The sequence below is a fragment of the Streptomyces sp. NPDC088747 genome (assembly GCF_044751025.1).
Lineage (GTDB): Bacteria > Actinomycetota > Actinomycetes > Streptomycetales > Streptomycetaceae > Streptomyces.
This window is the reverse complement of sequence record NZ_JBIVKZ010000026.1, coordinates 112,096-152,687: the sequence shown is the minus strand read 5'-3', so window position 1 is coordinate 152,687 and position 40,592 is coordinate 112,096. Positions and strand designations below refer to the sequence as shown.

32 protein-coding genes, 2 pseudogenes and 1 riboswitch (1 of these 35 running past the window's edge) are annotated in these 40,592 nt (G+C 71.2%); of the genes and pseudogenes, 16 read left to right on the top strand and 18 right to left on the bottom strand.

Going from position 1 to position 40,592, the window contains the following annotated elements; all coding sequences use genetic code 11:
- Positions 1–243: 243 nt before the first annotated feature.
- Positions 244–1,569, bottom strand: a complete 1,326-nt coding sequence (fahA, locus tag ACIP79_RS40695; protein WP_401232543.1) for a fumarylacetoacetase — start codon at positions 1,567–1,569, stop codon at positions 244–246.
- 443 nt (positions 1,570–2,012) lie between these two features.
- Between fahA and ACIP79_RS40690 the strand changes: the two genes are divergently transcribed.
- Complete coding sequence (locus ACIP79_RS40690; protein WP_401232540.1) at positions 2,013–2,822, top strand: HAD family hydrolase; 810 nt, start codon at positions 2,013–2,015, stop codon at positions 2,820–2,822.
- Positions 2,823–2,990: 168 nt separating this feature from the next.
- Here ACIP79_RS40690 and ACIP79_RS40685 read toward each other — a convergent pair whose 3' ends face one another.
- The 6 genes from ACIP79_RS40685 to ACIP79_RS40660 all read right to left on the bottom strand — a co-directional run bounded on the left by ACIP79_RS40685 (position 2,991) and on the right by ACIP79_RS40660 (position 12,383).
- Positions 2,991–4,358, bottom strand: a complete 1,368-nt coding sequence (locus ACIP79_RS40685) for a VWA-like domain-containing protein (protein WP_401232538.1) — start codon at positions 4,356–4,358, stop codon at positions 2,991–2,993.
- Positions 4,355–5,626 carry an AAA family ATPase gene (locus ACIP79_RS40680; protein ID WP_401232535.1) on the bottom strand — a complete coding sequence of 424 codons (1,272 nt, stop codon included), beginning with the start codon at positions 5,624–5,626 and terminating at the stop codon, positions 4,355–4,357. The genes ACIP79_RS40685 and ACIP79_RS40680 overlap by 4 nt, the downstream gene beginning before the upstream one ends.
- 95 nt (positions 5,627–5,721) lie before the next feature.
- A complete protein-coding gene (locus tag ACIP79_RS40675) occupies positions 5,722–7,374 on the bottom strand; it encodes a hypothetical protein (RefSeq protein ID WP_401232532.1) in 1,653 nt (550 codons plus the stop codon).
- 174 nt (positions 7,375–7,548) lie between these two features.
- Entirely contained in the window at positions 7,549–8,289 is a 741-nt protein-coding gene (locus ACIP79_RS40670; RefSeq protein WP_383683771.1) for a LysM peptidoglycan-binding domain-containing protein, read from the bottom strand.
- A 4-nt stretch (positions 8,290–8,293) separates the two neighbouring features.
- A riboswitch (cyclic di-AMP (ydaO/yuaA leader) is annotated at positions 8,294–8,444 on the bottom strand.
- Positions 8,445–8,804: 360 nt separating this feature from the next.
- Positions 8,805–10,838 (bottom strand): CocE/NonD family hydrolase, encoded by a 2,034-nt coding sequence (locus ACIP79_RS40665; RefSeq protein ID WP_401232528.1) that lies wholly within the window; start codon positions 10,836–10,838, stop codon positions 8,805–8,807.
- 36 nt (positions 10,839–10,874) lie between these two features.
- Positions 10,875–12,383, bottom strand: a complete 1,509-nt coding sequence (locus tag ACIP79_RS40660; protein WP_401232525.1) for a peptide MFS transporter — start codon at positions 12,381–12,383, stop codon at positions 10,875–10,877.
- 533 nt (positions 12,384–12,916) lie between these two features.
- Between ACIP79_RS40660 and ACIP79_RS40655 the strand changes: the two genes are divergently transcribed.
- The 5 genes from ACIP79_RS40655 to ACIP79_RS40635 all read left to right on the top strand — a co-directional run bounded on the left by ACIP79_RS40655 (position 12,917) and on the right by ACIP79_RS40635 (position 18,651).
- Positions 12,917–13,927, top strand: a complete 1,011-nt coding sequence (locus ACIP79_RS40655) for a polyprenyl synthetase family protein (RefSeq protein ID WP_401232521.1) — start codon at positions 12,917–12,919, stop codon at positions 13,925–13,927.
- Between the two features lie 222 nt (positions 13,928–14,149).
- The gene (locus tag ACIP79_RS40650; RefSeq protein WP_401232519.1) at positions 14,150–15,091 is read left to right on the top strand and encodes a CHRD domain-containing protein; all 942 of its coding nucleotides are present in this window, start codon (positions 14,150–14,152) and stop codon (positions 15,089–15,091) included.
- A gap of 234 nt (positions 15,092–15,325) precedes the next feature.
- Positions 15,326–16,540 carry an outer membrane lipoprotein carrier protein LolA gene (locus ACIP79_RS40645; RefSeq protein ID WP_401232517.1) on the top strand — a complete coding sequence of 405 codons (1,215 nt, stop codon included), beginning with the start codon at positions 15,326–15,328 and terminating at the stop codon, positions 16,538–16,540.
- Between the two features lie 97 nt (positions 16,541–16,637).
- A complete protein-coding gene (locus ACIP79_RS40640) occupies positions 16,638–17,771 on the top strand; it encodes an ABC transporter ATP-binding protein (protein WP_401232514.1) in 1,134 nt (377 codons plus the stop codon).
- Positions 17,758–18,651 carry an ABC transporter permease gene (locus ACIP79_RS40635; RefSeq protein ID WP_401232511.1) on the top strand — a complete coding sequence of 298 codons (894 nt, stop codon included), beginning with the start codon at positions 17,758–17,760 and terminating at the stop codon, positions 18,649–18,651. The genes ACIP79_RS40640 and ACIP79_RS40635 overlap by 14 nt, the downstream gene beginning before the upstream one ends.
- Positions 18,652–18,684: 33 nt before the next feature.
- Here the strand turns inward: ACIP79_RS40635 and ACIP79_RS40630 are convergent, their stop codons facing one another.
- Complete coding sequence (locus ACIP79_RS40630; protein WP_401232509.1) at positions 18,685–19,266, bottom strand: flavodoxin family protein; 582 nt, start codon at positions 19,264–19,266, stop codon at positions 18,685–18,687.
- A gap of 330 nt (positions 19,267–19,596) precedes the next feature.
- Here ACIP79_RS40630 and ACIP79_RS40625 point away from each other — a divergent pair, with 330 nt between their 5' ends.
- Positions 19,597–21,006, top strand: coding sequence for a tetratricopeptide repeat protein (locus tag ACIP79_RS40625; RefSeq protein WP_401232506.1), 1,410 nt, complete (start codon positions 19,597–19,599; stop codon positions 21,004–21,006).
- Positions 21,007–21,274: 268 nt separating this feature from the next.
- On the opposite strand, the gene ACIP79_RS40620 is transcribed toward ACIP79_RS40625, so the two are convergent.
- Positions 21,275–22,216 (bottom strand): M28 family metallopeptidase, encoded by a 942-nt coding sequence (locus ACIP79_RS40620; RefSeq protein WP_401232503.1) that lies wholly within the window; start codon positions 22,214–22,216, stop codon positions 21,275–21,277.
- A gap of 188 nt (positions 22,217–22,404) precedes the next feature.
- The gene (locus ACIP79_RS40615; RefSeq protein ID WP_401232500.1) at positions 22,405–22,863 is read right to left on the bottom strand and encodes a VOC family protein; all 459 of its coding nucleotides are present in this window, start codon (positions 22,861–22,863) and stop codon (positions 22,405–22,407) included.
- Here ACIP79_RS40615 and ACIP79_RS40610 point away from each other — a divergent pair.
- Complete coding sequence (locus ACIP79_RS40610) at positions 22,862–23,521, top strand: CGNR zinc finger domain-containing protein (RefSeq protein ID WP_401232497.1); 660 nt, start codon at positions 22,862–22,864, stop codon at positions 23,519–23,521. The two genes, ACIP79_RS40615 and ACIP79_RS40610, sit on opposite strands and share 2 nt — an antisense overlap.
- Here ACIP79_RS40610 and ACIP79_RS40605 read toward each other — a convergent pair.
- Complete coding sequence (locus ACIP79_RS40605; RefSeq protein ID WP_401232494.1) at positions 23,518–23,964, bottom strand: winged helix-turn-helix transcriptional regulator; 447 nt, start codon at positions 23,962–23,964, stop codon at positions 23,518–23,520. The genes ACIP79_RS40610 and ACIP79_RS40605 overlap by 4 nt on opposite strands.
- Before the next feature lie 86 nt (positions 23,965–24,050).
- Between ACIP79_RS40605 and ACIP79_RS40600 the strand changes: the two genes are divergently transcribed.
- Positions 24,051–25,544, top strand: coding sequence for an MFS transporter (locus ACIP79_RS40600; protein ID WP_401232491.1), 1,494 nt, complete (start codon positions 24,051–24,053; stop codon positions 25,542–25,544).
- Here ACIP79_RS40600 and rarD read toward each other — a convergent pair.
- Both rarD and ACIP79_RS40590 read right to left on the bottom strand, forming a co-directional pair.
- A pseudogene (rarD, locus tag ACIP79_RS40595) lies at positions 25,529–26,248 on the bottom strand (EamA family transporter RarD); the annotation flags it as partial. The gene ACIP79_RS40600 and the pseudogene rarD overlap by 16 nt on opposite strands.
- Positions 26,249–26,460: 212 nt before the next feature.
- Positions 26,461–27,315: an NAD(P)H-binding protein gene (locus tag ACIP79_RS40590; protein WP_401232488.1), complete on the bottom strand. Its 855-nt coding sequence runs from the start codon at positions 27,313–27,315 to the stop codon at positions 26,461–26,463.
- 89 nt (positions 27,316–27,404) lie between these two features.
- On the opposite strand from ACIP79_RS40590, the pseudogene ACIP79_RS40585 reads away from it, so the two are divergent.
- Positions 27,405–27,782, top strand: a pseudogene (locus ACIP79_RS40585) (winged helix-turn-helix transcriptional regulator); the annotation flags it as partial.
- Positions 27,783–27,924: 142 nt separating this feature from the next.
- Here the strand turns inward: ACIP79_RS40585 and ACIP79_RS40580 are convergent.
- From ACIP79_RS40580 to ACIP79_RS40560, 5 genes are all read right to left on the bottom strand, one after another.
- Positions 27,925–28,926 carry a 2-oxoacid:ferredoxin oxidoreductase subunit beta gene (locus ACIP79_RS40580; protein WP_401232559.1) on the bottom strand — a complete coding sequence of 334 codons (1,002 nt, stop codon included), beginning with the start codon at positions 28,924–28,926 and terminating at the stop codon, positions 27,925–27,927.
- Positions 28,927–29,068: 142 nt separating this feature from the next.
- Positions 29,069–31,000, bottom strand: a complete 1,932-nt coding sequence (locus ACIP79_RS40575) for a 2-oxoacid:acceptor oxidoreductase subunit alpha (RefSeq protein ID WP_401232485.1) — start codon at positions 30,998–31,000, stop codon at positions 29,069–29,071.
- A gap of 309 nt (positions 31,001–31,309) precedes the next feature.
- Positions 31,310–31,969: a response regulator gene (locus ACIP79_RS40570; protein WP_401232556.1), complete on the bottom strand. Its 660-nt coding sequence runs from the start codon at positions 31,967–31,969 to the stop codon at positions 31,310–31,312.
- A gap of 300 nt (positions 31,970–32,269) precedes the next feature.
- Entirely contained in the window at positions 32,270–33,625 is a 1,356-nt protein-coding gene (locus ACIP79_RS40565) for a sensor histidine kinase (protein WP_383684514.1), read from the bottom strand.
- A gap of 843 nt (positions 33,626–34,468) precedes the next feature.
- Complete coding sequence (locus tag ACIP79_RS40560) at positions 34,469–35,707, bottom strand: sensor histidine kinase (RefSeq protein ID WP_401232482.1); 1,239 nt, start codon at positions 35,705–35,707, stop codon at positions 34,469–34,471.
- Positions 35,708–35,953: 246 nt separating this feature from the next.
- Here ACIP79_RS40560 and ACIP79_RS40555 point away from each other — a divergent pair, with 246 nt between their 5' ends.
- The 6 genes in view from ACIP79_RS40555 to ACIP79_RS40530 are tightly spaced (at most 35 nt apart) and all read left to right on the top strand, a layout consistent with a single transcriptional unit that may run on beyond the window.
- Positions 35,954–36,379, top strand: a complete 426-nt coding sequence (locus ACIP79_RS40555; protein WP_383684511.1) for an NADH-quinone oxidoreductase subunit A — start codon at positions 35,954–35,956, stop codon at positions 36,377–36,379.
- Positions 36,370–36,993, top strand: a complete 624-nt coding sequence (locus ACIP79_RS40550) for an NADH-quinone oxidoreductase subunit B (protein ID WP_401232480.1) — start codon at positions 36,370–36,372, stop codon at positions 36,991–36,993. Before ACIP79_RS40555 ends, ACIP79_RS40550 begins: the two co-directional genes overlap by 10 nt.
- A complete protein-coding gene (locus ACIP79_RS40545) occupies positions 36,990–38,231 on the top strand; it encodes an NADH-quinone oxidoreductase subunit C (protein WP_401232477.1) in 1,242 nt (413 codons plus the stop codon). The genes ACIP79_RS40550 and ACIP79_RS40545 overlap by 4 nt, the downstream gene beginning before the upstream one ends.
- A complete protein-coding gene (locus ACIP79_RS40540) occupies positions 38,228–39,196 on the top strand; it encodes an NADH-quinone oxidoreductase subunit H (RefSeq protein ID WP_401232475.1) in 969 nt (322 codons plus the stop codon). The genes ACIP79_RS40545 and ACIP79_RS40540 overlap by 4 nt, the downstream gene beginning before the upstream one ends.
- A gap of 2 nt (positions 39,197–39,198) precedes the next feature.
- The gene (locus ACIP79_RS40535; RefSeq protein ID WP_401232472.1) at positions 39,199–40,041 is read left to right on the top strand and encodes a 4Fe-4S binding protein; all 843 of its coding nucleotides are present in this window, start codon (positions 39,199–39,201) and stop codon (positions 40,039–40,041) included.
- A 35-nt stretch (positions 40,042–40,076) separates the two neighbouring features.
- Positions 40,077–40,592, top strand: partial view of an NADH-quinone oxidoreductase subunit J gene (locus tag ACIP79_RS40530; RefSeq protein ID WP_401232553.1) — the 5' portion only. 231 nt of this gene lie beyond the right edge of the window; 516 of the gene's 747 nt are visible here — the first part of the coding sequence; its start codon is at positions 40,077–40,079; its stop codon lies off the right edge, out of view.

The following is a 40,592-nucleotide window of genomic DNA, read 5'->3' as shown; positions in this document are numbered from 1 at the left end:
GCCGGGGGGGGGGGGGGGGGGGGGGGGGGCCCGGGGGGGGGGGGGGGCCCCCGGCGGGGGGGGGGGGGGGCGGGGGGCGTGCCGGTACGTCCCGCCCGTCGCCGCCGGATCAGACGTCGGGCAGGAACTGGGCGTCCGGTGACGCGGGCGTACGCGACGGGCATCTGGACGTACCGGCACGCCCCCTTGCGTGGTCTGTCGGGTGCCGACGCCGTTTCGCCTGGGGAGCGACGGGCCCGTGGTCTACGGGGCTGGGGTGATGCGGCCCGTTACCTCGCCCAGGCCTACGCGGGTGCCGTCGGGGCCTGGGGCCCAGGCGGTCATGGTGACCTCGTCGCCGTCCTCCAGGAAGGTGCGTTCGCCGTCGGGGAGGGTGAGGGTGTCGCGGCCGTTCCAGGTCAGTTCCAGGAGGGAGCCGCGCTCGGAATCGGGCTGGCCGCTCACCGTTCCGGAGCCGTAGAGGTCGCCGGTGCGCAGGGAGGCGCCGTTGACCGTCATCTGGGCCAGTTGCTGGGCAGCCGTCCAGTACATGGTGGAGAAGGGGGGCTCGGAGACGATGTGGCCGTTGATGGCCACGGAGATACGGAGGTCGTAGCCGCCGGGTTCGTCCTCGGAGTCGTCGAGGTAGGGGAGGAGGGGGTGCGTGCGGGACGGGGGTGCGACCTGGGCGTCGGTCAGGGCGTCGAGCGGGGTGATCCACGCGGACACCGACGTGGCGAAGGACTTGCCCAGGAAGGGGCCGAGGGGGACGTACTCCCAGGCCTGGATGTCGCGCGCCGACCAGTCGTTGAGGAGGCAGAGGCCGAAGACGTGGTCGCGGAAGGCGGAGAGGGGGACGGGAGTGCCCATGGGCGAGGGGGCGCCGACCACGAAGCCGACCTCCGCCTCGATGTCCAGCCGGACGGACGGTCCGAAGACGGGGACGGCGTCGGTGGGCGGCTTGCGCTGACCCGAAGGGCGGACCACCTCCGTTCCTGACACCACGACCGTGCCGGACCTGCCGTGATAGCCGATGGGGAGGTGCTTCCAGTTGGGGGTGAGGGAGTCGGCGGCGTCGGGGCGGAAGATCTGGCCGACGTTCCGGGCATGGTTCTCGGAGGCGTAGAAGTCGACGTAGTCCGCGACCTCGAAGGGGAGGTGCAGGGTCACCTCGGAGAGGGGGTGGAGGTGGGGCGCGAGCGTCTCGCGGTGGGCCGGGACCGTCACCCAGGCGGTGAGGGCTCGACGGACGTCGGACCAGGCGGTGCGGCCGGCGGCGAGGAGCGGGTTCAGGGTCGGCCGGGCGAGCAGTCCCGCGTAGGGGGAGCCGAGGGCCAGGGCCGCCGCGCCCGCGTCGAGCACGTGGTCACCGAGGCGGACACCGACGGTGCGTTCTGTGGCACGCTCCGTGGCACGTTCCGGGGTGCGGGAGTTGGCACGCTCCGACGTGCGCTCGGCGGCACGTTCCGTGGTGTGTTCCGGGTGGGTGCCTGGCGAGGGGGGACTGGGCGGATCGTTCAGGGAGAACACGCCGTACGGCAGGTTGTGCGGGCCGAAGGGATCGCCCTCGGGGACGTCGAAGGGGGGCATCGGGTGGTGCCTCGCTCTCGTGGCTTGCGGGTGCGTACTCGCCGTGCGGTGTGCGGATCGTGCGGCCTGCACGGTGGTTTCCGTCCGGTCCGCGCGATCCACGTGTTTCGCGTGGTCGCGGCACACGTTACGGGGGAGCACGCCTGCTGTGGCAGTGCCTGATGAGTTCGTAATGTCCCGACAAGTCGTGCCTGTGTGCGGCTATGCGGTGATTCAGGAGAGGGAGGGCTTGGTCACGCCCAAGGGCCGGTGGGGGACGGGCGCGGCGCCCGTTCGGCGGTGACGGACAACTGGCTTGCGGTCAGGGGGTGTTCGGGCCGGTGTCGCTTCTGTGCCTGGGGATCTGGCGCTTTCCGTGGGGTGAACGGCGTTGCTGACGAGATACCGGACGTCGTCCGGTTCACGCCGGGCCGTTGGGTCGTTCGGTCCGTATTCTTCGGATCATGGCCGCTCCGACTGCATATTCACTTATCGCCACTGACCTGGACGGAACGCTGCTGCGCGGCGACGACACCCTCTCCGACCGGTCGCGGGCCGCGTTGAGGACGGCTGCGGCCGAGGGCGCCCGGCATCTGGTGGTGACGGGCCGGCCGGCGCCCAGAGTGCGCCCGCTGCTCGATGAACTCGGTGGCCAGGGGCTGGCGGTGTGCGGACAGGGGGCGCAGTTGTACGACGCGGCGGCGGACCGTCTGTTGTGGTCGGTGACCCTGGACAGGGAGTTGGCCGAGACGGCGCTCGGCAAGATCGAGGCGGAGGTCGGGCAGGTCTACGCGGCCGTGGACCAGGACGGAGTGGACGGGCTCACGCTCATCGAGCCGGGGTATGTGATGCCGCATCCGACGCTCCCGGCCGTGCGGGTGCACCGGCGCGACGGGCTGTGGACACGGCCGATCAGCAAGGTGTTGCTCCGTCACCCCTACTTGTCCGACGACGAGTTGGCGACGACGGCCCGTGCGGTGGCCGGTTCGCTCGCGACCGTCACCATGTCGGGGCCGGGCACAGTCGAACTCCAGCCATGCGGCGTGACCAAGGCGACGGGGCTGGCACTCGCCGCCCGCCACCTCGGTCTCACCTCCTCCGCCACCATCGCTTTCGGCGACATGCCCAACGACATCCCGATGTTCGACTGGGCCGCACACGGCGTGGCGATGGCCAACGCCCATCCCGAGTTGAGGACGGTCGCCGACGAAGTGACCCTCTCCAACGAGGACGACGGCATCGCGGTGGTGCTGGAGCGACTCTTCGGCTCGTAGGGAGAGGGGAGGAAGAAGGGAGGGAGAGGGAGGGGGTGGGGGAGAGGGAGGGGAGGAAGAGGGGCAGGAGGCGGGCGGCTGCGGGTTGAGGTGTGGGGTTTGAGGTGTGAGGGCCGGGGGCTGGGGGCTGGGGGGCAGTGGGTCGTGATGGTCAGTGGGTCGTGGTGGTCAGCCGATGTTCACCACGCGGGCCCACGCGGGTGGGGAGTCCGGTACGTAGTCGGGGTCGTTCTCGTCGTACGACGAGGTTTCGTGCGGGCGGGCGAACAGGCCCACGACCGTCCGGCACGGGGGGCGTGTGCTGGGCCAGGGTGTCTGGCCGTCGGTCAGCGCGACGATGACGTCCGGCCCCGGCCCGGTCCGCAGGGCCTTGGCGAAGCCCGTGCGCAGATCCGTGCCCCCGCCGCCCACCAGCGGAATCCCCTCGGCACGGCACAGCGGGTGGGCGATCCGGGCCGACGCGTCGCACGGCACCACGGTGACCAGATCGCGGCGGCCGCCCACGGCACGCGCGATCGCGGCGACTTCGAGGAGGGCGCTGCCCAGTTCGGCGTCGCTGACCGATCCGGAGGTGTCGATGACCACGCAGACGCGGGGCGGCCTGCGTCGCAGGCTGGGCAGGACGATGTCCGGCATTCCGGCCGACCGCCGGGAGGGGCGGCCGTAGGTGTAGTCCTCGCCCGCGCCGGAGCCGGAGGCCGCTGAGCGGACGGCCGCGCCGAGCAACTCCCGCCAGGGCTGCGGCGGGTGGAAGGCCTCCTCCGCCCACCGTTTCCAACCCTGCGGGGTACTTCCCGGGCGGGCGCTGATGCCCTGCGCCACCCGGAACCGGACCAGGTCGCGTTCCTGCGCGCTCAGGCCGTACGCGCCGTCAGGACCCAGTTCCCACTCGCGGTCCAGTCCGTCGGCGCCGCTCCCGCAGTCCAGCCAGACGAGGTCCTGGGTGAGCGGTCCGAGACTGAACCGGCGCAGGTAGTCCTCCATGAGCTCACCCTCGGGCAGCCTCAAGGACCCTGGGTGGACAGCGCCTTCGGGCCGGACCAGCCCGTCGCCGAACACGTCGTCGTTGATCTCGCAGTCGGCGGCGATGTTCATCCGCAGCCGTTCCCCCGGGCCGGTCAGCCCGCGCTCCCTCGCGACCCGGTCACTGCGGCCGTGGTGGTCGCGCAGCAGGTGCGACACCTCGTGCACCCACACACCGGCGAGGTCCTCGACCGGCATCCGGTCCACGAACGCCGGCGAGACGTAACACCGCCAGTACCGGTCGACGGCCATCGTCGGCACCGTCCGCGACTCCACCGTGTGGAGGGCGAACAGGGCCGTCGCCAGGTAGGGCCGGACCCGGGCGGCGTGCAGCCGGGCGGCGAAGAGCTTGTCGAGGTCGAGGTCGAGGTCGAGGTCGAGCGCCCTCCCCGCCTCTGGTGTCTCCGGGTTCTCCCGGCTCCCCGGACTCCCCGGACTTCCCGGCGTCTCCGGAGTCCCCGGCGTCTTCGGACTCCCCGGCGTCCCCGGACGCCCCGGCCCGCCCGCGGTCACCGGCGGCCCGCCTTCGCGGTGAGCGCGGTGGCGCGGGACACCGACTGGTCCGCCCGCCTGGACAGGGACACCGCCCCGGCGAGCTTCTCGATCGACGCCGGGACGTCCCAGTCGTCCTGGCGGAGGGTGGCGAGTGTCGTCGCCGGTACGACCACCAGGTCGGGCGCCCCGGTCTCCAACGCCCGGACCAGGAGCGCCCACGCCGCGTCCCAGCGAGCCCTCTCCGGACGTTTGCGGACCGCCGCGACCACGCCGTCGAGTACCGCCTGGCGCAGATCTCCCCGCTCGGGCAGGACCGCGGCAGCCGGGTCGGCGAGCAGCGTCTCGGGGTCGGGGAGGTCCAACCGGTCCAGGCCGGCCAGCAGTTCGAGCCCCGGCCCGTCCCCGACGGTTCCTCTGACCAGCAGGGAGAGCACCTCCCGGGAGGAGCCCGCCGCGGTCGCGAAGGCGATCAGGAACAGGGTCATCTCCCAGCTTCGCGGGGAGGGCCAGGGGCCGCCCCGGCGGGTTTCGTTGCTGGGCAGCTGGTGTACGAGGGTGGGGCGGGCGGCGAGGAGTTCGCACACCGCCCGTCGGGCGAACCGCACGGCCTCCGGCAGCCTCTCCGCGTCGAGCCGTGGCAGCGTCGCCCGTGGCCAGGTCCCGCCGAGTCCACGTACGACGACGTCGTGGTCGTGGGTCCACTGGAGATGGACGAACCGGTTGGCCAGCGGCGGGCTCAGTTCCCAGCCGTCGGCCGCCGAGGAGCGCGGGTTGGCGGCGGCCACGATCCGTACCCCGGGCGGCAGTTGGAGCGAACCGATGCGCCGCTCCAGCACAAGGCGGAGCAGCGCGGCCTGCACGGCGGGCGGCGCGGTGGACAACTCGTCCAGGAACAGGAGCCCTCGCCCGGTCCGTACCAGGCGGACTGCCCAGTCCGGGGGAGCCATGGGAACTCCCTGCTCGGCGGGGTCGTCGCCGACGATGGGCAGCCCCGAGAAGTCGGACGGCTCGTGCACGCTCGCAATCACCGTGGTCAGCGGAAGGTCCAACGCCGCGGCCAACTGCGTCAGCGCCGCGGTCTTGCCGATCCCCGGCTCACCCCACAGGAGTACGGGCAGATCGGCGGCCACGGCCAGTGTCAGGGCCTCTAGTTGGATGTCGGGGCGTGGCTCGGTGCCGGCGTCGCGCAGCAGCGCCAGCAGCTCGCCGGCTACGTCGAGTTGGGAGACGGGCGGCGTTAGGTCGGAGGGGTTGTCGATGGCGGGGAACAGGGTGCGTGTGGGCATGTTTGATCACCTTTGGGTTCGTGGTGGGGAATGAGAATGAGAGGGGCGGCGGAGGTAGGGGGGAAGAAGGAGAGCGGTGCGGGCGAGAGCTGGGGTCAGCCCCAGATCGCGTGTCGCGAGCGGGTACGGCGTTCGCGTGGGCGCTGACAGTCCGGGTGGAAGTGGAGGCGGCCGGGACCGGGTTCGATCAGGCCCGCCCTGAACAGCCCGTATGTGATCCGCCGGGCTGCCGCCGCCTCCAACTCGTCCCGTAGGGCGCCGCCTCGCAGGACCGCGCCGGGGCCCAACAGCCCTTCGACGACGGCCAACGCGCCCTTGATGTCGCCATGGACCAGGCGTTCACGGACGCCGACCAGGCAGTCCGGACGGCGGTGCGCCTCGTCGATGGCCCGCAGACAGGGAAGCGGGGTGCCGGTGAGTTCGACCAGCAGTTCCTCGCGACGGATCTCGGCCGGATCGTGGTCCATCGCCGCCAGCACCCCGTTGACCAGCCCGATCCGGTGCTCGGCCCCTCGGCACTCCACCAGCCGCGGTTGCCCTGCGGCAGCGACGGCGACGGCGACCGGGGCAGCGACAGCGACAGCGGCAGGGGCCGCGGAAGAAGGGAGACCAGGCCCGGCCCCGGAGCCCGAGGCCGCGGCCGACACAGAGGCCGCCCCCGCCCGCAGGCCCCCGGCCGACAACGCCGACGCGACCAGCGGATGCAGCCGGTCCATCCCGACCGCACCGGCCCGGATCAGTTCGAGGTCGGGCAGCACCCAGGTCGCCGCGTCCGGCAGCACCGGCAGCGCGGAGTCGCTCCCGTCCGTCGGCGCCGCGGAGATCCGCATGACAGGCGACCCACGGTCACTGGTGCCCCCACCCCCACCCCTCTCAGCGTCCCCGTCCGCGACCAGCTCCAGGACCAGCCGACGCCGAGCCCCGAGCCGTACGGAGACCGCGCCGGTACCGCTGGCCCGCCCTTCGGCGCGAAGCAACATCCCGGCCTCGGCCGCCCACCGGTCCACGGCACACGGGCACCCGTGCCGTGGACCGGTGGGCGGCCCCAGCAGATCCGTATCCGAAGCCGAAGCCGCGTCGACCGGAGAGCCGAGAAGCCGATCCGCCCCGGACCGCATCAGCAGCTCATCGCTCCTGCGCGCATCCCACAGATGCCGGTGGAGGTCGAGGCGGAACCGTCGGCTGGGCCGGAGATGGGGATGCGGATGCCGCCCCGCGGCGGCCTCGAAGCGGGGCCCGCCCCACAGCGCGAGGCTGATCCGCTGCCCGGCGTCCGCCCAGGCAGGCGGAGTCCGCACGACGAGATACACGGGGTGTTCCCCACCGCGCTCACTACCGTCGGACCCGAACCCGAACCCGAACCCGAACCCGGACCCGAAATCAGCCCGAGCCCTGGACTCGTAAACAGCCCCAGCCCCGGCCTCCACCTCGTACCGAGCCAACGCGACAGTCACCCCCGGCCGCAACAGCCCGTCAGGAGCGATCCTCGGCAGATGCCAGCGCAGCAGGTCGGGAGCCAGATGGCGGAGGTCGGCCCGGATCCGGGCAGCGAGATCGCGGCCATGGCTGCGCGCCACGGAACGCGGACTGAGATCGACGTCGATGCCCGCGGCGGCACACGCCCCGGCCCAGTCCCCGGCAAGGCGGCGGGCGGTCGCGGTCTCGATCATGGAAGGCGGCACGGCGAACTCGCGCACGCGCGGCCAGAAGGAAAAGCGGGAGTCCCCATTCGCGTCCTGAGTGAGCATCAGCACTCACCTTGCGCGGATGGGACCCCCAATCTACGAACGGTTTGAGTCGTCATCGAGGGGAGCGTAACGCCCCCGACCGCGAACAGTCACCCGATATTCGGCGGCAGCCACGGCCGCACGGCCGCTCAGCGGCCCAGCCGAATCCCCCCGAAGACCGCCGAAACCGCCGACTCAGTAAGCCCCGTTGACGTTGTCGATCGAGCCGTACTTCGCCGCGGCGTAGTTGCAGGCGGCGGTGATGTTCGCGACCGGGTCGTAGGGGTCCGTCGAGGTGCCGGCCACGTGGTACGCGGTGAAGGTCGGGTCGATGACCTGGAGCAGGCCCTTGGAGGGGGTACCGGCGGCGGCGTTGGAGTCCCAGTTGTTGATGGCGACGGGGTTGCCCGCGGACTCGCGGATGATGTTGCGGTAGATGCCGTCGTAGCTGCCGGGAATCCCCTTCTCGGCCATGATGGCCAGGGATTCCTTGATCCAGCCGTCGAGGTCGTCGGTGTACGTCGCGGAGGTCGCCGCGGACTTCGTGGCGGTCTCGGCGGCGGCCTGGGTCGTCTTCGTCGCCTTCGTGCCCACGGTCAAGGTGGTGCCCGGCCGAAGCATCATCGGGTCGGAGCCGATGACCGCGGCGTTGGCCTTGTAGAGCGTCTGCCAGGTGCCGCCCGTGGTGCGCTCCCGCGCGATCTTGGACAGTGTGTCGCCCGAGACGACCTTGTACGTGACCAGCTTGACGTCGGGGACGGCGGCCGGAGCGGCCTTCGTCGCCGCGGTCGCCTGGGCCGGCACGGCGGTGGTGGCGGCGTGTGCGCCGGTCGCGGTCACCAGGGGGAGCACGAGCGCGGCTCCGCCCGTTCCGGCGGCGACGACGCCGCGGGTGAGGTGGCTGGTCCTGGGACGGCGGTGCTTGCCTGCGGGCATGACGAATTCCTCTCCGTCGCCTGCGAGGTGAGCTGTCGGGTTCGGGCGGGAGCTGCCCGGCCGCATGGGTGGGTGCGGCTTCACCCCGAGCCGATCCGTGTCCGAATCGGCGGCTTACCTGGGTCCCCCGCTCCTGCCGTGAGCGTGTGTGGATGGGTGGGGTCCGGGCGGCGGCAGGATTCGGCGTTCCGCCTGGATCGACGTGAACGTATGCGAGAGCACATGTCCGGAACAAGGCCAGATTTGCCGGTGTAGATCACTTTCGCCTCGGCATACGGCAGGGTTAATCGCCCGATTGTGCCGGAATGTGAAACTCAACTTGCCTTTAGCGAACGGCTAATTGTGCGACGGTCCGAGAGGGCGATCTTGTCCGGACGTGACCCATTTCACGCGACCAAGCAGGAACAAAGCGGCACTGCGTCCAATCTATTCACAATCCGGACACCGCTCTCGGAGCCCCGGGGGCAGGGAGCTGCCTACCTCTACCCCCACCTCTGCCCCCGGCCTCTGCCGCCCTATCCCGCCGTCCGCGGAATCCGCTTCTCCCAGGTCCGGTGGAAGACCACCGAGTCCCCGTCCCGGCAGATCACCTCGTTGAAGGTGATGAAGTCCTCAGCGTCGCAGGAGATTTCGGACGTGGTCGAGACCCGCGCGTCCCACGGCAGGTCCGGCCGGTGCAGGCGGATCGACCAGGTCGAACGGGCGCGGGCGGAGAGCGGGTCGGACTCGTTGATCGTGTACGTCTCCAACGCGTCCTCGGTGAACTCGAGACCGTCGGGATACACGCGGGTGCCGCCGTAACGGGGGTCGACCTCAAGTCGCCACTCGCCCTTGGCCACGTCCCGCACCACCAGTCGCTCGGGCCGGGGTTCGTCCAGGGTCGCGGGCACGACCACTCCCAGCGGCTCGGACTCCTCGGGTTCCTCGAAGGAGATGGGGAAGTCCGACTGCCGTTCCCGCAGCGGGAGTTCGAGGGCGCTGCCGTCCGGGTCGAGGGTGAGGCCCGCCTCGGAGCCCGGCTGGGGCCAGATCCAGGGCCAGTACGCGGAGGAGACGGAGAGGCGGATCCGGTGTCCGGGCGGGAAGGCGTAGCCGATGCCGTTCAGTTCGAGAACCACGTCCTCCGTGGTGCCCGGATTCCACGGGACCGTCAGATCGCGGCCGTGGCGCGCCGACAGGTTCAGCGCACCCCGGGTGACGAGTGTCGAGGAGCCGTCCGGAGCGACGTCGCACACGCGGGCGACGACCTGCCCGCGCGCGGCGTGCGAGGTGAGCCGCAACCGCACCTTCGGCCGGCCCAACACCCAGGTCTCCTCCGGGACTTCGAACTCGAAGCAGGCCGAGCGCCCGTCCTCCTCCTGCTGGTCGGGCGGCAGGTCCGCGTCGTTGCCGAAGGGGAAGAAGCGGCCCGCGTCCACACCGGTGTGCTGCGGCGAGCGGATCAGGACCGGTTTGCCCTGGAGTTCGTACGACACCGGTGTCACGGAGGGGGACGGCCAGGCCGCGTCGCCCACCCAGCGGCCGGGCAACTCGTCGTAGACCGTGGCCGGAAGGTGCGAGTCCATGACGTACGAGCGCAGCAGTGGCTCCGCCATCACGCCGGTGTCGCCATCGCTATTGCCGTCGAAGTCGCCGTCGCCGTCCCGCAGCCAGTGGTCCCACCAGCGCAGCGTCTCCTGGAGGAAGCCGATCGCCGGTCCGGGCGGCAGGTCCCGGTCGGGGTACTGGTGCGACCAGGGGCCGATCAGACCTCGTACGCGATCCGGGGGCAGGTTCTCGACCAGACGAAGGACCGTGTCCCGGTAGGGGTCGTGCCAGCCGCCGACCGCGAGGACGGCGGCCTGGATCGCGCTGTAGTCCTCGCAGACGCTGCCGTGCTTCCAGTACGCGTCCCGGGTCTGGTGGGACAGCCAGGTGTGGAGGTACGGCTCCACCGCCTCCAGGCGGGTGGCCCACATGTCGTGCCACATCACCTCGCCGACGTGCGCGGGGTCCGGCGGGCGCGCGACGAAGGCGAGCATGGTGGCCGCCCAGGCGTGCATGTCGACCGCGAGGACGGAACCACCCATGTAGTGCACGTCGTTGTCGAAGCGGTCGTCCGTGGAGCAGACCGTGACGACCGCCTTGAGCGGCTCGGGCGCGAGAGCCGCGATCTGGAGTGAGTTGAAACCGCCCCAGGAGATCCCGAACATGCCGACCCTGCCCGAGCACCAGGGCTGGGAGGCGAGCCAGTTGACCACCTCGACCCCGTCGGCCAGCTCCACCCGCGAGTACTCGTCGGTCGGCAGGCCCTCCGAGTTCCCGTGGCCGCGGACGTCCACCCGGACGGAGGCGTAGCCGTGACCGGCGTACCAGGGATGGCGCTGCCAGTCGCGCGGCGCGGTCCAGTCCGTGAGGCGGTAGGGGAGGTATTCCAGGAGCGCCGGGACGGGTTCGTCGGTCAGCGGGCGCCAGACGCGGGCGTACAGGCGGGTGCCGTCCGGCAGGGGGATGAGGACGTCCTCGTGAGCCGTCTCGTAGGGGAAGGACTCGGGGATGCGGATGCTCATGGGGGTCACCTCAGTGGACAGGGTCCGTGGTGCGGCTCAGTGGACGGGGTGCATCGTGCGGCGCAGCCAGGGGGCGAGTGCCATCACGGCGAGGCCCGCGGCGACCGCGATCGCGCCGTTGACGCCGAAGTAGGCGGGCTTGGACACGTCGTCGTAGAGCTTCACGGTCTGCGCCTGGATGCCGTTGGCGAGGGCGAGGGACAGGAACCAGAGGGACATCGTCTGACTGGAGAAGGCGACGGGTGCGAGCTTGGTGGTGGCCGACATCCCGGAGGTTTCGAGGAGGACGTCGCCGAGACCCAGGAGCAGGTACGAGCCGACGATCCACCAGACCGACATCAGGTAGTCGTCGCCGCTGTGGCCGCTGGTCGGCAGCACGATCAGGAGGAAGGACAGACCGCCGAGTACGACCCCGATCGCGATCTTGTTGGAGGCGTGCGGCTGGCTGTGGCCCATCCGCACCCACAGCGCGGCGACCACGGGCGCCAGGGCGACCTCGAAGGCGCCGAGCGCGGAGGCGTACCAACTGGCCGGGAAGTCGTAGCCGAGGATGGTGGTCTCGGCGTTCGACGCGGCGAGCAGCATCATCGTCGAGTAGGCCTGGAAGAGGATGAAGTTGAAGACGGTCGAGGCGAGGAAGAGCACGATGTACGGGCGCAGCCTGCCGCGTTCGGCGTCCGTCACCCGGGGACTCCTGAACATCACCGCGAAGTAGACGACCGGCGCGATCACCGAGACGAGGGTGAGCAGGTCGACGAAGCGGTCCATCGTCAGACAGCCGGTGACGGCGAGGAGGGCCGCCAGCACGGCCGCCGCCAGGAGGCCGAGGGCGATCAGCAGGACGGCGCGGCGCATCGCGTCCGGAGTGAGGGCGAATTCCGCGGCGCGCTTGCGTCCGGCCAGGTGACGGCGGCCCATGACGTACTGGATCAGGCCGAACGTCATGCCGATCGCCGCCGCGGAGAATCCCCAGTGCCAGCCCCGGTGGTCGCCCAGCCAGCCGGTGACGAGCGGGCCCGCGAACGCGCCGATGTTGATCGACATGTAGTAGAGGGCGAAGCCCGCGTCCCGGCGCTCGTCCTCGGTGCGGTAGAGCTTGCCGACCATGGTGGCGACGTTGGGCTTGAGCAGGCCGGTGCCCGCGCTGATCAGGCCCAGGCCGACCCAGGTCATGGTGGCCGTCGGAACGGCCATGGCGTAGTGGCCGCAGGCGATCAGGACCCCGCCCCACAGGACGGCGCGGTACGAGCCGAGGATGCGGTCGGCGAGCCAGCCGCCGGCGACCGAGACGAGGTAGACGAGCGTTCCGTACGCGGCGGACACCGAGGCGGCCGTGCCCGACGACATGCCCATGCCGCCGTGCGCGACGGTGTCGGCGAAGTAGAGGACGAGGATCGCCTGCATGCCGAGGAACGAGAAGCGCTCCCAGACCTCCAGGCCGGAGAGAGTGAGCAGGCCCCGGGGCTGGCCGAAGAAGGCGTGGTCGTCACCCGGCGGCGGAGCGGGTTCGTCGCCTGGCGCGGTTTCGACGGTGCTTCGGGACACGGCGGCCGGTCTCCTCGCGGGTCGCGGGTACTGGCTGAAAATGAACGGTGGGGCAGGGCCGCCGGGCGGCGGGAAGGGGGCGTTCGAACGGTTTCGCGGGCCGACTGAACGTTTCCGCATGGCCGACTGAACGGTTCCGCAGGCCGACTGAACGTTTCCGCAAGGCGGCTGAACGGTTCTGCGGAGTGGCTGAACGGTTCGGTGGAGTGGCTGAACGGTTCGGTGGGACAACGGTGGACATCGGATCGGATGATTTGATCAAGAACATACCGCTCGTGATCTCATATCGCCCGGGCGCGAATCCGCTTCCCGTTCGGGTGGGGGTTCCCTGCCGTTCGGACCCGGAGTGTCCCTTCCGCCCGGGGGAACTGGTGAGGGAAGTCGGCTTTGGGGACGGTGGGCGCTCGTGGTGATCGAAACGTGACCGGATACGCTGACTTGAGTGATGGCAGCGACACATCGACAAACCGCGTCACCGGCCGAATGATCGACCGAGTTCGCCATGTGATCGTCAGCAGACAGGAGAACCTCTCGTGACCGTCGTCGGGCCGTTCGGGCTGAGCGTGCGGGACCAGGCTCTCGAAGCCGCTGTCCAGGCCGGATTGGCGGCTGTCGAGGAGGGTTTGCTCGAAGCCACCAAGAGCGAGGTTCCGTTCATCACGGAGGCCGCCCAGCATCTGGTGCGGGCCGGCGGGAAGCGGTTCCGGCCATTGCTGGTGACGCTCGCCGCGCAGTTCGGCGATCCGCACGCGCCCGGTGTCGTGCCCTCGGCCGTGGTCGTCGAACTGACGCATCTCGCCACGCTGTACCACGACGACGTGATGGACGAGGCGGACGTGCGGCGCGGGGTGGACAGCGCGAACACCCGCTGGGGGAACTCGGTGGCGGTCCTCACCGGCGACTTCCTCTTCGCGCGCGCCTCCTACATCCTGGCGGACCTCGGGCCCGACGCCGTCCGTATCCAGGCCGAGGCGTTCGAGCGGCTCGTCACTGGTCAGATCCTGGAGACCGCGGGCCCCCGCGACGGACGCGACCCGGTCGACCACTACCTCGACGTGCTCAGCGGCAAGACCGGTTCGCTGGTCGCCGTCGCCTGCCGGTTCGGCGCGATGATGTCGGGGGCCGACGAGACGGTCGTGGACGTGCTGACGCAGTACGGCGAGCGGCTCGGTGTCGCCTTCCAGCTCGCGGACGACGTACTGGACATCGCGTCCGACTCGCGCGACTCGGGGAAGACGCCGGGGACCGATCTCCGCGAGGGGATTCCCACGATGCCGGTGCTGCGGCTGCGTGAGCGGGTGGCGCGGCTCGGTCTCGCCGAGGACATCGCGCTGAGCGAGCTGCTGGACTCCGACCTCACCGATGACGCCCGGCACGCCGAGGCACTGGCCCGGCTGCGCGCGCATCCCGCCCTTGAGCAGGCCCGCCGGGACACCGTGCGGTATGCCCAGGAAGCCCGCGCCGCGCTCGCCCCGCTCCCGGAGTGCGACGCGAAGTCCGCGCTGGTGGAACTGTGCGACGCGGTGGTGCACCGGGCGGGTTGATCCGGCGGGGTTTTCCGACGCCGGGCGGGCTGACCCCGCAGGGTTCCTGACATCGGGCGGCTGCCCCACAGATCCGGCAAGGTCCGGCAAGGTCCGGCCGCCCTTCCCGCCCTGTGGCCCAGGTCACACCCTCACGTTGAGTGCTGCCCGAGATCCGGTTCGTATATCTCCCCGAAGCCGACGCAGGGGGCGTCAGGTGAGATATGGGGAGAAACCAGAATCATGGGATCCAACGGCACGTTCACCGCACGGCGCAAGAGCCTGGTCCTCGCCGGTGTCGCGGTGCTGGCCGCGGCCGGTGTCGGCGCCGCCGCTCTACCGGCCGCCGCGGACGCGAGCGGTCGCGCCGAGGCCGGCACCATCCTCGCGACCAGCCTCAACGGCGCCAACGGGGTGCCCGTACAGGGCGGCCCGGCCGTGGGCGACAAGGACGGTGCGGCGCTGGAGTTCGTCAAGATCGACGGCGACCGGGTGTCCGTCGCCGTGAAGTGGCGCGGCATCGGCAGGCCGACCGCGCTCCACATCCACCAGGGCGCCACCGCCACCAACGGCGACGTCAAGGTCGACTTCACCGGGCTGCTGGCCAGGAGCCGGGGCCGCAGCGTCACCGGGACCGTCACGGTCAAGGACGCCGCGCTGCTGGAGCGGCTGAAGAGCGACCCGGGTTCGTTCTACGCCAACCTGCGCACCGCGCGCTTCCCGGGCGGCGCCGTCCGCGGCCGGCTCCACAAGGTCACCGGCACCTTCGACTTCCGCGACGCCCTGAAGAACTTCCAGGCGTCCGTGGTCAAGGGCGAGCAGATCTACGAGTGCAAGGCGGCCGAGGGCGGCGGCCACGCCTTCGCCCAGCGCGATGTCTCCGCCGTGCTGGGTGGTCACATCGCACACTCGTTCGTCGCGCCCAACTCCGGAACACCGCAGTGGATCGCGCCCGACGGCAGCGCGGTGACCGGCGCGGTGATCAGCAGGACCCCGAACGGCGCCAACATCCCCGAACTGGACCTCACGGCCACCCGGTCGGGCGAGCACCGCGGCCTGCTGGCCGGCACGCAGGAGATCCTCCGCCTCAACACCGTGGGCGGCGTCGCCCCGGCCGGGTCCTGCACGCCGGGCGCGGTCGTGGGCGTGCCCTACCAGGCGGACTACGTGTTCGTGCAGCGCTGACCGTTCGCCCGAAGAGGTGGCGTCCCCTCCGAACCCCTACGGGTTGGGGGAGGCGCCACCTCTCGGCGTCATACCGCAGGAGTACGCGGAGTTGAGTCCGGGGTCTGACGCTTCTCTCCCGTCGATTTGGTCTGATTGAGAACACCACTCCTCACCGGTTCGGGTGAGAATGGCGGCTAAGGGTGGACAAGTGCAGCGCGACGAGCCGCCGCCGACGACGGAGGTAAGGCACACATGGCACCGTACGAATCCGACGACAGCACGAGCGCCGGCGAGGCCGAGGACGTGCGAGCCGGCCGGCGGAAGGCGGCGCGTTACGTCGTCCCGGTCGCGGTGATGGGGGTGGCGGCGGCGACCATCGGGCTCGTCCCGGCGCTCGCCGACTCCGGAGACCCGGACCTGCCCAAGATCAGCGCCCAGCAGCTCATCGAGAAGATCGCCGAGTCGGACGTGGAGCAGTTGTCCGGCACCGTGAAGATCAGCACCGACCTGGGCCTTCCGGACCTGGGCGGCCTGGGGAGCAGCTTCGCCTCCGGGGCCGTACAGGGTGGCGAGGACGGCTCGTCCGCCGACCCGTCCTCCAAGCTCATGGAGCTGGCCTCCGGCACGCACACCCTGCGTGTCGCGGCCGACGGCCCGGACAGGACCAAGGTCTCCCTCCTGGACAGCGCCGCCGAGTACAGCCTCATCCACAACGGCACGGACGTGTGGGGATACGACAGCGCGTCGAACGAGGTCTACCACTCGACCGTGCCCAAGTCCGAGGAAGGCGGGAAGGCGGCGCCCGAAGGCGTCCCGGCCACTCCCAAAGAGCTCACCGACGAGGCCCTCAAGGCTGTCGACGACACCACCTCCGTGACCGTCGACGGCACCGCGCAGGTCGCGGGCCGCGACGCCTACAAGCTGCTCATCAAGCCCAAGCAGTCCGGCTCGACGATCGGCGCGATCACCGTCGCGGTCGATTCAAAGACGGGGCTGCCGCTGAAGTTCACGCTGACCCCGGCGAGCGGCGGCGCGGCCGTCGTGGACGCCGGCTTCACCAAGGTCGACTTCTCCAAGCCGGCCGCGTCGACCTTCGACTTCACCCCGCCCAAGGGTGCGAAGGTCACCGAGGGCGACGCCGCACAGGCGCCGGAGACCTCCCGGAAGTCCGACGAGGCGCTGGGCGAAGGGCTCGAAGGCCTCGAAGGCCTGAAGACCATCGGCGAGGGCTGGAACGCCATCGCCCAGTTCGACACCGGCGGCGAGGGCGTACCGTCCGGCTCCTCGGGCAACAGTGACGTCGACGGCTTCCTCGACTCCCTCGGCGACCAGGTCAGCGGCAAGTTCGGCTCGGGCACGGTCTTCTCGACCCGCCTGGTCAACGCGCTGATCACGGACGACGGCAAGGTCTACGCCGGCGCCGTCACCAAGGACGCGCTGGTCAAGGCGGCGAACGCGGCCCAGTAGGACTCACGGGCTCACGGGCACAGGGGCTCACGGGCACAGGGGGCACTCGGGTCCGGTGAGCCCTGAGCCTCGTGGCACAGGACGAATCGAGGAGTCCATGGAGGAACAGTCCGCCGCGGAGCCCGACCCGGTGGACGACGGGGGAGGGACGGCGAGCACGAGGGCGGCGAGCGAGGAAGCGGCCACCAGGGAGGCGGCGACCACGGGAGCGGCCACCACGGAGGCGGCGAGCAAGGGAGCGGCCACCGCGGAGGCGGCGAGCAAGGGAGCGGCCACCTCGGGGGTGGCGACCACGGTGGAGGACGCCGTGATCGTCACCCGCGCGCTCACCAAGCGCTTCCGCGGCGGACAGCTCGCCGTCGACGGCCTGGACCTGACCGTCCCGGCGGGCAGCGTCTTCGGCTTCCTCGGACCGAACGGCTCGGGCAAGACCACCACCATCCGCATGCTGATGGGCCTGATCGAACCGACCTCGGGCACCGCGAGTGTCCTGGGGCAGCCCATGCCCCGGGCCACCCGCGCCGTGCTCCCGCGGGTGGGCGCGCTCATCGAGGGCCCCGCGCTCTACGGCTTCCTCTCCGGGCGCGACAACCTCGTGCGGTACGACGCCGCCGACCCGACCGCCGACCCGCGCACCCGGCGTACGCGCGTCGCCGCCGCCCTCGACCGGGTCGGCCTCGCAGCCGCGGCGGGCAAGAAGGCGAAGGCGTACTCCCTCGGGATGAAGCAGCGGCTCGGGCTCGCGGCGGCGCTGCTCCAGCCCCGCCGCCTGCTCGTCCTGGACGAGCCGACCAACGGGCTCGATCCGCAGGGCATGCGGGAAATCCGCTCCCTGGTAAGGGAGTTGGCCTCGGACGGTACGACGGTCTTCCTCTCCTCGCACCTGCTCGACGAGATCGAGCAGGTGTGCACGCACGCGGCCGTCATGGCTCAAGGGCGGCTCATCGTCCAGGGCGCGGTGGCCGAGCTCGCGGCGGGTGCGCGCGGCCGACTGGTCGTGACGACCCCCGATACGGCGGACGCGGCCCGGGTGTTGAAGGAACAGGGGGTCACGGACCTCGTCGTGACGGAGACCGGGGTGACGGCCGAGCCTCCGGAGCGCGAACTCGCCGAGCTGAACGCCGCGTTGGTCACCGCGGGAGTCCGGGTCCGCGGCTTCGGGGTCCAACGGGCCTCCCTGGAGGACGCGTTCGTGGCGCTGACGGGGGAGGGCTTCGATGTCGCGGGCTGAGGTAGTGACCGAGGCCGGAGCGGGGCGCGCGCCCAGCCCGCTCTGGACGTTGGGGCTCTTCCGCAACGAGCTGGTCACCACCTTCCGGCGGTGGCGGACCATCGCGCTGCTCGGGGTGCTCGCGGCCGTGCCCGTACTCATCGGTATCGCCATCAAGATCGAGACGAGCGACGGATCGGGCGCGGGGCCGGGCGGCGGCGGTGGCGAGGGCCCGGCGTTCATCTCGCAGATCACCAACAACGGCCTGTTCCTGGTGTTCACGGCGCTCGCCGCGACGCTCCCCTTCTTCCTGCCGATGGCCATCGGCGTCATCGCCGGCGACGCGATCGCGGGGGAGGGGAGCGCCGGGACCCTGCGCTACCTCCTGGTCGCGCCCGCGGGCCGCACCCGTCTGCTGCTCACCAAGTACGCGACCACCATGACGTTCTGCCTGGTGGCGACCCTCGTGGTGGCGGTCTCGGCGCTCGCGACGGGCGCGCTGCTGTTCCCGCTGGGCGAGCTGACGACGATCTCCGGCACCCGGATCAGCTTCGCGGAGGGACTCGGCAGAGCCCTGCTCATCGCGCTGGTCGTCGCCGCTTCACTGATCGGGGTCGCGGCTCTCGGCCTCTTCGTCTCGACGCTGACAGGCAGCGGGATCGCGGCGATGGCGACGACCGTGGGGCTCCTCATCACCATCCAGATCCTCGACCAGATCCCCCAGCTCCACGCGCTCCAGCCGTACTTCTTCTCCCACTACTGGCTGTCCTTCGCCGACCTCATGCGCGACCCGGTGTACTGGGACGACCTGGTCCGCAATCTCGGCCTGCAAGCGCTGTACGCGGCCGTCTTCGGCTCGGCCGCCTGGGCACGCTTCACGACGAAGGACATCACGGCCTGAGCCTGATCGGCTCGGTTTCCGGGACGCCGCGGCTCAGCCCTCGTACGGGAACCGCGCGAGCGGCGGTGTCCGTGCGAAGAACGTCTTCGCGCGGGCCAGCGCCTCGGTGTCGTGGAGTACGTCACCGGGCTTGCTGCCGTTGCCGAGCAGGACTCCGCCGAAGCGCATGCCCAGGTACGCGGCCGAGTTGTTGAGGGTGCCGGTCAGCGGGGCGGCGACCTCCTGCTCCTCGTGTGCCAGCGCGGTGACGCCCCAGAGGCTGCGCCCGGCGAGGGTGGCCTTGAAGTCGACGCCGGGGGTGCGCAGCCAGCCGGACCAGTGGTCGAGGTAGCGCTTGGTGGGTGCGGAGACCGAGTACCAGTACAGCGGCGACGCGATGACGATGTCCGTCGCGGCGAGCGTCGCGTCGAGGAGCAGAGCGGTGCTGCCCTCGGTGGGCCGGACGTGGTCGCTGTCGTGGCGCAGGTCCTCGAACTCCGGCAGCGGATGCTCGGCGAGGCTCAGCCACCGCTGTTCGACCCCCGCGGGCAGCTGTTCGGCGGCCCTCCGTGCCAGCAGTTCGGTGTTGCCCCCGGGGCGGCTGCTGCCGAGCAGGAACAGGAAGTGGCGGCTCATGGATCCCCCTGGTTGCGCGAGACGCACGGCGGCTGCCGCGACTGCATGCGTGCACAATATATGCGTACGCATGTAATCGTCCAGGGGTCGCCGCCCCGCGCGGAACGCCGTCGCCATCGTCGACGTTGACGTGCTGTGGTCCACGGGACCAGGGTGGACAGGTGGGCCCGTGCCGTACCGTCTGGTCAGGCACGGGTACCCACGCGAGCCTTTCTCCCCGCCGTGCGGCGGCGAGGACACGGGCCCCGTTCGTCGGGAACGGGCTCACGTTCCTCCTCTTCGACCTCCCTGTCCCCCTTCCTCCCCCCGATCACCCCGAGTGAGGGCACGATGTCTCGACTCAGCCGCGAACAGAAGCGGGAACTCAAGCGGCGCGCTGAGCAGGGTGCCGATCCTGGGGAGTATCCGGCCGCCGCCGCGGCGACGCCGGTCGAGGTGCGGGTGTTCGCCGCCGGGGAGGGACTCGCGCCCGGGGGTGGCGGGGCCGCGGTCGCCGGCCGGCCGGTCGTCCCCGCCCCCGGCCAGAGTGTCCAGGCCGCCGTCCTCGACCACCTCCACCGGCTCGCGCTCTCCACCGGCCGGCCCCTCCTCGCCGAGATCCACGACGAACGCACCGGTTACGTCGTACCGATCCAGGTGTACGTGGACGGATCGAGCGCCTACATGGGGGAGCCGCGTCGATTCGAGCCGAGTCCGCCCCGGTCGCCGCAGCCGCCTCAGCGGTCGTACCCGTACGCGCAGCGCCCCGATCCGCAGCCGCAGCCGTATCCCCAGCCTCAGTCGTATCCCCAGCCTCAGCCTCAGTCGCAGGCGTATCCGCAGCCGCGAGGGCGTGATGCCGAGGCCGGGCGGCCGTCGCAGGCAGCGGCAGGGCGGCCCAACCCGCCGACATCGACTCCGCCGCCTCCGCCGCCTCCGCCGGTTCAGTCGATGCCGTCGGCGGGCCGGCCCCCGGCGGCGCCCGTGCCGCGGCCCGACCCGGTCTGGCCCCCGGCGGCCACCGGCCCCGAGCCGAGCACTCCCGCCCCCTCGGCCTACGCCGTGCGGACCGTGAACGAACCGGCGGGAGGCACCCCGCCCGGAGTGGCGGGCCCGCCGACGGGTGAGTTCGGTCCGGCGCCCGATCCGACCGCCGCGCGCACGCCCCCCAGGGCCCTGATGGGCTTCTCCGACCTGGCGCGCGAGTCGGAGCCGGAGCCGAAGCCCGCCCCCGTGCGGGGGTTCGACGCCGTCGCCGAAGCGGTACTGGCGCCGGTGGTCGAACTGCCCGACGAGGCGGCCTTCCTGGCCGAACCGGTGGGACGGATCAACGAAGCGGTACGGGAGGGCAGGATCGAGGAGGCCGCGGGTTCGGCGGAACGGACTGTCGCGGAGGCCGCGCACGCGCTGGGCCCGGAACACCCGGAGGTGCTGCGGCTGCGCGAACTGGGCGCGTACATCGCCTACTTGGGGGACGACGCGCCTCACGCCCTGCACGTGTCGCTCGACCTGGCCCGGGTGCACCGCCGCCGCCGTGACCCGGACGCCGCGTACGGCAACGTCCAGAGCGCGGCCACCGCCTGGCGCGCGGTCCGCGACCCCTCGCAGGGTCTGGCCCTCGGCCACGACCTGATCGCCGTGTGGAGCGAACTCGCGGCCGAGGGCGGCCCGGCCTCCGAGGACCTCGAAAAACTCGCGTCGGCCCGAACCCGCATGGGCCGCCTGGCCGAACGAGTCGAATCCCAGGCGGGCGACGCCTAGACCCGGGCCCGCACCTGGACCGGACCACTCGGGCCCGGTCACCGCACGCGGGGTGACCGGACGCCAGGGCCCGGCCCGGTGACGCCTGGCCCCGGCCCGGCACCTCGTACACCCGGAGCCCGCACACCCATGGCCGGGGCCGCCCGCCCGAGACGTCCGGCCGGCGGAGCGGCACCGACCGGGGCGGGCTGACCGGACCGCTCCGGGCCCGGTCGTCGACCTCGCGCGGGGTGACCGGACGCCAGTGCCCGGTCACCGTGCGCGGAGACTACGAGGACAACTCCCAGACCGCGTAGGCCAGGGCGTCGCTGTTCCGGTCAAGGGCCGTGTCGTTGATGTTCGACGTCGTGTCGCACGACGAGTGGTAGCAGCGGTCGAAGGCGAGACCGGCCGTGCCGCCCCACTTGGCGGCCTGGGCCGCTGTCTTGATGTAGTCCGCGCCGCTGAACAGACCGCCGACCGGGATGCCCGCGCTGTCGAACGGCGCGTGGTCGGAGCGGCCGTCGCCCTCGGTCTCGATCTCCGTGGAGACGCCGATCCCCGCGTAGTAGGCCTGGAAGGTCTTCTCGATGGTGGGATCGTCGTCGTAGACGAAGTAGCCCGGGTTCGGCGAGCCGATCATGTCGAAGTTCAGGTAGCCGCTGATCCTCGACCGGTCGGTGGTGGAGAGTCTGCTGACGTAGTAGCGCGAGCCGACCATGCCCAGCTCCTCGGCGCCCCACCAGGCGAACCGCAGGTGTTTGGTGGGCTGGTACTGCGCCCGGGAGACGGCGAGCGCGGCTTCCAGTACGGCCGCCGAACCCGACCCGTTGTCGTTGATGCCGGCCCCCGCCGTCACGCTGTCGAGGTGGGACCCGGCCATCACGACCTGGCCGGTGTCACCGCCGGGCCAGTCGGCGATCAGGTTGTACCCGGTACGGCCGCCGGACGTGAACTGCTGGACGGTCGTGGTGAATCCGGCGGCGTTCAGCTTGGCCTGCACGTAGTCGAGCGAGGCCTTGTAGCCGGTGCGGCCGTGCGCGCGGTTGCCGCCGTTGGCGGTCGCGATGGACTGGAGCTGGGCGAGATGGGCCTTGACGTTGGCCACGGGGATGTTGGGCGCGGCGGCCACGCGTGCGGGCGCCGCGCCGGCTATCGAACTGGTGGTGAGGAGCGTGACGGCCGCGACGACCGCGGCCGCGGTGGCACGCCCGGTGACGGAGAGCTTCATGTGGGGGGCTCCGAATTCCGTGGGAATCCACAGGGATTCCACAGTGAATGGGGTGCCTGGATGGTGAAGCTGGGACTGATGCTCCGTCAAGAGCGCTATTTGGTCAGGGAAGTTCGGATATCGGATCGGATCGGATCGGATCCGATCCGATCCGATCCGATCCGATCGGATCGGTACCGTGTCGTCGGCTACTGCACGCAGAACTCGTTCCCCTCGGGGTCCGTCATCACCACCCACTCGCCGCCCGGCTCCTTCACCTCCCGGAGCGCCGTCGCCCCCAGTCCCTCCAGCCGGGCGACCTCATCCGGGCGCCGCTCGGCTCCCGCGTGCAGGTCGAGGTGGAGGCGGTTCTTGACGGTCTTCGGCTCGGGCACGCGCTGGAACAGCAGCCGTCGCCCCAGCCCGATCCCGGTCTCCTCCTCGACGGGGTCGTCCGGATGCCGTACGGCGATCAGGTCCCGCCATGCCCGGCGGCCGTGGGAGTCGACGGTGAGCTCGACGGGCACGGCCTTGAGGCCGAGGAGACGTTCGACGAGCGCGCTGTTGTCCTCGACCTGATAGCCGAGGGCGGCGGCCCAGAAGTCCGCCTGGGCGTGCGGGTCGGCCGCGTCGATGACGAGCTTCCAGTGCAGGGTCGCGTGTGTCATGGTAACCACTTATAGTGGTTACGTGAGCGAGCGTGCAACGGAATCGCCGGGACTGACCCTCGTGTCGTACGGGGGGAAGGCGTTCCGCTTCGACCCGGGAGCCCTCTGTCTGGAGCTGCTGACGACGGGCGGCCCGGGGGAGTTCGCCCGCTTCGAGGTGCTGCACGAGCCCGCGGACCTGGCGCGCTGGGCGGACCGGAGCCGCCTGTCACCCGGACTCGAACTTGCTGTGAGCCCGGGGGAGTTGGAGCGCGCCCGGACGGTCCGCGACGCCCTGTTCCTGCTGACCTCGGCCCGCGCGCACGGCCGCCCGCCGAACCCCCGCGACCTGGCCGTCGTCAACGCCGCCGCGGCCGAACCGCCGCTCGTCGCCCGCATCGAACCGGACGGCACCCGCGGCTGGGCCCCCGGCGCCACGGGCACCCGGCTGCTCTCCACGGTGACGCGCGACGCCGTCGACCTCTTCGCCGGCCCGCACGCCGACCGCGTCCGCGAGTGCGGGTCGGGCAACTGCGCACTGCTCTTCGTCGACACGTCCCGCCCCGGCCGCCGCCGCTGGTGCGCCATGGAGCACTGCGGCAACCTCCACAAGGCCCGCGCACACCGCGCCCGCCGCTCCGGACCGGACCGGACGGCTACTCAGCCGCCGACTGACTAGCCGCTGGCCGACGCCGACGCCGACGCCCGCGAGTCGTAGTCCTCCCGCGCCGAGGCGATCTCCCCCTGGTGCTCCTCCGTCCAGGTCACCAGGGACTGGATGGTGGCGTGCAACGTGCCCCCGAGCGGCGTGAGTTGGTACTCCACCCGCGGTGGCACCACGGCGTGGACCGTCCGCTTCACCAGCCCGTCCCGCTCAAGCTGCCGCAGCGTCACGGTGAGCATCCGCTGGCTGACCCCGTCGATCTCGCGCCGCAACTCCGTGAACCGCAGCACGCGCCGGTCGAGCAGGGCGATCACCAGCAGGGACCACTTGTCGGCGACCCGGTCGAGGATCTGCCGCACCTCGCAGTCCTCCCGGGTGTCCCACTGGAAGGGATCGGCGTCCCCGTAGTCCACGGTGCCTTCGCAGTTACTCGGTGACTTCAAAGTGCCTTCTTCCATACCCGTCGATGCTGCCGCAGGCTGGCCATGGTTACAAGAGGGAACCGACCCTCACTCGCGTAACCGCACCTATCTGAGGAGTCCCCATGGGCACCCGCGCCTGGGCCCTGCTGCTGGTCCTCTGCGGAACGATTTTCCTGGAGGGCATCGACGTCGCCATGCTCGCGGTCGCGATCCCCTCCATCAGGTCCGACCTCGGCCTGTCCACGGCCACCGCGGCCTGGGTGGTGAGCTCCTACGTCCTCGGCTATGCGGGATTCACCCTCCTCGGCGGACGCGCCGCCGACCTGCTCGGCCGCCGCCGGATGTTCCTCGCCTCGCTGACGGTCTTCGTCGCCTTCTCCGGACTCGGCGGCTTCGCCACGGAGGGCTGGATGCTGATCGTCGCCCGCTTCGTCACGGGAGTCTCCGCCGCCTTCATGACCCCGGCCGCGCTGTCGCTGATCACCACGTCGTACGAGGAGGGCCCGCAGCGCAACAAGGCCCTGCTGGTCTTCGCGGGCACGGCGGCCGGCGGCTTCTCCCTCGGCCTCGTCATCGGCGGCCTGCTCACCGAACTCGGCTGGCGCTGGGTGTTCTTCGCGCCGGTACTGCTCGCGGGCGCGATCCTCCTCGCGGCGGTCCGGCTGATCCCCGTACAGCAGGGGCGCCCTCTGCCCCGTACGGCGGGACGGCGGTTCGACCTCCCCGGCGCCGTCACCGCCGCGGGCGCCATGCTCCTCGCGGCCTACGCCGTCATCCGCCTCGAACACGGCCTGGACGGCTGGCGGCCGACCGCGGCGGTGGCAGTCGCCGCGCTGCTCCTCGCCGCGGCCTTCGTCGCCGTCGAACGCCGCGCCGCCAGCCCACTCGTACGCCTCGCACTCCTCCGCAGGGGCTCGGTGGTCCGTGCCGACCTCGGCGCGCTGCTCTTCGTGGGCGCCTTCTTCGGCTTCCAGTTCGTGCTGACGCTCTACCTCCAGGAACTGCGCGGCTGGTCGGCGCTCCAGACGGCGGTCGCGCTCATCGTGATGGGCTGCGACGCGGTACTGGCGCCGACGCTCACGCCGAAACTGGTCGAGCGGTACGGCCACGCCCGGGTGATCCTCGGCGGCTTCGTGCTCGCTGTCCTCGCCTACGGCCTGTTCCTGCCGGTGGGCGCGGACTGGTCCTACGTCGCCATGCTCCCGACGCTGGTCATCGCGGGGGTCGCCTTCGCGCTCGCCTACGGGCCGCTGACCATCGCCGCGACGGACGGGGTGGCCGAGTCGGAACAGGGGCTGGCGAGCGGGCTGCTGCACACGGCGACGCAGTTCGGCTCCGCGATCGGTATCTCGGCCGTGACCGCGGTCTACGGCTTGGCGTCGACGACTTCGGGTCCCGCCGGCACGGGCTCGGGGGAGGGCGACGAACTGTCCGCGTTCCGCGCCGCGCTGACCGTCCCGGTGGCGATGGTGCTCCTGGGGACGCTGGTCTCGGCCCTGGGCGTCCGTGCCGCCCGGCGCGCGGTGCGCAGCGCGTCGAAGGTGAGCAGCGACAGCGCCAGCCAGACCAGCGCGAACCCGGCCCACCGCTCGGGCGGCATGGCCTCGTGGAAGTAGAAGACGCCCAGCAGGAACTGGAAGACCGGTGCCAGGTACTGGAGCAGGCCCAGCGTGGACAGCGGGACCCTGATGGCCGCCGCCCCGAAGCAGACCAGCGGAAGCGCGGTCACCACGCCGGTCGCCGAGAGCAGCGCCATGTGCCCGAGGCCCTCGGCGCCGAAGGTCGCCCTGCCGGTCGCTCCCAGCCACAGCAGGAACGCCAGCGCGGGCAGGAACTGCACGGCGGTCTCCGCGGCGAGCGACTCGATGCCGCCGAGGTTGACCTTCTTCTTGACCAGCCCGTAGGTGGCGAAGGAGAAGGCGAGGGTGAGGGAGATCCACGGCGGGCTGCCGTATCCGAGGGTGAGCACGACCACCGCGACGAAGGCGACGCCGACCGCCGTCCACTGGAGGGGCCGCATCCGTTCCTTGAGGATCAGTACGCCCATCGCGATGGTGACCAGCGGGTTGATGAAGTAGCCGAGCGAGGCCTCGACGACGTGGCCCGAGTTCACGGCCCAGATGTAGACGCCCCAGTTCACGGTGATGAGGGCCGCGGCCGCCGTGATCAGCGCGAGCTTGCGCGGCTGCCGCAGCAGCTCACCGGCCCAGGCCCAGCGCCGTATCACCACGAGCGCGATCCCGACGAAGACCAGCGACCACACCATCCGGTGGGCGAGGATCTCGGCGGCCCCGGCGGGCTTCAGCAGCGGCCAGAACATGGGAACCAGGCCCCACATGCCGTACGCGGCGATGCCGTTCAGCAGACCTATGTGCGCTTCGCCCCGGACCTTCGCCGCCACCGCGTCCTCCTCGCCCCTGCGGCCGTGCTCGTACGGCCTTCAAGAAGGTAGCGCCGAGCACCCCCGCCTGTCATGCCCGTATCGCCATACGGTCATGACAGGCGGAGGTGGCCGGGTGTCGGGGTCCGGGGTCAGGCCTTGAGCGCCGCCGCGACCGACTCGGCGATCGGCGTGGTCGGGCGGCCGGTGAGCCGGGAGAGGTCGCCGGTGGTGACCGCGAGCTCGCCCTTCTCGATGGACTGGTCGACCCCCGCCAGGACGGTGGCGAGCGCCTCGGGCAGCCCGGCGCCGGTCAGGATGCCGATGTAGGTCTCGACGGGGACGGGGCTGTATGCGATCTCCTTGCCGGACCGCGCGGCCACCTCGGCGGCGTACTCGGCGAAGCCGAACGCGGTGTCGCCGCTCAGCTCGTACGTCGAGTTCTCGTGGCCCTCGTCGGTCAGCACCGCCACGGCCGCGGCGGCGTAGTCGGCGCGCGCGGCACCGGCGACCCGGCCGTCACCCGCGGCCTGGACGACCGCGCCGTGCTCCAGGACGGGGGCGAGGTTCTCCGTGTAGTTCTCGTTGTACCAGCCGTTGCGCAGCAGGGAGTACGGCAGTCCGGACGCGAGGAGCGCCTCCTCCGTGGCCCGGTGGTCGTCGGCAAGCGCGGCGGTGAGGGACCCGGGAGCGCTGGTGTACGCGAGGAGCGCGACACCGGCAGCCGCGGCCGCGTCGATGACGACCTTGTGCTGGCCCACCCGGCCGAGGTGGAACTCGTTGCCGGAGATCAGCAGCACCTTGTCACCGGCGGAGAAGAGGCCGTCGAGGGTCTCGGGGGCGTTGTAGTCGGCCACCGCGATCTTCACGCCGCGGGCGGCGAAACCGGCCACCTTCCCCTCGTCGCGCACGACGGCGGTGATCCGGTCGGCCGGGACCTTCTCCAGCAGTCCCTCGATGACGAAACGGCCGAGGTGTCCGGTGGCTCCGGTGACGACGATGCTCATGACTGGTATCTCCTTGTTGGGGGTCTGGCACTAACCCTAGGAGCTGCACTAACTTCTCGAAAGTACCCACTTTGAAGTAAGGTACTGGCATGGCCGTAAGTAGGTGGACCGTCGAGGGCGAGGCGATGTGCCCGTACCGCCTCGTCCTGGAGCACGTCACCAGCCGCTGGGGCGTCCTCGTCCTGATCGAGCTGAACGAACGCTCCTACCGTTTCAGCGAGCTGCGCCGCGCGATCGGCCGCGTCAGCGAGAAGATGCTGACCCAGACCCTCCAGACCCTGGAGCGCGACGGCCTCGTCCACCGCGACGCCAAGCCCGTGATCCCGCCCCGGGTCGACTACTCCCTCACCGACCTGGGCCGCGAGGCCGCCGAACTGGTGAGCGCGCTCGGGCTCTGGACGCAGGAGCGGATGGACGACGTGGTGAAGGCGCGCGAGGCGTACGACAGTGACAGGGCCGCCGCGGACGGGGGCACGGGCAGGGCCGGCCACGGCGAGAAGGAAACGCGCAGGTCGGGCGGCGGCGAGAGGGCAACGCGCGGGGTCGGCGGCGGCGCAAAGGAAACGGCCCGGACCTGACGGTCCGGGCCCTGTCCGACGTGCGGATCGATCAGCCGATGACGGTCCAGGTGTCCTTGCCGGCGAGGAGTGCGGCGAGGTCGCCCTTGCCGTTCTGTTCGATGGCGGTGTCGAGCTGGTCGGACATCTGGGTGTCGTAGACGGGGCGTTGGACGGAGCGCAGGACGCCGATGGGGGTGTGGTGGAGGGTGTCGGGGTCGGCGAGGCGTGACAGGGCGAACGCGGTGGTGGGAGAGGCGGCGTGGGCGTCGTGGACGAGGATCTGTGACCGGTTGTCGCCGGTGACGGCCACCACCTTCAGGTCGCCGCTCGCCGGATCGCGCACGACACCTTGGGAGTTGTCGGTGCCGAAGGTGATGGGGTGGCCGTGTTCGAGGCGGATGACGGCTTCCTGGGCCTGTTGTTTGTCCTTGAGGGCTTCGAAGGCGCCGTCGTTGAAGATGTTGCAGTTCTGGTAGATCTCCACCAGGGCGGTGCCGGGGTGGGCGGCGGCCTGGCGCAGGACGTCGGTGAGGTGTCTGCGGTCGGAGTCGACGGTGCGGGCCACGAACGAGGCTTCCGCGCCGATCGCCAGGGAGACGGGGTTGAACGGGGCGTCGAGGGAGCCCATCGGCGTCGACTTGGTGATCTTGCCGACCTCGCTGGTGGGCGAGTACTGGCCCTTGGTGAGGCCGTAGATCCGGTTGTTGAACAGGAGGATCTTCAGGTTCACGTTGCGGCGCAGGGCGTGGATGAGGTGGTTCCCGCCGATGGACAGGGCGTCCCCGTCGCCGGTGACGACCCACACGCTCAGGTCGCGTCTGCTGGAGGCCAGGCCGGTGGCGATGGCGGGGGCACGGCCGTGGATGGAGTGCATGCCGTAGGTGCTGAGGTAGTACGGGAAACGCGAGGAGCAGCCGATGCCGGAGACGAAGACGATGTTCTCCTTCGCCAGACCCAGTTCGGGCATGAAGCCCTGCACGGCGGCGAGGATGGCGTAGTCACCGCAGCCGGGGCACCAGCGCACTTCCTGGTCGGACTTGAAATCCTTCATCGACTGCACGGCCTCGGCCTTGGGAACCAGGGACAGCGCCTCAACCGCCCCCGCCCCTGTGGCCGTCCCCGCGCCCGTCCCCGTGGCCGTGCCCGGGGCCGTGCCCGTGCCCGTGGCCGTGTCTTGTGGGGTGGTCGTCGTCTCAGCCATCGATGGCCTCCTTCAACGCCGTCGCGAGCTGCTCCGCCTTGAACGGCATACCGTTGACCTGGTTGTAGGAGTGGGCGTCCACCAGGTATTTCGCCCGGATGAGGGTGGCGAGCTGACCCAGGTTCATCTCGGGGATCACCACCTTGTCGTAACCCTTGAGGATCGTGCCCAGGTTGCGGGGGAAGGGGTTGAGGTGGCGCAGGTGGACCTGCGCGATCGGCTCCCCGGCCGCGCGCAGCCGCCGGACCGCCGCCGTGATCGGGCCGTAGGTCGAACCCCAGCCCAGGACCAGCGTGCCGGCCGCCCCGGAGGGATCGTCCACGTCCAGGTCGGGGACCTCGATGCCGTCGATCTTCGCCTGGCGGGTGCGGACCATGAAGTCGTGGTTGGCCGGGTCGTAGGAGATGTTGCCCGTGCCGTCCTGCTTCTCGATCCCCCCGATCCGGTGCTCAAGACCCGGCGTGCCCGGGACCGCCCACGGCCGCGCGAGGGTGAGCGGATCACGCTTGTAGGGCCAGAACACCTCCGTCCCGTCCTCCAGAGTGTGATTGGGCCCCTGCGCGAACCGCACGGTCAGATCGGGCAGTTCCTCGATGTCCGGCACCCGCCACGGCTCACTGCCATTGGCCAGATATCCATCACTCAAAAGGAACACCGGCGTCCGGTAGGTGACGGCGATACGCGCGGCCTCGATGGCCGCCTCGAAACAGTCCGCCGGAGTCCGCGGCGCCACGATCGGCACCGGCGCCTCCCCGTTGCGGCCGAACATCGCCTGCAACAGATCCGCCTGCTCCGTCTTGGTCGGCAGCCCCGTCGACGGCCCGCCCCGCTGAATGTCGATCACCAGCAACGGCAGCTCCAGCGACACCGCCAGCCCGATCGTCTCCGACTTCAGCGCCACACCCGGACCCGACGTCGTCGTCACCGCGAGGGACCCGCCGAACGCCGCACCCAGCGCCGCACCGATCCCCGCGATCTCATCCTCCGCCTGGAACGTGCGCACCCCGAAATTCTTGTGCCGCGACAACTCATGCAGGATGTCCGACGCCGGAGTGATCGGATACGAACCCAGATACAACGGCAGATCCGCCTGCCGCGAAGCCGCGATCAGCCCGTACGACAGGGCCAGGTTCCCCGAGATGTTGCGGTAGGTGCCCGGCGGGAACGTCTGAGCGGCCGGGGCGACCTCGTAGGAGACCGCGAAATCCTCCGTCGTCTCACCGAAGTTCCAGCCCGCCCTAAACGCCGCCAGGTTCGCCGCCGCGATCTCCGGCTTCTTCGCGAACTTCGCCGCCAGGAACCGCTCCGTCCCCTCCGTCGGCCGGTGATACATCCACGACAACAACCCCAGCGCGAACATGTTCTTGCTCCGCTCCGCCTCCTTACGCGACAGATCGAAACCCTTCAACGCCTCCACCGTCATCGTGGTGAGAGGAACGGGATGGACGCTGAACGCGTCCAGCGACCCGTCCTCCAGCGGATTCGCCGCATAGTCGACCTTCGCCATCGCCCGCCTGGTGAACTCGTCCGTATTGACGATGATCTCCGCACCACGCGGCACATCCGCGATGTTCGCCTTCAACGCCGCCGGGTTCATCGCCACCAGCACATCCGGCGCGTCCCCCGGGGTGAGGATGTCGTGGTCGGCGAAATGCAGCTGAAAAGACGAAACGCCCGGCAGGGTTCCTGCGGGCGCCCGGATCTCGGCGGGAAAGTTCGGAAGAGTCGAGAGGTCGTTGCCGAACGACGCCGTCTCGGAGGTGAACCGGTCCCCCGTGAGCTGCATCCCGTCACCCGAGTCACCCGCGAACCGGATGATCACCCGGTCCAGCCGGCGGAGCTCTTTCGCCCCTGCCGGTTTGCGCTGTTCTCCTACGACGGCTCCGTCGGCCTGTTCCGCTGCGCTACTGACCTGGCTGGTCACTGAACTGGACCTCCCTCGAGGCGGCTGTCAGGGAGCGGCCTTCGCGCAGGCCATCCCAGGATCAACCCTACGTCTGTAAGGGTCGCCTTCCCGGGGTCATTCGCACAGTGGACACCATTTTGAGACTGCTTGACGGCCTGACTTGTCATGACTTACCCGCCCCCGACGCTTCCCTTGAAGACGCTCCCGACCGTCCTTCGGTTCTCGTACCGCCCGTTCCTCGGTGCTCACGCCGTTCGGCCGGCTCTGTCGTTCCCTGTGTGCCGACGGCCGCCTTATGCAGTGGCCGTCTGACACAGTGTCAGACGGTCAGGAGTTCAGGTAGGTGAGTACCGCCAGAACCCGTCGGTGGTCCCCGTCACTCGGCGAAAGCCCCAGCTTCAGGAAGATGTTGCTGACGTGCTTCTCGACCGCGCCGTCGCTCACGACCAGCTGCCGGGCGACGGCGGAATTGGTCCGCCCCTCGGCCATCAGCCCCAGGACCTCCCGCTCCCTGGGGGTGAGCCCCGCGAGCACGTCCTGCTTGCGGCTCCGCCCGAGCAGCTGCGCGACCACCTCGGGGTCCAGCGCCGTACCCCCCTGGGCCACCCGCACCACGGCGTCCACGAACTCCCGCACCTCGGCCACCCGGTCCTTGAGCAGATAGCCGACGCCACGGCTCGAACCGGCCAGCAGTTCGGTGGCGTACTGCTCCTCGACGTACTGCGACAGCACCAGCACCCCGAGTCCGGGATGCGCCTTGCGCAGCTGTACGGCGGCCCGCACGCCCTCGTCCGTGTGCGTCGGCGGCATCCGGACGTCGGCGACGACGACGTCGGGCAGCGCGTCGACGGCCGCGAACTCGGTGATCGTCTTTATCAGCGCCTCCCCGTCCCCGACGCCCGCCACGACGTCGTGTCCGCGATCGGTCAGCAACCGGGTCAGGCCCTCCCTGAGCAGCACTGAATCCTCGGCGATGACGACCCGCACTCTGTCCTCCACGATTTTCGGCCCCCCAGAGCCCTGCTCCCGGCTCGCGCCGGGTTAGTCCCCGTTCATACGGCAGCCCCCAGCATCCCAGCATTCGGATCGGCGGGCAGGTGTTCGGTCTGTCCGGGCTCCGGGGGGTGTTGGTGTCGGGGGGTGGTGGTGTCAGGGGGGTGGGGCGGAGCCGCCGGGAGGGGAGGCCGTGGGCGACGCGTGGGGGTGGCCGGGGTGGCCAGGGTGTTGGACCACCCCGACCACCCCGGCTGGGCCGGTCCCCCCGCCAGGGACCCGGGCCCTGTGGGGTCACCCCCGCCAGGGCAGCTCCGCGGTGATCCGCGTAGGTCCGCCCACCGGCGAGTCGACCACCAGAATCCCGTCCACCGCTCCGAGCCGTTCCGTGAGTCCCGCGAGGCCGGACCCGGCGGAGCCGTCGGCACCGCCCACCCCGTTGTCCGTGACCTGGAGCATCAGCCGGTTCTCGACGCGCCAGACATCAACCGTGGCGCGCGTGGCGCGGGAGTGCTTGCTGACGTTCTGGAGCAGTTCGGAGACCGTGAAGTACGCGATCCCCTCTATCGCGGGCGCGGGCCGCGCGGGCAGATCCACCTCGACCTGTACCGGCACGGTGCACCGGGACGAGATCGCGGAGAGCGCCGCGTCCAGGCCGCGGTCGGTCAGGACCGCCGGGTGGATACCGCGGGCCAGGTCCCGCAGCTCCTGCAACGCCGTCTTCACCTCGCCGTGCGCCTCGCCCACCATCCGCGCGGCAGCCTCCGGGTCCTCGGTCAGCTTCTCCTTGGCCAGCCCCAGATCCATCGCCAGGGCGACCAGCCGGGCCTGTGCCCCGTCGTGCAGATCGCGCTCGATGCGCCGCAGGTCGGCGGCGGCCGTGTCGACGACGATCCCCCGGTCGGACTCCAGCTCGACCACGCGCGTCGCCAGCCGCGAAGGCCCGAGCAGCCCGCGGACCATCACCCGGTCCACCGTCGTCAGCCCGCGCACGATCCACGGCGAGGCCATCGTGATCAGCAGCCCCACCATCGCGGTGACGGTGATCTCGAAGGGGTTGTTCAGATAGATGCTGTGCGAGTCGTCGCCGTACAGCTGGAGCCCGTCCTGCCCGCCGTGCATCGGGAAGATCCAGAACCACAGCGGGTAGGTGAGCAGCGCCCACCCGTACACCCAGAAGTTCAGCGCCACCACGAACGAGAACACCGACCACGGGAACTGCACCACCGCGTAGACCAGGTGCCGCCAGGACGCGCCGCTCTTGAGCACGGCGCCCATCCACGCCATCGCGCCCTGCTTGCGCATCCGCAACGGCTCGGGCGCGGCCACCTCGACCCCGAGCAGCCGGCGTGCCCGCGCCCGCTCCAGCGAGCCGAACCCCCGGCAGCCGGCCAGCATTCCGGCGAGCACCGGGACTCCGAGGAAGGTGACCAGCAGGCCCGCGCCGAGCGCGAACATCGTGACGGCGTACGTGAACATGAGGATGCCGAGCGGCAGGCTCAGCAGCACATAGCCGAACTCACGCCAGCTGCGGGCCTCTATCGGCGCCCGCAGCGGGGACGGAAGACGCAGCCGCCGCTCCTCGGCGCCCGCCCCGTGGAATCCGGGCCCGCTGTGCTGCCCGTACCCCTGTCCGTAATCCGTGGCCATCGGTCCCGTCCGTTCTACTCGTCCTGCTCGTCGGCTCGTACCTCAACCTTGTCGTCCACACCTCCCGGCGACCATGGAGCGAGTCGGCGTCTCGGGGCGGGGGTTTTCCCTACCTCGCGTCGGCGCGGCGCGGCCGGATCCGGGCGTACGCGGGGCCCGGGGGTACGCGTACCCCCGGGCCCTCTGAACCCACGCCACGGGACGGCCATCCCCGCGGGGCCACGGCTTGCGTGCCGGCCCTGGGCGGGGGCCGTGCCGCGGTTGCCGCCGGGCCGTCCCGGCGTGGGGGCGACGCGTGGCTTTCGTACCGGCCACCCGGCGGGTGCCGTGCCGGCGGCTGCGCGCCGGCCACCCGGCGGGTGTCGTGCCGGCGGCTGCGCGCCGGTCACCGTGCGGGTGCCGTGTCGGCGGCTGCGCGCCGGTCATCGTGCGGGTGCCGTGCCGTGCCGTGCCGTGCCGTGCCGCGGTTGCCGGGTCGGCCCCAGCGTGGGCCGACCCGTGGGCTTTCGTGCTGACCACCGCGCCGGTGCCGCGCTGCGGCTGCGTGCCCGGCAGACGTGCACGTACCGTGCTGCGGCTGCGGCTGCGGCTGTACGGGCTGGGTCGGCCCACGTGGGCCTGCCGCGTCGCAGCTGCCGGACGGGCCCCGTGCGGGTGTCGGCCCGTGGCTGTCGGACGGGCCCCCGCACGGGTGTCGATCCGTGGCTGTCGGACGGGCCTCCGTGCGGGTGTCGGCCCGCAGCTGCCGGACGGGCCCCCGCACGGGTCTCGACCCATGGCCGTCGGACCGGCCCCGCGAGGGTGTCGACCCCATGGCCGCCGGACAGGCCCCCGCACGGGGTTCTACGGCCGTCGGGCCGGCCACCGTGCGGGTTCGTTGCGGAGGTCCAGGTCGCGGTCGCGCCAGGGTAGTTCGGCCGTGACGACGGTCGGGCCGCCGGGCGGCGAGTCGATGACGAAGAGGCCGTCGACCGCGCCGAGCCGGTCCGCGAGCCCCGCCATGCCCGTACCCCCGTCGAGGCTGGCCCCGCCGCGGCCGTCGTCCCACACCTGGATGAGCAGCCGCTCGTCCGTCCGCCACACCTCCACGGACGCGGACCGCGCCCCGCTGTGCTTGCTCACGTTCTGGAGCAGCTCGGAGACGGTGAAGTACGCGATGCCCTCGATCGCCGCGGCCGGCCGTGACTCCAGGTCGGCCGTCACCTTCACCGGCACCGTGCAACGCGAGGCCACCGAGGACAGCGCGGCGTCCAGGCCGCGGTCGGTGAGGACCGCCGGGTGGATACCGCGGGCCAGATCGCGCAGCTCCTGCAACGCGAGCTTCACCTCGCCGTGCGCCTCGTCGACCATCGCAGCGACCGTGTCGTCGGCCCGGCCCTCCAGCAGTTTCTCCTTGGCCAGGCCGAGCCCCATCGCCAGGTTGACCAGCCGGGCCTGCGCCCCGTCGTGCAGATCGCGCTCGATGCGCCGCAGGTCGGCCGCGGCCGTGTCCACCACGACCCCCCGGTCCGACTCCAGCTCGGCGATCCGCCGCTCCAGGTCCTCGGAGGGCGACAGCAGCCCGCGCACCATCGCCCGGTCCACCTCCGTCAGCCCCCGCGCGATGAACGGCAGCACCGGCCACAGCACGAACAGCGACGTGAGGGTGAGCGTGAAAGTGAGGATGCCCCACGGCAGCCGTATCAGGTCGTACAGGACCGTCCGCCAGCCCACCGGGTCCTTCAGCGCCATCCACAGGTGAGTGAAGAACCCGCCCCGGCCGCGCAACGGCAGCGGGCTCGGCTCGTCCACCCGCACCCCGAGCAGCAGGCGGGCCCGGGCCCGCTCGAACTTGCCCAGCTGGCGAGCGCCCATCAGCCCGGCCGCGAGCAGCGGCAGGCCGATCACGGTCACGGTCAGCCCGACGCCCGTGAACAGCACCGTCATCACGTAGGTGAATCCGAACACTGCCACCGGCAGATTGGCCAGCAGATGCGCGATCTCCTTCCACGTCTGCTTGTCGAGGGCGAAGCGCGCGGGAGGCAGCCGGTCCACGCCGGACGTTCTGTCCGGCGGGCCGGTGGGCGGGATGCGTTCGGTCATATCCGCTAGCGTGCCCGCCCGCGGCCCGCCGCGCCATGAGGTGGACCGCCGGGATCCACTGGGGAAAACCCCACCCCCCGTCCGGGCCCCGGCGGCGGCCTGCCTCCTGTCCGGGCGTGACGGCCTGCTTACCGTTTCTTTAGCAGGCCCTAGACTCCCGTCCGTACAGATCTCCGTACAGATCGTCGAACGAGGCGCCGCACAGCGTGCGCGCGCCGCCAACGAGGCAGGGAGTGAGGGGCTGACGTGCCGGAACCGACCGTGCTCACGGCGACCGGGGCTGGGGCCGAACCCGCCGTCGCGGCGGACTACTTCCAGTCGTACTCGGTCGTCGGACTGCTCGCCGTCGTCGGCGTGCTCTTCGTCGCCGTCGCCTTCGGGGCGGGACGCCTGCTGCGCCCCGTGGTCCCCACCCCCGAGAAACTCCTGACGTACGAGTGCGGAGTCGACCCCGTCGGCGAGGGCTGGGCCCACACCCAGGTCCGCTACTACGTCTACGCCTTCCTCTACGTGATCTTCGCCGTCGACTCGATCTTCCTCTTCCCCTGGGCCACCGTCTTCGCCGCGCCCGGCTACGGCGCCGCGACCCTCGTGGAGATGTTCATCTTCCTCGGCTTCCTGGCCGTGGGCCTGCTGTACGCATACAAGAAGGGCGTCCTGACGTGGACGTGAACACCCCCGAGCCGGCGCCGGAGCCGGTGTCCGTGCCCGAGCCGGTGTACGTGCCGGAGCCCAAGCGCCTCGGCGCCCTCTCCCGGCTGGCCCCCGAGCCGATGAAGGTGGTCCTCAACTGGGGCCGCCGCTACTCGCTCTGGGTCTTCAACTTCGGCCTCGCCTGCTGCGCCATCGAGTTCATCGCCGCGTCCATGGCCCGGCACGACTTCATCCGGCTCGGCGTGATCCCCTTCGCGCCTGGCCCGCGCCAGGCCGACCTGATGGTGGTGTCGGGCACGGTCACGGACAAGATGGCGCCCGCCGTAAAGCGCCTCTACGAGCAGATGCCCGAGCCCAAGTACGTCATCTCCTTCGGCGCCTGCTCCAACTGCGGTGGCCCGTACTGGGATTCGTACTCCGTCACCAAGGGCGTCGACCAGATCATCCCCGTCGACGTCTACGTGCCGGGCTGCCCGCCCCGCCCCGAGGCCCTCCTCCAGGGCATCCTGAAACTCCAGGAGAAGATCGCCCGCGAGTCCCTGGGCGAGCGGTACGGACCGGCGCCGCGCCCGTCGACCGCCGCCCTCCAGAGCGGTCTGGTCCAGCCGCCGACCCCGGGAGCCGCCCGATGACCGGCTGGCTCCCCGCTCCCGTCGAGGAGCTGTTCGGCCCCGAGGCCACGGCCGAGGAGTCCTACGAGGTCCTGACGATCGACGTCCCGCCGACCTCCTGGCTCGCGGCCCTGGAGACCTCGCGCGAGGTGCTGGGCTGCACCTACTTCGACTGGCTGAGCGCCGTCGACGAACCGGACACGGGCTTCCGCGTCCTGGCGCACGTGGCCGCGCTGGGTCCGCTACGACGCCTTCTCGTCCGTACGGCCGTTCCGCACTCGGCGCCCGTCCTGCCGTCGGCCGTCGCCGTGTACGCCGGCGCCGGCTGGCACGAGCGCGAGACCCACGAGATGTTCGGCGTCACCTTCGAGGGCCACCCGGGGCTGGACCACCTGCTGCTGCCGGAGGGCTTCGAGGGCCACCCCCTCCGCAAGGACTTCGTCCTCGCCGCCCGCGTCGCCAAGGCGTGGCCCGGCGCGAAGGAGCCCGGCGAGTCCGAACACGGCGGCCCCAAGCGCCGCCAGATGCTTCCACCGGGCGTCCCCGACCCCAACGAGTGGGGCCCCCTCAAGGGCCAACTCCCCCCGGCCCCGGCCCGCGGCGCGGCCCGCGCACCCGGCGACCGGCCTGTGCGCAGGGCCCGTACGGCGGGGGAGGGGTCTGTCAGCCAGGCGGGGGCGGCGGCAAGTCCTCCGGAGACTCCGAGTACTCCGAGTGCTCCGGGAGCTCCGGCAGCCCCGAGTGCTCCGGGGGCGCCGAAGGCCGCCTCGGTGGCTTCTGAGGCTGTGATTCCAGAGGCCTCGGCGGCTACTGGGACTTCTGAGGCTGCGACGGCTCCCGCTCCGGCGGCTCCCGCACCGGGGCCTTCCGCGCGGCCTCCGCGCCGTGCTCGGAGCGTGAGCCAGGGGTCGGCGAGCCAGCGGGCGGAAACCGGCGAACCGGCGGCCCCCGAGGCGGGTCCCGGTCCGGACCCGTCTCCGGGCTCGGACGCGGCGCGCCCCTCGGACGCTCCTTGGCACCACGCGCGTCCGGCTTTCGACGAGCCGGAGAGCCCTCCGAAGCCGGACGCAGCTCCGGAACCGGAGAACTCCCCGAAGCCGAAGGCTGATCCGTCTGACTCCGAGCCTGAGTCCGGGTCCGAGTCCGAGCCCAAGGCCGGGACCGGGTCCGAGCCGAAGTCCGGGTCCGAGCGCGGGTCCGAGCCCAAGGCCGACGACGTTTCCCCCACCCCCGAAGACCCCGCCGGAGGCCCGCGGTGAACGACGTTCTCGACGTCGCCCTGCGACTCCTCGTCGTCTTCGTCGTCTTCCTGACGTTCCCTCTGATCGTCGGTCAGACCGAGCACAAGGTGATGGCCCACATGCAGGGCCGGCTGGGCCCGATGTACGCGGGCGGCTTCCACGGCTGGGCCCAACTCGTCGCGGACGGCGTCAAGTTCGCGCAGAAGGAAGACATCGTCCCGGCCGGGGCGGACCGCCGTATCTTCCAACTCGCCCCCGCCGTAGCCCTCCTCCCGTATCTCCTGGTCCTCCTCGCCATCCCCATCGGCCCGGGCGAGGGAGCCGTCGGCGAGGTGGTCGACGCCGGCATCTTCTTCGTACTCGCCGTCATGGGCGTCGGCGTCCTCGGCTCACTCATGGCGGGCTGGGCCTCGGCCAACAAGTTCTCCCTCCTCGGCGGCCTCCGCACCGCCGCCCAACTCCTCGCGTACGAACTCCCGATGCTGCTGACCGCCGCCTCCGTCGCGATGGCGGCCGGCACCGTCTCGCTCCCCGGCATCGTGAACGCCTTCGAGTGGTGGTGGCTGCCCTGGCAGATCGTCGGCGCGATCGTCTTCTTCGTTGCCGGCCTCGCGGAGTTGCAACGCCCCCCCTTCGACATGCCGGTCGCCGACTCGGAGATCATCTTCGGTGCCTACACCGAGTACACCGGCCTCCGTTTCGCCCTGTTCCTCCTCGCCGAGTACGCCGGAATCGTCGTCCTGTGCGGCCTGACCACCGTCCTCTTCCTGGGCGGCTGGCACGGCCCCTGGGGCGCCGACGGCCTCGGCTGGGTCTGGACCCTCCTCAAGACCGCCGTGCTGGCCTTCGTCGTCATCTGGCTGCGCGTCACCTATCCCCGTCTCCGCGAGGACCAGCTCCAGAAACTCGTCTGGACCCTCCTCGTCCCCCTCGCCCTCGCCCAGATCGCCCTCACCGGCATCGTCAAGGTGGTGATCTCCTAGCCATGGTTGAGCCTCTCCCGCCCACCCGTCCCCGCATTCCCGGCTCCGGCCTCGCCAAGGGGCTGGCCGTCACCCTCCGCACGATGACGAAGAAGACCGTCACCGCGCAGTACCCGGACGCCCAGCCCGAACTCCCGCCCCGCACCCGAGGTGTCATCGGCCTCTTCGAGGAGAACTGCACGGTCTGCATGCTGTGCGCCCGTGAGTGCCCGGACTGGTGCATCTACATCGACTCCCACAAGGAGACGGTCCCGCCCGCCGCCCCCGGTGGCCGCGAACGCAGCCGCAACGTCCTCGACCGCTTCGCCATCGACTTCGCCCTGTGCATGTACTGCGGTATCTGCATCGAGGTCTGCCCTTTCGACGCGCTGTTCTGGTCCCCGGAGTTCGAGTACGCCGAGACCGACATCCACGAACTCACCCACGAACGCGACAAGCTCCGCGAGTGGATGTGGACGGTCCCCGCCCCGCCCGCCCTGGACCCCGCCTCCGAGGAACCCAAGGAACTCGCCGCCGCCCGCAAATCCGCCGAAAAACTCGCAGCGTCCCAACCGGACCGATCAACTCCGGCCACCCCGGGCACCCCTGCGGCTCCGGCCACCCCGGCCACCCCTGCGGCTCCGGCCACCCCGGCCACCCCGGCCGCCCCTGCGGCTCCGGTCGGCACGTCCGCCCTCGCCGAGGAGCCGGCTGACCCCGGAAAGCAGATCGGGCCCGAGAAGCCGTCCGCCCAGCCCGGGAAGCCGACCACTCCCGAGAAGCCGTCCGCCCAGCCCGAGAAGCCGACCCCGCCCGCGCCCTCCGCCCAGCCCGACCCCGCCGATCCGCGGGAGGGCGAGTCGTGAGCGTCGCCGCAACCATGGTCACGGCGGTCCACGCCATGACCACCACCGTCACCTCCGCCGCGACGGCGACCGCCACGGCGACCCCCGCCACGGCGACCGTCACCTCCGCCGCCGCGGAAAGCCACGGCTTCCTCTCCCCGACCGGCGTCGAGATCGCCTTTCTCCTCGTCGGCCTGGTCACCCTCGGCGCCGCGATCGTCACCGTCACCACCAAGCAGCTGGTGCACGCCGCCCTGTGGCTGGTGGTGGCGCTCGGCGGTCTCGCCGTCGAGTACCTCCTGCTCACCGCGGAGTTCATCGCCTGGGTACAGGTCCTCATCTACGTCGGTTCCGTCGTCGTCCTCCTGCTCTTCGGTCTGATGCTCACCAAGGCCCCCATCGGCCGCTCCCCGGACGCCGACTCGGGCAACCGCTGGGTCGCCCTGATCGTGGCCCTCGCCTCCGCCGCCGCCCTGGTCTGGGTCGTCGTCGACGCCTTCCGCACCACCTGGATGGACCTGGACGGCGCGGCCGCCGGCTCCACCGAGGTGACGGGCAAGGCCCTCTTTCAG

Coding starts and splice junctions, on each gene's coding strand:
- fahA (WP_401232543.1), bottom strand. CDS start 1,569: ATGCCCCCCTTCGACGTCCCCGAGGGCGATCCCTTCGGCCCGCACAAC.
- ACIP79_RS40690 (WP_401232540.1), top strand. CDS start 2,013: ATGGCCGCTCCGACTGCATATTCACTTATCGCCACTGACCTGGACGGA.
- ACIP79_RS40680 (WP_401232535.1), bottom strand. CDS start 5,626: ATGCCCACACGCACCCTGTTCCCCGCCATCGACAACCCCTCCGACCTA.
- ACIP79_RS40675 (WP_401232532.1), bottom strand. CDS start 7,374: ATGCTCACTCAGGACGCGAATGGGGACTCCCGCTTTTCCTTCTGGCCG.
- ACIP79_RS40670 (WP_383683771.1), bottom strand. CDS start 8,289: ATGCCCGCAGGCAAGCACCGCCGTCCCAGGACCAGCCACCTCACCCGC.
- ACIP79_RS40665 (WP_401232528.1), bottom strand. CDS start 10,838: ATGAGCATCCGCATCCCCGAGTCCTTCCCCTACGAGACGGCTCACGAG.
- ACIP79_RS40650 (WP_401232519.1), top strand. CDS start 14,150: ATGGGATCCAACGGCACGTTCACCGCACGGCGCAAGAGCCTGGTCCTC.
- ACIP79_RS40645 (WP_401232517.1), top strand. CDS start 15,326: ATGGCACCGTACGAATCCGACGACAGCACGAGCGCCGGCGAGGCCGAG.
- ACIP79_RS40640 (WP_401232514.1), top strand. CDS start 16,638: ATGGAGGAACAGTCCGCCGCGGAGCCCGACCCGGTGGACGACGGGGGA.
- ACIP79_RS40635 (WP_401232511.1), top strand. CDS start 17,758: ATGTCGCGGGCTGAGGTAGTGACCGAGGCCGGAGCGGGGCGCGCGCCC.
- ACIP79_RS40630 (WP_401232509.1), bottom strand. CDS start 19,266: ATGAGCCGCCACTTCCTGTTCCTGCTCGGCAGCAGCCGCCCCGGGGGC.
- ACIP79_RS40625 (WP_401232506.1), top strand. CDS start 19,597: ATGTCTCGACTCAGCCGCGAACAGAAGCGGGAACTCAAGCGGCGCGCT.
- ACIP79_RS40620 (WP_401232503.1), bottom strand. CDS start 22,216: ATGAAGCTCTCCGTCACCGGGCGTGCCACCGCGGCCGCGGTCGTCGCG.
- ACIP79_RS40610 (WP_401232497.1), top strand. CDS start 22,862: ATGGTAACCACTTATAGTGGTTACGTGAGCGAGCGTGCAACGGAATCG.
- ACIP79_RS40615 (WP_401232500.1), bottom strand. CDS start 22,863: ATGACACACGCGACCCTGCACTGGAAGCTCGTCATCGACGCGGCCGAC.
- ACIP79_RS40605 (WP_401232494.1), bottom strand. CDS start 23,964: ATGGAAGAAGGCACTTTGAAGTCACCGAGTAACTGCGAAGGCACCGTG.
- ACIP79_RS40600 (WP_401232491.1), top strand. CDS start 24,051: ATGGGCACCCGCGCCTGGGCCCTGCTGCTGGTCCTCTGCGGAACGATT.
- ACIP79_RS40590 (WP_401232488.1), bottom strand. CDS start 27,315: ATGAGCATCGTCGTCACCGGAGCCACCGGACACCTCGGCCGTTTCGTC.
- ACIP79_RS40580 (WP_401232559.1), bottom strand. CDS start 28,926: ATGAAGGATTTCAAGTCCGACCAGGAAGTGCGCTGGTGCCCCGGCTGC.
- ACIP79_RS40565 (WP_383684514.1), bottom strand. CDS start 33,625: ATGGCCACGGATTACGGACAGGGGTACGGGCAGCACAGCGGGCCCGGA.
- ACIP79_RS40560 (WP_401232482.1), bottom strand. CDS start 35,707: ATGACCGAACGCATCCCGCCCACCGGCCCGCCGGACAGAACGTCCGGC.
- ACIP79_RS40545 (WP_401232477.1), top strand. CDS start 36,990: ATGACCGGCTGGCTCCCCGCTCCCGTCGAGGAGCTGTTCGGCCCCGAG.
- ACIP79_RS40535 (WP_401232472.1), top strand. CDS start 39,199: ATGGTTGAGCCTCTCCCGCCCACCCGTCCCCGCATTCCCGGCTCCGGC.